46 protein-coding genes and 1 pseudogene (2 of these 47 running past the window's edge) are annotated in these 56953 nt (G+C 72.8%); 27 read left to right on the top strand and 20 right to left on the bottom strand.

Annotated features, from left to right (window positions below; genetic code table 11):
• Positions 1 to 204, bottom strand: partial view of a fatty acyl-AMP ligase gene (locus AQJ67_RS05650; RefSeq protein WP_062716935.1) — the 5' end (the start) only. The gene continues 1581 nt to the left of window position 1, outside the view; the window shows 204 of its 1785 coding nt (coding positions 1–204); its start codon is at positions 202 to 204; its stop codon lies off the left edge, out of view.
• 325 nt (positions 205 to 529) lie between these two features.
• The gene (locus tag AQJ67_RS05655) at positions 530 to 766 is read right to left on the bottom strand and encodes a hypothetical protein (RefSeq protein ID WP_062716936.1); all 237 of its coding nucleotides are present in this window, start codon (positions 764 to 766) and stop codon (positions 530 to 532) included.
• Between the two features lie 294 nt (positions 767 to 1060).
• On the opposite strand from AQJ67_RS05655, the gene AQJ67_RS05660 reads away from it, so the two are divergent.
• From AQJ67_RS05660 to AQJ67_RS05685, 6 genes are all read left to right on the top strand, one after another.
• Positions 1061 to 2542, top strand: coding sequence for an ATP-binding protein (locus AQJ67_RS05660; RefSeq protein ID WP_062716937.1), 1482 nt, complete (start codon positions 1061 to 1063; stop codon positions 2540 to 2542).
• Positions 2539 to 2961, top strand: coding sequence for a roadblock/LC7 domain-containing protein (locus AQJ67_RS05665; protein ID WP_062716938.1), 423 nt, complete (start codon positions 2539 to 2541; stop codon positions 2959 to 2961). Before AQJ67_RS05660 ends, AQJ67_RS05665 begins: the two co-directional genes overlap by 4 nt.
• Positions 2958 to 3320, top strand: coding sequence for a DUF742 domain-containing protein (locus AQJ67_RS05670; RefSeq protein WP_062716939.1), 363 nt, complete (start codon positions 2958 to 2960; stop codon positions 3318 to 3320). The genes AQJ67_RS05665 and AQJ67_RS05670 overlap by 4 nt, the downstream gene beginning before the upstream one ends.
• 199 nt (positions 3321 to 3519) lie before the next feature.
• The gene (locus tag AQJ67_RS05675) at positions 3520 to 4146 is read left to right on the top strand and encodes a GTP-binding protein (RefSeq protein WP_062717478.1); all 627 of its coding nucleotides are present in this window, start codon (positions 3520 to 3522) and stop codon (positions 4144 to 4146) included.
• The gene (locus AQJ67_RS05680; protein ID WP_062716940.1) at positions 4143 to 5381 is read left to right on the top strand and encodes a cytochrome P450 family protein; all 1239 of its coding nucleotides are present in this window, start codon (positions 4143 to 4145) and stop codon (positions 5379 to 5381) included. The genes AQJ67_RS05675 and AQJ67_RS05680 overlap by 4 nt, the downstream gene beginning before the upstream one ends.
• The gene (locus AQJ67_RS05685) at positions 5378 to 6619 is read left to right on the top strand and encodes a cytochrome P450 family protein (protein ID WP_062716941.1); all 1242 of its coding nucleotides are present in this window, start codon (positions 5378 to 5380) and stop codon (positions 6617 to 6619) included. The genes AQJ67_RS05680 and AQJ67_RS05685 overlap by 4 nt, the downstream gene beginning before the upstream one ends.
• Positions 6620 to 6744: 125 nt before the next feature.
• On the opposite strand, the gene AQJ67_RS05690 is transcribed toward AQJ67_RS05685, so the two are convergent.
• Positions 6745 to 8277, bottom strand: coding sequence for a helix-turn-helix domain-containing protein (locus tag AQJ67_RS05690; protein WP_062717479.1), 1533 nt, complete (start codon positions 8275 to 8277; stop codon positions 6745 to 6747).
• 191 nt (positions 8278 to 8468) lie between these two features.
• Here AQJ67_RS05690 and AQJ67_RS05695 point away from each other — a divergent pair, with 191 nt between their 5' ends.
• Together AQJ67_RS05695 and AQJ67_RS05700 are read left to right on the top strand one after the other, a co-directional pair.
• Positions 8469 to 9089 (top strand): L-threonylcarbamoyladenylate synthase, encoded by a 621-nt coding sequence (locus tag AQJ67_RS05695; RefSeq protein WP_062716942.1) that lies wholly within the window; start codon positions 8469 to 8471, stop codon positions 9087 to 9089.
• A 134-nt stretch (positions 9090 to 9223) separates the two neighbouring features.
• Positions 9224 to 9979, top strand: a complete 756-nt coding sequence (locus AQJ67_RS05700) for a dienelactone hydrolase family protein (protein ID WP_062716943.1) — start codon at positions 9224 to 9226, stop codon at positions 9977 to 9979.
• A gap of 114 nt (positions 9980 to 10093) precedes the next feature.
• On the opposite strand, the gene arsM is transcribed toward AQJ67_RS05700, so the two are convergent.
• Positions 10094 to 10891, bottom strand: a complete 798-nt coding sequence (arsM, locus tag AQJ67_RS05705) for an arsenite methyltransferase (RefSeq protein ID WP_062716944.1) — start codon at positions 10889 to 10891, stop codon at positions 10094 to 10096.
• A 73-nt stretch (positions 10892 to 10964) separates the two neighbouring features.
• Here arsM and AQJ67_RS05710 point away from each other — a divergent pair, with 73 nt between their 5' ends.
• The 4 genes from AQJ67_RS05710 to AQJ67_RS05725 all read left to right on the top strand — a co-directional run bounded on the left by AQJ67_RS05710 (position 10965) and on the right by AQJ67_RS05725 (position 13511).
• Positions 10965 to 11342 (top strand): ArsR/SmtB family transcription factor, encoded by a 378-nt coding sequence (locus AQJ67_RS05710; RefSeq protein WP_079055798.1) that lies wholly within the window; start codon positions 10965 to 10967, stop codon positions 11340 to 11342.
• The gene (locus AQJ67_RS05715; protein ID WP_208614912.1) at positions 11339 to 12073 is read left to right on the top strand and encodes an aquaporin; all 735 of its coding nucleotides are present in this window, start codon (positions 11339 to 11341) and stop codon (positions 12071 to 12073) included. Before AQJ67_RS05710 ends, AQJ67_RS05715 begins: the two co-directional genes overlap by 4 nt.
• Positions 12074 to 12101: 28 nt before the next feature.
• Positions 12102 to 12515 carry an arsenate reductase ArsC gene (locus AQJ67_RS05720; RefSeq protein WP_062716946.1) on the top strand — a complete coding sequence of 138 codons (414 nt, stop codon included), beginning with the start codon at positions 12102 to 12104 and terminating at the stop codon, positions 12513 to 12515.
• A 75-nt stretch (positions 12516 to 12590) separates the two neighbouring features.
• Positions 12591 to 13511: a hypothetical protein gene (locus tag AQJ67_RS05725; RefSeq protein WP_159058726.1), complete on the top strand. Its 921-nt coding sequence runs from the start codon at positions 12591 to 12593 to the stop codon at positions 13509 to 13511.
• On the opposite strand, the gene AQJ67_RS05730 is transcribed toward AQJ67_RS05725, so the two are convergent.
• The gene (locus tag AQJ67_RS05730; protein ID WP_062717481.1) at positions 13462 to 14691 is read right to left on the bottom strand and encodes an MFS transporter; all 1230 of its coding nucleotides are present in this window, start codon (positions 14689 to 14691) and stop codon (positions 13462 to 13464) included. The two genes, AQJ67_RS05725 and AQJ67_RS05730, sit on opposite strands and share 50 nt — an antisense overlap.
• Before the next feature lie 254 nt (positions 14692 to 14945).
• Between AQJ67_RS05730 and AQJ67_RS05735 the strand changes: the two genes are divergently transcribed.
• The 3 genes from AQJ67_RS05735 to AQJ67_RS05745 all read left to right on the top strand — a co-directional run bounded on the left by AQJ67_RS05735 (position 14946) and on the right by AQJ67_RS05745 (position 17626).
• Complete coding sequence (locus AQJ67_RS05735; RefSeq protein ID WP_062716948.1) at positions 14946 to 15746, top strand: DUF899 domain-containing protein; 801 nt, start codon at positions 14946 to 14948, stop codon at positions 15744 to 15746.
• Positions 15747 to 15802: 56 nt separating this feature from the next.
• Positions 15803 to 16993 carry an MFS transporter gene (locus AQJ67_RS05740; protein WP_062717482.1) on the top strand — a complete coding sequence of 397 codons (1191 nt, stop codon included), beginning with the start codon at positions 15803 to 15805 and terminating at the stop codon, positions 16991 to 16993.
• Between the two features lie 69 nt (positions 16994 to 17062).
• A complete protein-coding gene (locus AQJ67_RS05745) occupies positions 17063 to 17626 on the top strand; it encodes a dihydrofolate reductase family protein (RefSeq protein ID WP_062716949.1) in 564 nt (187 codons plus the stop codon).
• On the opposite strand, the gene AQJ67_RS05750 is transcribed toward AQJ67_RS05745, so the two are convergent.
• Positions 17623 to 18603, bottom strand: coding sequence for an arginase family protein (locus AQJ67_RS05750; protein ID WP_062716950.1), 981 nt, complete (start codon positions 18601 to 18603; stop codon positions 17623 to 17625). The two genes, AQJ67_RS05745 and AQJ67_RS05750, sit on opposite strands and share 4 nt — an antisense overlap.
• A gap of 386 nt (positions 18604 to 18989) precedes the next feature.
• On the opposite strand from AQJ67_RS05750, the gene AQJ67_RS05755 reads away from it, so the two are divergent.
• The 3 genes from AQJ67_RS05755 to AQJ67_RS05765 all read left to right on the top strand — a co-directional run bounded on the left by AQJ67_RS05755 (position 18990) and on the right by AQJ67_RS05765 (position 22577).
• Positions 18990 to 19868, top strand: coding sequence for an MHYT domain-containing protein (locus tag AQJ67_RS05755; RefSeq protein ID WP_079055800.1), 879 nt, complete (start codon positions 18990 to 18992; stop codon positions 19866 to 19868).
• A gap of 81 nt (positions 19869 to 19949) precedes the next feature.
• A complete protein-coding gene (locus AQJ67_RS05760; protein ID WP_062716951.1) occupies positions 19950 to 21452 on the top strand; it encodes a metallophosphoesterase family protein in 1503 nt (500 codons plus the stop codon).
• A gap of 84 nt (positions 21453 to 21536) precedes the next feature.
• Positions 21537 to 22577, top strand: coding sequence for an LLM class flavin-dependent oxidoreductase (locus tag AQJ67_RS05765; RefSeq protein ID WP_062717483.1), 1041 nt, complete (start codon positions 21537 to 21539; stop codon positions 22575 to 22577).
• Here AQJ67_RS05765 and AQJ67_RS05770 read toward each other — a convergent pair.
• The 5 genes and pseudogenes from AQJ67_RS05770 to AQJ67_RS44760 all read right to left on the bottom strand — a co-directional run.
• Positions 22534 to 34623 carry a hybrid non-ribosomal peptide synthetase/type I polyketide synthase gene (locus AQJ67_RS05770; RefSeq protein WP_062716952.1) on the bottom strand — a complete coding sequence of 4030 codons (12090 nt, stop codon included), beginning with the start codon at positions 34621 to 34623 and terminating at the stop codon, positions 22534 to 22536. The genes AQJ67_RS05765 and AQJ67_RS05770 overlap by 44 nt on opposite strands.
• A gap of 121 nt (positions 34624 to 34744) precedes the next feature.
• Positions 34745 to 36730 (bottom strand): AfsR/SARP family transcriptional regulator, encoded by a 1986-nt coding sequence (locus AQJ67_RS05775; protein WP_062717484.1) that lies wholly within the window; start codon positions 36728 to 36730, stop codon positions 34745 to 34747.
• A gap of 44 nt (positions 36731 to 36774) precedes the next feature.
• The gene (locus tag AQJ67_RS05780) at positions 36775 to 37128 is read right to left on the bottom strand and encodes a VOC family protein (RefSeq protein ID WP_062716953.1); all 354 of its coding nucleotides are present in this window, start codon (positions 37126 to 37128) and stop codon (positions 36775 to 36777) included.
• Positions 37129 to 37203: 75 nt separating this feature from the next.
• Positions 37204 to 37635, bottom strand: coding sequence for a cupin domain-containing protein (locus AQJ67_RS44755; RefSeq protein ID WP_167366193.1), 432 nt, complete (start codon positions 37633 to 37635; stop codon positions 37204 to 37206).
• Between the two features lie 294 nt (positions 37636 to 37929).
• Positions 37930 to 38394, bottom strand: a pseudogene (locus AQJ67_RS44760) (AAA family ATPase); the annotation flags it as partial.
• 217 nt (positions 38395 to 38611) lie between these two features.
• Between AQJ67_RS44760 and AQJ67_RS05790 the strand changes: the two are divergent.
• Positions 38612 to 39532, top strand: coding sequence for an alpha/beta fold hydrolase (locus tag AQJ67_RS05790; RefSeq protein ID WP_062716955.1), 921 nt, complete (start codon positions 38612 to 38614; stop codon positions 39530 to 39532).
• A gap of 40 nt (positions 39533 to 39572) precedes the next feature.
• Here the strand turns inward: AQJ67_RS05790 and AQJ67_RS05795 are convergent, their stop codons facing one another.
• A complete protein-coding gene (locus AQJ67_RS05795) occupies positions 39573 to 40547 on the bottom strand; it encodes a TauD/TfdA dioxygenase family protein (protein WP_062716956.1) in 975 nt (324 codons plus the stop codon).
• A gap of 117 nt (positions 40548 to 40664) precedes the next feature.
• Positions 40665 to 42218 carry a glycoside hydrolase family 32 protein gene (locus AQJ67_RS05800; RefSeq protein ID WP_062716957.1) on the bottom strand — a complete coding sequence of 518 codons (1554 nt, stop codon included), beginning with the start codon at positions 42216 to 42218 and terminating at the stop codon, positions 40665 to 40667.
• Between the two features lie 186 nt (positions 42219 to 42404).
• On the opposite strand from AQJ67_RS05800, the gene AQJ67_RS05805 reads away from it, so the two are divergent.
• From AQJ67_RS05805 to AQJ67_RS05820, 4 genes are read left to right on the top strand one after another with little or no spacing between them, the layout of a single operon-like run.
• On the top strand, positions 42405 to 43814 hold the full coding sequence (locus AQJ67_RS05805) for an extracellular solute-binding protein (RefSeq protein WP_062716958.1): 1410 nt from the start codon (positions 42405 to 42407) through the stop codon (positions 43812 to 43814).
• Positions 43811 to 44764 carry a carbohydrate ABC transporter permease gene (locus AQJ67_RS05810; RefSeq protein ID WP_062716959.1) on the top strand — a complete coding sequence of 318 codons (954 nt, stop codon included), beginning with the start codon at positions 43811 to 43813 and terminating at the stop codon, positions 44762 to 44764. Before AQJ67_RS05805 ends, AQJ67_RS05810 begins: the two co-directional genes overlap by 4 nt.
• A gap of 16 nt (positions 44765 to 44780) precedes the next feature.
• Positions 44781 to 45635: a carbohydrate ABC transporter permease gene (locus AQJ67_RS05815; RefSeq protein ID WP_062716960.1), complete on the top strand. Its 855-nt coding sequence runs from the start codon at positions 44781 to 44783 to the stop codon at positions 45633 to 45635.
• Positions 45632 to 47035, top strand: coding sequence for a glycoside hydrolase family 32 protein (locus AQJ67_RS05820; RefSeq protein WP_062716961.1), 1404 nt, complete (start codon positions 45632 to 45634; stop codon positions 47033 to 47035). The genes AQJ67_RS05815 and AQJ67_RS05820 overlap by 4 nt, the downstream gene beginning before the upstream one ends.
• A gap of 480 nt (positions 47036 to 47515) precedes the next feature.
• Here the strand turns inward: AQJ67_RS05820 and AQJ67_RS05825 are convergent, their stop codons facing one another.
• Entirely contained in the window at positions 47516 to 48580 is a 1065-nt protein-coding gene (locus AQJ67_RS05825; protein ID WP_062716962.1) for a LacI family DNA-binding transcriptional regulator, read from the bottom strand.
• 95 nt (positions 48581 to 48675) lie between these two features.
• Between AQJ67_RS05825 and AQJ67_RS05830 the strand changes: the two genes are divergently transcribed.
• The 3 genes from AQJ67_RS05830 (at position 48676) to AQJ67_RS05840 (ending at position 50732) form a co-directional block, all read left to right on the top strand.
• Entirely contained in the window at positions 48676 to 49506 is an 831-nt protein-coding gene (locus AQJ67_RS05830) for an aldo/keto reductase (RefSeq protein ID WP_062716963.1), read from the top strand.
• Between the two features lie 67 nt (positions 49507 to 49573).
• Positions 49574 to 50185, top strand: a complete 612-nt coding sequence (locus AQJ67_RS05835) for a DNA polymerase ligase N-terminal domain-containing protein (RefSeq protein WP_062716964.1) — start codon at positions 49574 to 49576, stop codon at positions 50183 to 50185.
• Between the two features lie 112 nt (positions 50186 to 50297).
• Positions 50298 to 50732 carry a cupin domain-containing protein gene (locus AQJ67_RS05840; RefSeq protein WP_062716965.1) on the top strand — a complete coding sequence of 145 codons (435 nt, stop codon included), beginning with the start codon at positions 50298 to 50300 and terminating at the stop codon, positions 50730 to 50732.
• Here the strand turns inward: AQJ67_RS05840 and AQJ67_RS05845 are convergent, their stop codons facing one another.
• The 4 genes from AQJ67_RS05845 to AQJ67_RS05860 form a co-directional block, all read right to left on the bottom strand.
• Entirely contained in the window at positions 50733 to 53069 is a 2337-nt protein-coding gene (locus AQJ67_RS05845; RefSeq protein ID WP_062717485.1) for a SpoIIE family protein phosphatase, read from the bottom strand.
• A 100-nt stretch (positions 53070 to 53169) separates the two neighbouring features.
• Positions 53170 to 53628, bottom strand: a complete 459-nt coding sequence (locus AQJ67_RS05850; protein WP_062716966.1) for a peroxiredoxin — start codon at positions 53626 to 53628, stop codon at positions 53170 to 53172.
• Positions 53625 to 54005, bottom strand: coding sequence for a DoxX family protein (locus AQJ67_RS05855; RefSeq protein WP_062716967.1), 381 nt, complete (start codon positions 54003 to 54005; stop codon positions 53625 to 53627). Before AQJ67_RS05855 ends, AQJ67_RS05850 begins: the two co-directional genes overlap by 4 nt.
• A 93-nt stretch (positions 54006 to 54098) precedes the next feature.
• On the bottom strand, positions 54099 to 54857 hold the full coding sequence (locus tag AQJ67_RS05860; protein ID WP_062716968.1) for an AraC family transcriptional regulator: 759 nt from the start codon (positions 54855 to 54857) through the stop codon (positions 54099 to 54101).
• 54 nt (positions 54858 to 54911) lie between these two features.
• On the opposite strand from AQJ67_RS05860, the gene AQJ67_RS05865 reads away from it, so the two are divergent.
• Positions 54912 to 56129 carry an MFS transporter gene (locus tag AQJ67_RS05865; protein ID WP_062716969.1) on the top strand — a complete coding sequence of 406 codons (1218 nt, stop codon included), beginning with the start codon at positions 54912 to 54914 and terminating at the stop codon, positions 56127 to 56129.
• Here the strand turns inward: AQJ67_RS05865 and AQJ67_RS05870 are convergent.
• Positions 56072 to 56602, bottom strand: coding sequence for a MarR family winged helix-turn-helix transcriptional regulator (locus AQJ67_RS05870; RefSeq protein WP_062716970.1), 531 nt, complete (start codon positions 56600 to 56602; stop codon positions 56072 to 56074). The genes AQJ67_RS05865 and AQJ67_RS05870 overlap by 58 nt on opposite strands.
• A 100-nt stretch (positions 56603 to 56702) precedes the next feature.
• Positions 56703 to 56953 carry the end of an NAD(P)/FAD-dependent oxidoreductase gene (locus tag AQJ67_RS05875; RefSeq protein WP_062716971.1) on the bottom strand. It continues 952 nt past the right edge of the window, so 251 of the gene's 1203 nt are visible here — the last part of the coding sequence; its start codon lies beyond the right edge, outside the window — the gene reads right to left on this strand; its stop codon occupies positions 56703 to 56705.

The following is a 56953-nucleotide window of genomic DNA, read 5'->3' on the forward strand; positions in this document are numbered from 1 at the left end:
CGGGTAGAGCAGCATGGCGCGGGTCCCGGCCAGGCCGCGGTCCTGGAGCCAGGCGGCGACGGCACGGGAACGGGCGGCGAGACGGCCGTAGGAGATCTCCTGGATCTCGCCGTCGCAGTCGCCGGTGACGAGGTGGCGGTAGGCGGTTCGGTCGGGGTGGTGCGCGGCGTGCTGGGTCAGCAGATCGACCAGGGATCGAACCATGTGGCGAGTCTCACCTGTCTGGATCGGTGGGCGAGGAACTGGAGTTCGAGAGCCAGGCACTGGATGGGCGCGGAAGCCTCGGTCGACCCGGCCCCCACCCGTCCCCGTTCGGCTTGCTACCGGCGAGTAGCACCATAGCAACTCCGTTCGGTCGACGGGTCGAACGGAGGTAAACCCTACGTGTCCACGCCGAGTTCGCGAAGTGACGCCCGCCGCACACGATCTTCACGGCTTCCGGCCAGGCGAAAGCCGGACGGACGGACGAAGGCCCGGACACCGGCCTCGCGGTGTCCGGGCCTCGAACGGACGCTGGGCCAGCTGCCGTTCAGCCGCCGTTCAGTCGCCTGCGCAGGAGCGCCTTACCCAGTTCGGCGCCCTTGCGGCTGTCCGCCTGCGCCTTGCGGAACAGGTCGGCCACCTCGGTGTCCTTGCCGCGTTCCGCGTCCTCGATGTAGCTCTCCAGCCGCAGCGCGTTGCTCAGGCACGCCTCCACGTACCAGATCAGGTTGTAGTCCTTGTCCTGTGTACCGGTCACGCCACCGGTCTCGGTGCCACTGGCCATTCCGGGCCTCCTCCGGCGTGGGTCGTTCCTGGCCTCGCCGAGTACCCGTCGTCCGAGCGCGCACACACCGTGCCGGCCAGGACAGACATCCGCGTCAACTCCCGCATGTTGTACGTAAATTCAGACAGTCCGCGCAGAAGTGAGCAGAGTCCCGGCAGTTTCGGAATGAAGTAGCGATCGACCGTGCGAGACCGGTCGATGACGGTGTGTACTGTGCTCCGAGCGCCTCGCCCCACGGCCGTGGAACCAGCCCTGCCCGACTGTCCCCGAACCGACTCCTGGGAATCCGACTCGATGATCGAACTACCGGACCTGGCGACCGGCGGTCTCGCCGTCGGCATGCTGTCCGCGCTCACCCTGGGCGGCGGCCTGCTGCGCGCACAGCGGCAACAGGCGAAGCAGCGTGCCGAGATAGACGCGTTGCGCCGCCAACTCAAGGGCGTACTCCAGGCGTTCACAGCGGAGGTGGAGCACCTGGCCGAGCAGCGCGTTCCCGCCGCCGCACGCCGGCTGGCGCACCCCCATGTCACCGTGCCGGGGCCGCTGCATCCGCAGACCGCGGGCACCGCCCTGGACCTCGCCCTGGAGCAGGTGCTGACCGGACTGCGCACCGAGCTGGCCGCCCAGCGCACGCGGATCGACGCCGCCGCGCAGGCGGGCATGCGGGGCGCGACCCGCGAGATCCAGGCGGCGCTGTACCGGCTTCAGGACGCCCTGCGGCAGCTGCAACAGAAGTACGACGATCCCGAGTTGGCGCAGACGCTGTTCCAACTGGACCACGAGAACGAGCAGTCGCTGCGGCGGGCGCAGGTCGCCGCCGTGGTGTGCGGGGCCTGGGTCGGGCTCGCCCGCGAGGAGTCGCACCTGGTGGAGGCGGTGACCGGTGGTCAGGCCCGGCTCGCGGGCTACCACCGGGTCCGGGTGCACAACCACCTCGCCGCGGGCACCGGGCTGGTGTCCCACGCCGTGGAGCCGGTCGCGATCATCGTCGCCGAACTCCTGGACAACGCGCTGCGGCACTCCGCGCCGGACACGGATGTCGTGGTCAACCTGGAGCACGTCCACCACGGCGTCTGCGTCACCGTCGACGACTCCGGCCTCGGCATGACCCAGGACGAACGCGCCCGCGCGCAGCGGCTGGTGGCCGGGTCCGAGCCGATCCTGCTCACCGACCTCGGCGATCCGCCCCGTATGGGGCTCGCCGCGATCGGGCAGCTGACCCGGCAGTTCGACCTGAGCGTGGATCTGTCCTCGCCGTCCCCGTACGGCGGGGTGCGGGCCGTGCTGCTGGTCGACAGCCACCTGCTCAGCGCCATCGACCCGACCGAGCGACCACCCGCCGCGAGCGCGCCGCGCTCCACCCGCAAGGCCTCCCGCGACGAGGCACCCGCCGAGCCGCGGACCGAGGCGTCCGCCACCTCGCACGGGTACGGCTCGCACGGGTACGGCGCCGAGCACGACGCCGAAACCGCCGACGCCGTACCCGGGCATCACGCTCCACGCGACGCCGATGGTCTGCCCCGGCGCCGACGCCGTACGCGGGTGGCCGCCGCGGCCCGGGACGTGCCCGAGGCCCGGCCCGCGGTACGCCGGCCGGAGCAGGCCGCCGCGGCGCTCGGCGCGCTCCAGGCGGGTACCGCCGCGGCCCGGTCCGAGGACGGCGAGCGCACCGACGACGCCTCCACCGCCGTACCGGAATCCGAGGGGGCGGCCGAGGACAACCATCAGACCGACGCGACCGACCAGAACGTCCACGAAGGGGGAACGGCTCGATGACCAGCCGCGAAACGGGAGACACGGCGTGGGTGCTCGAACCGATCCTGGAGGTGCCGCATGTGGTGGCCGCCGTACTGCTGACGCGGGACGGGCTGGTCACCGGGTACACGGACGCCCTCAGCCAGGCCTCGGCCGAGCGGGTGGCGGCGATCACCAGTACCGTGCAGGGGGCGTGCCGTACGGCGGCTGCCGCGTTCGCCGACCGGGACGGGGCCGAGGTACGGCAGGTCGTCATCGAGTCGGACCACGGGTATGTGCTGATCGTGCCGACGGACCACGGCACCTGTGTGGCCGCCTACGGGGACGCGGAGGTACGCCTGGACCTGCTGGCGCACCGGGTGCACTCCCAGGTGGCGAGACTGGGCGAGAAGGCGATGGCCGCGGCGGCCCGTCATGCCAAGGGCGGCGCACCGGCATGACGGGCCGCCCTGGCGGCCGTCCCCTGGTTCCCGCGTATCTGTCGACCGGCGGCGTGGCCCGGCCCAGTCGGCCCCAGCTGGAGCGGCTGTCGGTGCTCGTCGGCACCGGCACGTCGCCGCCCGCCGGTCTGCCCGCCGCCCAACTCGCGCTGCTGGACGCCCTGGTCGACGGTTCGCTGACGGTCGTGGAGGCCGCGGCGCTGCTGCGGCTGCCGGTGTCGGCGGTGCGGGTGCTGGCCGGCGAACTCGTCGACCGGGAGCTGGTGCGAGCCCGCGCGCCGATCCCGCCCGCCCGACGCTTCGACCCCGACCTGCTGGAGAGAGTGGCCGATGGCCTTCGCGCCCTCAAGCACAACTAGGGCCTGTCGTTTGGATCAGGCCGGCTGTGAGGTGCGGTGCATCTCAATTGACCCGAGCGGGGTGTGGTGCGTGCAGCTGCAAGGCGGAGGAGGGCGTCGACGCGATGGGGGTCCCCCCGCGCGAGGTTGTTCGAGCGTGGGGGAGTCGGCAACCGACGACAACGCGGCAGATGTGCGTGCCACACCCCGCGACGCCGGCATGATCCAAACGACAGGCCCTAGGCCCGCACCGGGCACGACGCAGGACATCCACCTGCCGGACACCGCCCGTGACCTGGTCAAGATCCTGGTCGCCGGCCCCTTCGGCGTGGGCAAGACGACCCTGATCGACTCCGTGTCCGAGATCCGGCCGCTGCACACCGAGGAGCCGCTCAGCGAGGCGTCCGCGCAGGTGGACGATCTGGCCGGGGTACGGGACAAGTCGACGACCACCGTCGCCGTCGACTTCGGCCGGATCAGCCTGCCGGGCGGGGTCGTGCTGTATCTGTTCGGCACACCCGGGCAGGAGCGGTTCCGGGCGCTGTGGGACGACATCGCCTACGGCGCGCTGGGCGCCCTCGTCCTGGTCGACAGCCGGCGGATCGACGCGTCCTTCGACGTGCTGGGGCTGGTGGAGGAGTCGGGGCTGCCGTACGCCGTCGCCTTCAACACCTTCCCGGACGCGCCCCGGCACCACACCCGGGAGCAGCTGCGCACCGCCCTGGACCTGGAGCCGGGCACACCGATGGTGACGTGCGACGCGCGGGACGCCGCCTCGTCGGTCGACGCGCTGCTCGCACTGGTCCAGCACCTGATCGACCGCGACGTTACGGAGGACTCCCGGTGACCACCCACACCCCCGACCGGCAGGCCTTCACCCGCTCGGCGCCCGTGCGACTGTGGGAGGACGGCTTCGCCCTGGACCCGTACCGCTACTACGCCGCCTTGCGTGCCCAGGGGCCGGTCGGCTGGGCGGAGTTGGCGCCGGGCGTGCCGGCGTACGTGGTCACCGACCGGCAGGCCGCGCTGGATCTGCTGCACGACACGGAGACGTTCTCGCACGATCCGCGGCCGTGGGAGTCCACGGTCGCCGACGACTCGCCGATCCTGGGCATGATGCGCTGGCGGCCCAACACGCTGTTCGCCGACGGCGCGGCCCATGTCCGGTACCGCACCTCGCTGATCGACACCTTCGACCTGGTCGAGCCGCACGACCTGCGGGCGCGGGTGCACCGGGCGGTGCGCGTGCTGGTGGGCCGGTTCGGGCCGCAGGGCGAGGCCGATCTGGTGGGGGACTTCGCGCGACCGTTGATGGCGCTGGTGTTCAACAACCTCTTCGGGCTGCCGGACAGTCAGAGCGACCGGCTCCACAGCGCGCTGGGCAAGATGATGGAGGGCGGCGCCGAGGCGGCCGAGGGCGAGGCGGAGTACGGCGGTTACGTACTGGAGCTGATCGCGGCCAAGGCCGAGCGCCGGGGCGACGACCTGCCGAGCCGGCTGCTGGACCACCCGGCCGGGCTCACGCCCGAGGAGGTCACCTGGCAGGTGTTCCTCACCCTGGGCGCCGGGCACGAGCCGACGGCCAACCTGGTCTCGAACGCGCTGTCCCGCATCCTCGGCAACCCGCTGTACTACTCCACCCTGACCAGCGGCGCCCGCCCTGTGATGGACGCGGTGGTGGAGGTGCTCCACCACGAGACTCCGCTGGCCAACTACGGCATCCACTACGCCCGTAACCCGGTGTCCTTCCACGGCACCTGGATCAGGGCCGCGGTGCCGGTGGTCGTCTCCTACGGCGCGCTCGCCCACTTCGCCGAGCAGGAGGTCACCGAGGGGCGGCATCCCAAGGACGCCTCGCACCTGTCCTGGTCGGCGGGCCCGCACGCCTGCCCGGTCCGGCAGCACACGCTGCTCATCGCCACCGAGGCGATCGAACGGCTCACCCAGTGGCTGCCCGACCTGGAGCCGGTGCTGCCCCGGGCGCGCCTGACCTGGCGGCCCGGCCCCTTCCACCGCTCCCTGACGTCCTTGCCCGTCCGGTTCAGCCCCCGCTCCCCCGACCAGCCTGGAGTGCCCTCGTGACCATGACCGACCGCATCGACCGCTTCGCCATCGACCCGTTCGGCGCCGACATCGCCGCCGAGAGCGCCCGGCTGCGCGCCCTCGGCCCGATCGTGCCCGTGGAGCTGCCCGGCTCCATCCCCGCGTGGGCGCCCACGGGCTACGACACCCTCAAGGAACTCATCCTCGACCCGCGGGTCAGCAAGGATCCCCGGCTGCACTGGCGGCTGTGGCCCGAGATCGGCGAACACCCCTCCTGGGGCTGGATCCTGGGCTGGGTCGGCGTGGTCAACATGCTCTCGACGTACGGCGCCGACCACGCACGGCTGCGCAAGCTGGTCGCGCCGAGCTTCACCCAGCGGCGCACGGAGATGATGCGGCCCCGCGTGCGGAGCATCACCGCCGAGCTGCTCGACGCCCTGGACGCCCTCGACGACGGCGGGTCGTCGGTGGATCTGAAGGCCGGGCTCGCCCACCCCCTGCCGATGCGGATGATCTGCGAACTGTTCGGCGTGCCCGAGGAGTTGCGGGAGGCAACCGCCACCCTCATCGCCGCGATCATGGACACCACCGACCCGTCCCCGGAGCACGCCGCGTTCGTGCAGGAGCAGATCCGTACGGTGCTGGGGGCGCTGATCGCCCATCGCAGCGAGCACCCCGGGGACGATCTGACGACCGAGCTGATCCGGGTGCGCGACGAGGACGGCGACCGGCTCAGTGCCGAGGAGCTCGTCTACACCCTGCTGCTGGTGATCGGCGCCGGCTTCGAGACGACCGTCAATCTCATCGGCAACGCGGTCGTCGCCCTGCTCACCCACCCCGAGCAACTGGCCGCCGTACGCTCCGGGGAGACCGGCTGGGACGCGGTGATCGACGAGACACTGCGGGTGCACCCGTCGATCGCCTCGCTTCCGCTGCGGTTCGCCGTCTCCGACATCGAGGTCGGCGGCGTGACGGTTCCGGCCGGGGACGCCATCATCACGACGTTCGCCGCCGCGGGGCTGGACCCCGTGCACTACGGGCCGGACGCGGACCGCTTCGACGCGTCACGCGGAGCGGACGACCATCTGGCGTTCGGGATCGGCGTGCACCGGTGCATCGGCGCTCCACTGGCCCGTATGGAGGCCCGTACGGCACTGCCCGCGCTCTTCGAACGCTTCCCGGACCTGCGGCTGGCCGTCGACGAGAAGGAGCTGCGTCAGGTGCCGTCGTTCATCGCGTTCGGCTGGCAGGAGATTCCGGTGCGGCTGCGGGCCTGAACGGGTACGCGCGCGGGGACGCGACCGGTCCCCCGTTCCGGTCGTGCCCCCGCGGGAAGTCGAACTTACGTCTGCGGCGGAGCGCTTGGGTATCGCGTCGATGCCCGCTGCGGGCCCGCCGGGACTCACCTGTGCACAAGTGAGTCCGGAAGGCCCGGTTTCGTCGCGGGGAGTGCGGGCTGATCCAGATCGCCCACCGCGAGATGGGCGAGAACGACCTCGTACAGGTCGCTGCCGCCGGCGAGGAGTTGCCGTTCCAGGACGGGTTCGGCGCTGCGGACGTGCTCGCGGACGGTCTGCGCGTGGACGCCGAGGGTCTGCGCGGCACGTTCGGCGTTGCCGCCCTCGGCGATCCAGGTGCGCAGGGTGCGGCGCAGGTCGCGGCTGTCCTGGTCCAGGCGTGCGAGGACGTCCTGCGCCCAGGTGTGCATGGCGGGGCCGGAGAGCAGGTCGCACAGTGAGGCAGGGCTCTCTTGCGACGTACGGTCGTCGGCCGGGGCGTCCGCGAGGCTGACCTGGGTGTTGAGCGCCAGGTGGACCACGGCACGGGCGGTCAGGTCGGAGAAGTCCGTGCGCAGGAGGCCTTCCACGCGTTCCATGCGGGCGCGGACGGTGTTGCGGCTGACGCCGAGGACCTTGGCGGCGCTCACGGCGGTGAACTCCAGACCCAGGCGGGTGGTGGCGAGCAGTTCGGCGCGGGTGTGGTGCGCCAGGGTGTCGAGCGGGTGCAGCAGCCGGGCGGCCCAGCCGCGCAGGGGTGCCGGGTCGATCAGGCGCTCGGGGTGGGTGCGTTCGGCGTAGACCGCGGCCTTGTCGGGGCGGAAGTGCGCGACGGCCAGGGCGCTGACGGCCTGCCCGTACGCGGTGGCGGTGCGGGCCAGGCTCTGCCGGGCGCTGCCGCCGATGAAGGTGCGCGGGCGCGGGCCGATCAGCGACCTCAACTCCCCGGCCTCGTCCTCGCCGGGCGTCACGACGATGACGTGCTCGTCCACCGCCGGGCAGAGCACGACCAGGGCCCGCTCGCCCGTCACGGCCAGGCATTCCTCGGCCAGCCGGTCGCGCTCGTCGGCGGGGCTCTCGACGACATGGACGCAGGCCGTGTCGGTGTCGAGCAGACCGGGCCACAGTCCGGCGGCGACGCGGCGCGCGGAGACGGTGTCCTCCACCATCAGCAACTGAAGGATGGCGAGGCGCAGATCGGAGGTCGCCTGGGCGAGCCGGTGTCCGGCGGCGGTCGTCTCGCTCGCCTTCAGCAGGAGTTCGATGACCTGGACGGTGTGCGTGATCATGTCGGAGGCACGCCGGTCGAAGGGCGTCTCCCGCGCCACCGCGATCACCCCGGCCGAGGCGGGGTTCGGGTACGCCACCCTGACCAGCCGCAGGTGGCGGCCCTGGCCCTCCCAGGCGGCGGAGGCGATGCGTCCGGCGGCGACGGCGGCGACGAGGCTGTCGTCCAGGTCCGGCCAGGTGCCGGTGAGCAGGGTGCCGGTGTCGTCCCGGAGCGAGGCGGTGCCCCGCACGGCGTCCGCGAGCCACGCGACGACCCGGCCGACGTCCCGGCCGTTCGGCCGCAGGTGGTCCAGCAACTCCTGCGCCCACACCGAGGTGTCGGCGCCGCCCGCCCCCGCCTGACGAACCCCGTCCTCCCTGCCAGCCACGTCGGCCTTCACCTCGTCCTGCACTTCACTCACGACATACCGCTCGGGACGTTACCTCACCCGAGCGCGGCGGCAAGTCTGCGCTCGCGCCCGGGAACGGCAACGGGTTCCCGGGAACCGGCGCGCAATCCGCCCGGCCCTGCCCGGGCCTGCATCGCCGCGGGGGGGGGCGCAGGGCATAGGCTCGGCGAATGGCGAAGTACTTCGACGTGCACCCCGACAACCCTCAGTCGCGCACCATCTCCCAGGTCGCGGACAGCATCCGCTCCGGTGCGCTCATCGCGTATCCGACGGACTCCTGCTATGCGCTGGGCTGCCGGCTGGGCAGCCGTGACGGCATCGACCGGATCCGGGCCATTCGCCGCCTGGACGACCGGCACCATTTCACCCTCGTCTGCCAGGACTTCGCGCAGCTCGGCCAGTTCGTGCGGGTCGACAACGACGTGTTCCGCGCGGTCAAGGCGTCCACACCCGGCAGCTACACGTTCATCCTGCCCGCGACGAGGGAGGTGCCGCGGATGCTCCAGCATCCGAAGAAGAAGACGGTCGGCGTGCGCATCCCCGACCATGTCGTCACCCAGGCGCTGCTCGCCGAGCTCGGGGAGCCGCTGCTGTCCAGCACGCTGCTGCTGCCCGACGAGGACGAGCCGATGACGCAGGGCTGGGAGATCAAGGACCGGCTGGACCATGTGCTGGACGCGGTGGTCGACTCCGGGGACTGCGGCACCGAGCCGACGACGGTGATCGACTTCTCCGGCGGCGAGGCCGAGATCGTACGGAAGGGAGCGGGCGACACGTCCCGGTTCGAGTAAAGCGGGTCCCAAACGGTGCCCAAGTGGGAGGGGGTGCCGCGGGTCGTTGAATGTTGCAATGAAACCATGTGCGCGGCCCGGTTCCACCGGGTCGGCGACCCGTTCGCCGTGAACTGCGCAGAGAGGCAACCCCCATGACCTCCGTCCAGGGCACCGCCGTCGACATCCCCACCGAGGACGGCACCGCCGACGCCTATCTGACCCACCCCGCCGACGGCGAGCCCCGCCCCGCGGTGCTGCTGTACATGGACGCCTTCGGTCTGCGGCCGCAGCTGCGGGCGATGGCGGACCGGCTCGCCGAGGCCGGGTACACGGTGCTGGTGCCGAACGTGTTCTACCGTCACGGACGGGCTCCGGTGTTCGAGTTGCCCGAGTTCATCGATCCCGGGGCCCGGCCGGAGATCTTCCAGAGCATCATGCCGGTCATGCAGGCGCTGACGCCGGAAGCGGCGATGCGGGACGCGGGCGCCTATCTGCGCTGGCTCGCCGACTGCCCTGTGGCGGCCGACGGGCCGGTGGCGCTGACCGGTTACTGCATGGGCGCCCGGCTGGCCCTGCTCACCGCCGGCACGTTTCCGGACCGGGTCGCGGCGGCGGCAGGGTTCCACGGCGGCCGGCTCGCCACCGAGGCGCCGGACAGCCCGCACCTGGTGGCCGAACACATCACCGCCGAGCTGTACTTCGGCCACGCCGACCAGGACCCGTCCCTGCCCGCCGAGCAGATCGAGCGTCTGGAGACCGCGCTCACCGAGGCAGGAGTCCGGCATCACTGCGAGGTCTACCCCGGTGCGGGGCACGGGTTCACCCAGGCCGACACCGCCTCCTACCACCGCGAAGGCGACGAGCGGCACTGGGCGGCGCTGCTGGACCTGCTGAAGCGCACGTTCTGACGGCTGGGGCCGGGACTTCTGTCGCCTGTCGCCGGCCGCCCGGTCCCTCCCGGGGTGGCCAGGTCCGCGGTCACGATGACGAGGGGTGCTCCAGGTAGCTCGGGTGTACTGCCTTCACTCCCCCGTCGTTCGGGGGCCGTCACTTTCGACAGGCACCGTGGCGCGGACGATGGCGGAGTGCATGCCGTCGGCGACCGGGTGGGTCGGGGTGATCTCGACGTCGGTGAAGCCCGCTGCCTGGAGGCCTTGCCGGTATTCGGTGAAGGACAGGGCGCCCGCGATGCAGCCGACGTAGTCGCCGCGCTCTGCCCGCTGCGCCGGGGTGAGGGCGTCGTCGGCGACGACGTCGGAGATGCCCAGCCGGCCGCCGGGCCGCAGGACGCGGAAGGTCTCGGCGAAGACGGCGGGCTTGTCGACGGACAGGTTGATCACGCAGTTGGAGATCACCACGTCGATGGTGTCCGAGGGCAGCGGGATCGCTTCGATGGTGCCCTTGAGGAACTCGACGTTGCGAGCGCCCGCCTTCTCGGCGTTGGCGATGGCCAGGCGCAGCATCTCGTCGGTCATGTCCAGTCCGTACGCCTTGCCGGTGGGTCCGACGCGGCGAGCGGAGAGCAGGACGTCGATGCCGCCGCCCGATCCGAGGTCGAGGACGCGTTCGCCGTCCCGGAGTTCGGCGACGGCCGTGGGGTTGCCGCAGCCGAGTGAGGCGGCCACCGCCTCGGCGGGCAGTGCGGCGCGTTCGTCGGCGGCGTAGAGGGTGGAACCGAAGTTCTCGTCGATCTCGACGGGCTGCGGTCCGCAGCAGCCGGTGCCGCCCTCGGCGACCTGAACGGCCGCTTCGGCATACCGCCGGCGGACGGACTCGCGCAGTTCGACGGACTCGCGCAGTTCAGTGGACTGCTCGCGCATGACTCCTCCTGCTTGTATTGACGTTCATTGATGCAAGCTTGCGCCTTGGATCGAAAAACGTCAACATAGAGGCATGTCGAAACAAGAACTTGAGGTGATCGGCCAGGCCGCCGCCGACTCCTGCTGCGGCGCACTGGCGTCCGCGCCCCTGGACGACGAGCGGGCGGCGGAGCTGGCCAAGGTGTTCAAGGCGCTCGGGGATCCGGTCCGACTGCGGCTGCTGTCGATGATCGCCTCCCGGGAGGGCGGCGAGGTCTGCGTCTGCGAGATGACCCCCGCGTTCGACCTGTCCCAGCCCACGATCTCCCACCACCTCAAGCTGCTGCGCCAGGCCGGGCTGATCGACTGCGAGCGTCGCGGCACGTGGGTGTACTACTGGGTGCTGCCGGGCGTCCTGGACCGGCTCGCCGAATTCCTGACCACCCCGCAGTCCGCCCGGGTGTCCGGGTGACCGCCTCTCTGGGCCGTCGCCTCGCCGCGGAGTCGCTCGGGACCGCACTGCTGGTCGCCGTCGTCGTCGGCTCCGGGATCCAGGCCACCGAGCTCTCGTCCGACGTCGGTGTGCAGCTGCTGGCCAACTCCCTGGCCACCGTCTTCGGTCTGGCCGTGCTGATCACGCTGTTCGGGCCGGTCTCCGGCGCGCACTTCAATCCGGTCGTGACGCTCGCCGTCTGGTTCACGGGCCGCCGCACCGGCACCGGCCCCTCGCTGCGGGAGGTCGCCGCGTACGTCCCCGCCCAGGTGGCCGGGGCGATCGGCGGCGCGGTCCTGGCCGACGCCATGTTCGCCAGGCCCCTGGTGCGGCTCTCCACTCACGACCGGTTCGCCGGACACCTGTGGCTGGGCGAGGTCGTCGCCACGGCCGGGCTGATCCTGCTCGTCCTCGGCCTGGAGCGCGTCGGCCGTGCCGCCACGGCGCCGGCGGCCGTGGCCGCGTACATCGGCGCCGCTTACTGGTTCACCTCCTCCACCTCGTTCGCGAACCCCGCGGTGACCGTCGGACGCGCCTTCACCGACACCTTCGCCGGGATCGCCCCCGCCTCCGTGGCCCCGTTCGTCGCGGCGCAACTGATCGGTGCCGTACTGGGAGTGGGCGCCGTCGCCCTGGTGTACGGCCGCCGCGCACGGACCGGACTCGACGCCGCCGTCCCGCACGCCGAGCGTGAACTCGCCACCCCCTGACGTCCCCGCACCTCCGAGGAGCCGTTCCATGAGCACCACCGCACCGCGCCCGTCCGTGCTGTTCGTCTGCGTCCACAACGCCGGCCGTTCCCAGATGGCCGCCGCCTACCTCAGCCACCTCGCGGGCGACCGCATCGAGGTCCGTTCCGCCGGATCGGCACCCGCTGACCACGTGAACCCCGCGGTCGTCGAGGCGATGGCCGAGGCCGGCATCGACATCGCCGCCGAGAGCCCGAAGGTCCTCACCGTCGAGGCCGTCCAGGCGTCCGACGTGGTGATCACCATGGGCTGCGGGGACGCCTGCCCGGTCTTCCCCGGCAAGACCTACCTCGACTGGCGGCTCGACGACCCGGCCGGGCAGGGCGTCGCGGCAGTCCGGCCGATCCGCGACGCGATCGAGGCGCGGGTACGAGGGTTGATCGCGGACGTACTGCCTGCATGACCGCCTCCCGTCGGGACTGCCGGGTCGGTCCGCCCGCTGCGGACGTGCGCGGGCGGGCCTGCGACCATGATCCGCATGACCGGTTCAACTGATCCCGCGGCTCAGGCGGCGACCGCGGCGGAAGCCCTCTTCACCTCCACCGGTGACACCGGCCTGGAGCCTGTCACCGTCCTCACCTACCCGGCCGGAGCGGATCGTCTCGCTCGCCGGGAGGCGCTGCGTCCGGTGTACGAGGCGGTCGTCGCGCGGATCGGCAAGCCCACCCTGCTCGGTGGGTCCGCCGGCGGGCCGAGTGTGCGGTGGTGCACCGCGGAACGGGTCCTGCTGCTGTCCGGCGACCCCGCGCACGTCGAGCTCTCGGTGCACGAGGCCCGCACGTTCGAGGACGAGGAGTGGAACACGTTCGACGGCACGGATCTGGGCCGCAAGGGGCAGCCGCATCGCTTCGGCGAGCTGCCCTACACCTGGCAGCTCGACCGCAAGGGTCCAGGGAAGGCCACATCGTGGACGTACAACGGGGTGATGGTCGCCCACGGTTGGGACCACGCGGTCACCGGACTCGAACTGATGCTCGCCGCGTGGGTGGAGCAGTACCCCGTCCAGGCCCCGGGCGACTGGATCGGTTTCAATCTGTGGACCGCCCGGGACTGGCGCCGGGACATGATCGTGTCGTACTCACCGGGCGACCAGGGCCGCGAGTTGGCCGTGGGCATCCACGACCGGGGTGCCGAGCAGACCGAGGAGCGGCAGGCGCGGATGCGTGAGCGTGGCTGGCAGATCCTGGACGAGCACCAGTGGTGGCGCACCGCGTTGCCGGAGACTGATCCCGACGCGCCCCGGCGGATCGCCGAGCTCACCATCGCCGAGTGCCGTGCCCGCGGGGCGACCGGGCCGAACGAGCTGCGGGCTCACGACATCAGCGCGGGCGACGACGGCGAACTGTGGCTCACCGGCCTGGGCCTGCCGACCCACCCTTCCCGCGGCGAGCACTTCTGAGGGAAGGCCGACGCCCCGGTGGACCGGACCTGGCCGTGTACGCCGCGATGCTCATGACGGCCGTCGCGGTCAGGACGATCCCGGCGCCGACGTAGAGCGGTGACGTGTAGCCGTAGCCCGCTGTGATGGCCAGACCGCCGAGCCAGGCGCCGAGGGCGTTGCCAATGTTGGACGCCGAGACGTTGGCCCCGGCGGCGAGTGCCGCGCCGTGGGCGTGGTCGGTGACGCGGGTGATCAGGCCGGGTACACCGGCGAAGCCGGTCAGCCCCAGCAGGAACACGAGGGTCACCGATGCGACGGCGCTCTGCGCCAGGAGGCCGAACGCGGCCAGGGTGACGGTGAGTCCGAGCAGGGAGAGGACCAGGGTGCGGTCCCGGTCGTGGTCGGCCGCCCGGCCGCCGACCAGGTTGCCGACGACCAGGCCGACGCCGTAGACCATCAGCAGCCAGGCGACGTCCGCCGAGGAAAAGCCGCTGACCTCGGTGAAGGTGTAGGCGAGGTAGCTGAAGGCGCCGAACATCCCGCCGTAGCCGAGCGCGGTGGCCGTCAGGGTCAGCCAGACCTGCCAGGACCGGAAGGCCCGGAGCTGGGCCCGCAGACCGGCGGGCGGCGCCGTCGGCGGCAGTGTCCGGTCCGCGCGGCCCGGGACGAGCGTGACGATCCCCGCCAGGGCCAGCACGCCGATCGCGGTCACCGCCCAGAAGGCCGCCCGCCAGCCCCAGCGCTCCCCGACCAGCGCGCCGAACGGCACGCCGAGCACGTTCGCGACGGTCAGTCCGGCGAACATGACGGCCACCGCGCGGGACTTCCTCTCCGGCGCCACCATGTCACGCGCGACCAGCGAGCCGATCCCGAAGAACGAGCCGTGACAGAGGGCCGCGACGATCCGCCCGAGCATCATCACTGGATAGCTCGGCGCGACCGCCGACAGCAGGTTGCCGACGACGAACAACACCAGCAGGCCCACCAGGACCTGCTTCCTGGGCAGCCGTGCCGTCGCCGCGGTCAGCGCGACGGCGCCGATCGCGACACTGAGCGCGTACCCGGAGATCAGCCGGCCGGCCGCCGCCTCGGACACCGCGAAGCTCGCCGCCACCTGCGGCAGCAGCCCGGCGATCAGGAACTCCGTCAGCCCGATGCCGAAGCCGCCGAGTGCCAGCGCGACGAGTCCGCTCGGCATGCGTGGCCGTTCGCTCGCGCGCTCCGGTAAGAGGAAGTCCGTGTCGCCGGCCCTGAATTCGCTCATGGTCCCACCCTCACGCGTCGTGGTGGATCCGCCCATGGACAAAGATCGACGGCTCTTGGACGGAAGTGACGGCGCCGGGTTCGGCGGCGGATGTGCCCTGCCGGAGGGGAGAGCGCAAGCTGGAGGTGGAAGCGGCCGGTCCGTAAGCGGCAGTGCCTTCGGCGGCACCACCCATGGGGAGGTCCTGGATGACTTCGATGCCGAACCTGCCGGAGGTGGTTTCGCGCGAGGAGTGGCTCACCGCCCGCAGGGAGCTGCTGACCCGGGAGAAGGAGCTCACCCGGGCCCGGGACCGGGTCAACGCCGAGCGGCGGCGGCTGCCGATGGTCCGCGTCGACAAGCCGTACACGTTCGAGGGCCCGGACGGGCGGGTCGGTCTGCTCGATCTGTTCGAGGGGCGGCCGCAGCTGGTCGTGCACCACTTCATGTGGACGTACGACCTCGACGCCGACGGCACCGAGCACCCCCGTGACACGGGGTGCAGCAGCTGCTCCTCCGCGGCCGACCAGATCCCCGCCCGGCTGCGGCAACTGCACGTGCGCAACACGTCGCTGGTCGCGGTGAGCCGGGCGCCGTACGAGAAGCTCGCCGCCTACCGCGCGCGGATGGGCTGGACCTTCCCCTGGTACTCGTCGGCCGGCAGCGACTTCAACCACGACTTCCACGCCACCGTCGACGACCGGGTCGCACCCGTCCAGGTCTACTTCCGCTCCGAGGCCGAACTCGCCGAGGCGGGCACGCCGTGGTCGGCGGGGATGCGGGGCGACTATCCGGGCATCAGCGCGTTCCTGCGGGTCGGGGACGAGGTCTTCCACACGTACGCCACGTACGGCCGCGGCATCGAGGAGTTCCACAACTGCTATCCGTACCTGGACCTGACCGCCCTCGGCCGCCAGGAGGCGTGGGAGGAGCCGGCCGGCCGCGCGGAGCCGCTCGGGCTGGAGGTCGGCGGGCCGGGGCTGCGGCTGCCCGACGAGTACGACGCGTGAGCGCCGGTGGCGTGCCGGGCCGGGTCCGGGCGGTGCGCGGCGTTACGGTCGGCGGCATGGACGGTGATCGCCGAGGGTGGCGTGCGTGTGTGCTCGCCGGCGCGATGTTCGCCGTGTGCATGGCAGGAACCACGCTGCCGACGCCGCTCTACGGTCACTACCAGGACAAGTTCGGCTTCTCCGAGCTGATGGTCACCGTGGTGTACGCCGTGTACGCCTTCGCGGTGATCGGCGTGCTGCTGCTCGTGGGCAACGCCTCGGACGCGGTGGGCAGGCGCCCGGTGATCCTGTGCGGGCTGGGCTTCGCGGCCGCGAGTGCCGTCTGCTTCCTGTGCGCCACGGGGCTGGGCTGGCTGTTCGTGGGGCGGCTGCTGTCGGGGCTGTCGGCCGGTCTGCTCACCGGGGCCGCCACGGCGTACGTGATGGAGCTGGCACCGGCGGGCGGCGCCTCCCGGGCCACGCTGGTGGCGACCGCCGCCAACATGGGCGGACTGGGGTGCGGCCCGCTGCTGGCCGGAGTGCTGGCGCAGTACGCGCCCTGGCCGCTGTACCTGCCGTTCGCCGTGCACCTCGCGCTGGTGGCGGGTGCGGTCGCCGTCACGCTGTGGCTTCCGGAGACCGTACGGGAACGCGGGTCGCTGCGTACCGTACGACCGCAACGGCCCGGCCTGCCGCCGCAGGTGCGGGCGGTGTTCGGGCCGGCGGCCATCGCCTCGTTCGTGGGTTTCGCCCTGTTCGGGGTGTTCACCTCGGTCAGCCCGGCGTTTCTCGCCGAGTCCCTGAACGAGCGCAACCACGCCGTGAGCGGGCTGGTCGTGGCGCTGGCGTTCTTCTCCTCGACCGCCGGGCAACTGGCCGTCGGCCGGGTCGGGGTCGGGCGGTCGCTGCCGCTGGGCTGCGCCGGTCTGCTCGCCGGTCTCGCGCTGCTCGCGGGCGCGCTGCGGTGGGATCTGCTGGCGCTGGTGGTGCTGAGCGCGATCGTCGGCGGCATCGGACAAGGGCTGTCGTTCCGCGGGGCGCTGTCCGCGGTCGCGGCGGCGTCTCCGCCGGAGCAGCGCGCGGCCGTGATCTCGACGCTGTTCGTGGTGGCCTACACCGGTATCTCGGTCCCGGTGATCGGTGTGGGCGTGCTGGCCGATCCGATGGGCCTGGAGGGCGCGGGGCTGGTGTTCATCGCCTGCATGACCGTCCTGGTCTCGACCGCGGCGGCCTATCTGCTGCGGCGGCCGGTGCCGGCGAGTACATGAGCGAGCCGCGATGAGTTTCGCGCCGTCCGGCGGTCTCACTGTCGAACCCTGCACCGAGGAGGACTCCTGATGCGCAAGGTGACCTATTCGATGAACGTCTCACTGGACGGCTACATCGTGGGACCGGACGGCGGTTTCGACTGGTCGGAGCCCGACGACGACGTCTTCCGCTTCTGGATCGACGATATCCGCGGGGTCGACGTCCACCTGCTGGGGCGGCGGCTGTACGAGACGATGCTGTACTGGGAGACGGCCGACCAGGATCCCTCGCTCGGTGACGATCAGCGGGAGTGGACCGCGCTCTGGAATCCGCTCCCCAAGGTCGTGTTCTCCACCACGCTGTCGACGGTGCAGGGCGCCGCCCGCCTCGCCTCCGGCAGCGTCGCGGAGGAGATCAAGCGGTTGCGGGCCGAGCCGGGAGACGGCCAGATCGCGATCGGCGGCGCCACCCTCGCCGCCCAGGCGGCCGCGTCGGGTCTGATCGACGAGTACCGGGCCATCGTCTACCCGGTGCTCGTCGGCGGTGGCATCCCGTTCTTCGCCCGGGACGAGCGCCGGGTGGACCTCGAACTCGTCGACACCCGTACCTTCAACTCGAAGTTCGTCGGGCTCTGCTACCGGGTGAAGCGCTAGGCCGGGTCCAGGTCGTCGCCCTCGCCGGGTCGTCGCTCCGTGCGCGCCGACAGCCCCCGGCGCAGGCACTCGGCGAGACGGCCGGCGATCGTGCCGGCGGGGTCCAGGCGCGGGTTGAAGATCGTGACGTCCAGTCCGACGGCTCCCGGGTCGCCCAGTGCCGTGCGCAGCACGGTCTCCAGCTCCTCCCAGCTCAGACCGCCGGGGAGTCGGTAGTCGACGGCGGGCATGATCGCGTCGTCCAGGACGTCGACGTCCAGATGGACCCAGAACCCGGCGCCGTTTCCGGTGCCGGTTGCCGTTCCGGTTCCGCCGGTTCGGGTTCCGGCGGTTCGGGTTCCGGCGGTGAGCCGGTCGACCGCCCGCCGTGCTGCCGTGGCGGCACCTGACGCCCGTACGCCGTCCAGGTCGAGCGTGTGCAGCCCGGGCGGCAGCGGCTGCATTCCGGCCTGTTCCGATTCATCGGTGTCACGGAAACCGAGGGCCACGACGTCCTCGTCGCGCACCAGAGGGCCGCGGCCCTCGAGGTCGGCGAGCAGCCGGGGCCCGCGTCCGGTGGCGAGGGCGAGGTCCATCGAGGCGGCCTCACCGTACGGCTCCGCCGAGGGCTGGTAGAAGTCGGTGTGACCGTCCAGGAAGAGCAGCCGGGGGTGCTGTCCGCGGCGGCGCAGGGCGAGGAGGTTGCCGAGCAGGATGCTGCAGTCTCCGCCGAGGACGACCGGGAAACGGCCCGCGTCCAGGACGTCGCCGACGGCGTCGGCCAGTCGGGCGGAGTAGTCCACGATGCCGTGCGGGTTCAGTACTTGGGTGTCGGCGTCCCGCGTCGGGTCGTAGACCGGCGGTTCGACCCGGCCGGCCCGTATCGCGTCGAGACCGGCCGGCAGACCGGCGTCGAGCAGTGCCGTCGGGAGCTCCTGGACCCAGGAGGGGCGCAGGCCGAGCACGGACGGTGCCTCGATGATCGCGAGTTCCCGCATGTCCGGCCCTCTCCGTCGCTGGGCCCTCCCCGTCGCTGGGCCCTCTCCTTCGCTGGGCCCTCTCCTTCGCTGGGCCCTCTCGTCGCCCTCCTGAGTCCATCTGTGCCACATCCCGGGCACGGGCACCACTCGTGGCCCTGCGGGGACGGGGCGGATCACGCGGATCACGCCCCACCGGCACGCGTCTCGTAGCAGCTCGTGGCCGGAACTCCCGGGCAATCCGTCCACCTGTCCAGAACTCGTCCCTGGACGACCGGAGTTGACTCACGGTGATACAGAGTTCAACTGCTACCGACGGTAAAGGCTTGCTTTGCGCACCCTTGACACGTAGAACCTTGCTCCACAACTGGCACACAACTGGCCAGGACTCTGGGGGGAGTTGGCTTATGCAAGGCACGGTTGACGGGTTCCGCTACGGTGCGGTGACCCCGGTGGCGGCCTATCTGATGGCCTGCCTGGGAGGGGCGTTAGGACTGAGGTGCATCGTCCGCTCCCTGCTCAACGGAGAGTCCTGGCGGCCCGGTTGGCTGGCGCTCGGCGCCGCGTCGATCGGGTGCGGTATCTGGACGATGCACTTCATCGCGATGATCGGCTTCCAGGTCGAGGAGGCCAGGATCCGTTACGACACGGGCCTCACCGTGCTCAGCCTCGGCGTGGCGATCGTCGTGGTCGGCATCGGCGTGTTCATCGTGGGCTACCGGGGCGCGGGCAAGGGCGCGCTGCCCGGCGCGGGCGTGATCACCGGGCTCGGTGTGGCGGCGATGCACTATCTGGGCATGGCGGCGCTGCGGGTGGACGGCAGCATCCGGTACGACGTGTTCGCCGTGAGCCTCTCCGTTCTGATCGCCATCGTCGCCGCGACCGCCGCGCTGTGGGCGGCCGTCACCATCCGCGGCTTTCTGACCAGCCTCGGCGCCAGCCTGGTCATGGGCATCGCCGTGTCGGGCATGCACTACACCGGCATGGCCGCCGTGAGCGTGCATCTGCACGGCACGAGCGGCTCGTCGTGGGCGGGGGACTCGCCTTCCTCACTGCTGCTTCCCATGCTCCTCGGGCCGATCGTCTTCCTCGTACTGGCCGGGGTGGTGGTGATGTTCGACCCGCTGCTGGTCCTCGGCGAGGTCGAGCACAGCCGGTCCGGGACGGCTCGGAACACCGGAACGCCCTCCCGTGCCTTCGCGCAACAGCCCAGCCGCGCAACGGAGTTCAAGGCCACCGTCAGCACGTCGCGGTCACGCCGGGGTGCGTACGCCCGCAAGGGGTGACTCAGGAGCGGGAGCACGGCGACGCGCCCGGGGTCGCGCTCCCCCTCTCGGCGTTCTCTAGATCATTGTTACGGTGCACAGGTGTCTGACTCCTCACGCGATACCGCCGAAGGCGCCGGCTGGGGCGCCGCCGAACTCGGCACGTACAAGCGGCTGATGCCGCACAAGGTCGAGAAGATCTCCTGGCTCGACCCGAGAATGCTGTGGGCCGCGCGCAACGGCGTACTTGCGTCCTGGTTCGGTGACCCCACGGGCCGCACCCGTAACCGCTGGGTGGCCCAGCGGGCGGCCGCGGGCGCGCCGGCCGACAAGGTGATCCGGCGGGACGATCCGGACCGGTTCTCCTTCCTCGTCATCGGGGACACCGGAGAGGGTGACGACCCTCAGTACGCCGTCGTGCCAGGGTTCTTGAAGACGGGTCAGGACACGAGGTTCGCGATTCTCGCGAGCGACGTGATCTACCCGGTGGGCAGCGCCGACGACTACGGCAGCAAGTTCTTCCGGCCGTACCAGGAGTACCGGGCCCCGGTCTACGCGATACCGGGCAACCACGACTGGTACGAGGATCTCGGCGCGTTCATGCGCGTCTTCTGCGACGACGCCCCGCCCCTCGCGCCCGAGCCCGCGCCGCGTGCGCTCAGCCGGGCCGGGCTGAGGTCGCTGCTGTGGCACCGCCCGCGCAAGGGCGACGGTCAACGGCTCGCGGAGCACCGGAAGTTGAGGTCGGAGGCGGCCCAACAGGCCGTCCAGCCGGGGCCGTACTGGGCGATCGACGCCGGGCCGGTACGGATCGTCGGCATCGACACCGGGCTCCTCGGGACGATCGACGCCGAGCAGGGCGCGTGGCTGCGCGAGGTGTCGACGGATCCCCGCCCGAAGATCCTGGTCACGGGATCGCCCCTGTACGTGGACGGCGAACACCACCCCTGCGCCATCGAGGGCGGCGGAACCGTGGACGAGATCGTGCGGGACCCGGCGCACCGCTATGTCGCGGCGATCGGCGGTGACATCCACAACTACCAGCGCTATCCGGTGCAGGTGGACGGCCGCACGATCCAGTACGTGGTCTCGGGCGGCGGCGGGGCGTTCATGCACGCCACGCACACCATCCCGCGCGTCGACATCGCGAACGTCACCGAGAAGGAGTTCCGCTGCTATCCGCTGCGCGGTGACTCGCTGGCCTTCTACAGCAGGCTGTACGGCCGCCGGCTGCGTCTGCGCCGCTTCTTCACGCTCAGCGAGGCCGAGGCGTCGGCCGTCGTCGCCGAGCGGCTCGGCATGCCGCTGACCCGGGCCCAGCAGCAAACGGCCCGCATCTCCTGGCGCACCCGTCTGGTGGCCGCCCTGCTCGGCGCGGGCCGCCGCCCCGACCGCACCGCGCGCTTCCGCCTCCCGGTGCGCAAGATCTACACGTCGCTGTTCTCCCCGAGCTCGGCGACGTACAGCCCGCCGTTCTTCAAGCAGTTCCTCCGTCTGGACGTCACCCCGGAGACCGTCCGTCTGCGCTGCTACGCCGCGACGGGCAGCCTCGCCCAGGAGCTGGAACCGCCGGTCGAGGACGAGGTGACGATCCCGCTGGTCTGAGCGCGGGGGGGGCGGGAACAGGGCGGGACGTGATCGAGTTGGCAGAGACACAGACCCATTGAATTTTCAATGATGGAGGAGTCCATGCCGTCACCGTCCCGCCCGCTGCGCAAGCTCGGCTTCCTCACCATCGGGCTCTTCGACGAGGCGGATCCACGCCGGGGCCACGAGTCCACGCTGGAGATCATCGAGCTCGGCGAACGGCTCGGCTTCGACAGCGCGTGGCTGCGCCACCGTCATCTCCAGTACGGCATCTCCTCCCCCGTCGCCGTCCTCGCCGCGGCCTCCCAGCGCACCAGCCGTATCGAGCTGGGCACCGCGGTCATCCCGCTCGGCTGGGAGAACCCGCTGCGGCTGGCCGAGGACCTGGCGACGGTCGACCTCCTGTCGGGCGGCCGTCTCAACCCGGGCGTCAGCGTGGGCCCGCCGATGCACTACGACCGGGTCAAGGAGGCCCTCTACCCCGACACGGCCGACGCCGAGGACTTCGGCTACGAGCGGGCGCGCCGGCTGCTGGACCTCGTGCGGGGCAAGCCGGCCACGGACTTCAGCGGGGTCGAGGGTTTCGAGGTGTTCGCGGACAGGGTGCAGCCCCAGTCCCCCGGTCTCGGCAGCCGTATGTGGTACGGCGGGGGCAGCCTGAGTTCGGCGCGGTGGGCCGGTGAGCACGGGATGAACTTCCTGACCAGCAGCGTCGTCAAGGCGGAGGGCCCCGAGGGCACGGCGTCGACGGCACCTGACTTCGCGGAGATCCAGCTCTCCCACATCCGCGCCTTCCGCTCCCACCACCCCGACGGCGAGAGGGCCCGCGTCTCCCAGGGCCTCGTCGTCATCCCCACCGACTCCGCCACGCCCGAACAGCGTGCGAAGTACGAGGAGTACGCCGCCAAGCGCACCCCGCGGACCACGTCACCGCAGGGTCCGGCGCGGCTGCTGTTCGCGCCGGACCTCGTCGGCACCTCGGCGGAGATCGCCGAACGCCTCCACGCCCACGCGGCGTTCCGCGAGGTGGACGAGGTGGCGTTCGCGCTGCCCTTCACCTTCGAGCACGAGGACTACGTACAGATCCTCACCGACATCGCTACCGAGCTCGGCCCGGCGCTGGGTTGGCGTCCGGCCGGATGAGCCGGTCGAGCAGATGCAGCGGCGCGGGCCGCACCCCGGCGGCCTCCACCGCGTCCCAGTGGGCGAGGGCACGCGGCAGGTCGACGAGGCCATGGGTCAGGGGCAGTGCGCTCGCGGGGCGGCCGGGACTTCCGAGGTCGGCGTGGAGCAGTGACTCCAGCCGGCACGAGGCCAGGGTGCCCTCGATCCCTGGCGGCCGTACGGCGAAGCCCGCGCTCGCCACGGCGGGGAGGTCCTCGCCGAGGCGGGTCTCCGTCCGGTCGAGGGCCAGCAGGCCGCCTCCGACGACCAGCACGTCCTGCTCGCGGCTCATACGGTCCAGTGCGCGCGCGGTGTCGAAGCAGTGCGGGAAGGAGTCGTCGACCACGATCGTGCCGGGCCGCAGCCGGTCGACGTCCAGGAGAGCCGTCGCGCCGCTGACGGCCGTGACGATCACGTCGGCCTCGTAGACCGCCGCGGGCAGCGTCCGCCCGGACTCCGCGACCCGGACCGGCAGGCCCGGATGCCCGGACGTCAGGTCCGCCGCCAGCCGTTCGAGCCTCTCGGTGCTGCCGGGCAGGTCGCACAGCAGCAGCCGGGCCGGTGGCCTGGGTGTCTTCGCCAGCAGGAGTCGCAGGGACGAGGTGCCGATCGAGCCGCATCCGACGACGGCGAGCGCGAGGTCGCCGAGGCTGCGGCCGGTCGCCGCCAGGGCGGAGTGGACCGTCTTGGTTACGGCGACGGTCGTCGACGCGTGCCCGGTGGTGAGCGCCGCGCTCGTCGTGGTCTCGCGCAGGACGTCGTACCCGTAGCCGGTGAGCGAGGGGATCATGCCGGCGAGCGAGACGCAGCGGGCGCCGAGCGAGGCGGCGTCCTCGACGGCACGGGCGGTGCGGGCCGCCAGATCGGGGGCCGGGCTCAGTTCGTCGGCGAAGAGGGGAAGCGCGACGAAGCCGGAGTTCCCCAGCGGAGTGCTCGTCTCCTCCAGCAGACGGGCACGTCCGTCCGGGAACAGAAGGGCCCGGATCTCCTCGCGGCCGAGACCGGGGCTGTCGTACGGCAGTCCGGCGAAGGCGGCGAGGTGGTGGGGTGCGGGCAGGTAGCCGACGAGGGCGGCGTCGAGGCGGGTGCGTCGGCCGCGAACCCTGGGGGCGGTAGCGGTGTCGGCCGTCGCGTCGTGCAGTTGCCCGCGTATCTGCTCCGCCAACCCGGTGACCTCGTCGGCCGTGAGGGCCGCCGCCGAGGCCCGCACGGTCACCCGCAGTCCCTCCCCGTCAGCCACCGGCCGCACCGCCAGGAACACATCCGTGCCCAGCGGCGGCGGGGCGAGGGAGGTGTCGGTCTCGTCGGCGTGCAGGGTCAGGCTCCCGTGGGTCTCGGAGTCCAGGGAGGTGAAGTCGAGGAAGGTGAAGAAGAACTGGGCGTGGCGCGGCAGTCCCGCCGCCGTGCGCAGGTCGCTGGGGCCCTCGGCCCGGGCCAGGTCCGCCTCGGCGGCCACACGTCGCAAGTCGGCGTCGAATGAGGGTGGTTGGTGCTCGTCGCTGCTGTGCGCCCCGGGCAGGCCCTGACGCGGCTCAGGGCGCGGATCCGGACGCGGCTCAGGGCGCGGATCCGGACGCGGATCCGGGCGCAGCGTCACCGCTTCCGCGAACGGGCCGAACACCCGGTGTGCGTCCGCCGTGGACTCCTCGCGTCCGGTGACGGCGAGCCCGAGCATCAGGTCACGCCGGCCGGTGAGTTCCGTGAGGGCGCGGTAGTAGGCGGTGAGCAGCGGCGCGTACAGGGTGCGGTGCGCCGCTCGGGCGAGCCGCCGCAGCCCGCTGGTCGTGGCGGCGTCCAGGGTGAACCCCGTGGTGTGGAAGGCCGGTTGCGGGTCGGTGTCCTCAGCGCGGTCGGCGGCCGGCCGCCGCAGTGCGGGGGGCGTGTAGGGCGCGTGGAGGTGGGCACGGTGGGCCTCGGCCTCGGGTCCGACTGGCTGCGGGCGTACGGAGGACTGGGTCACGTGGTCGCGGAAGGTGCTCGCGAGCGGCGGCAGGCCGTGCGGCAGACCTCGGTCGAGCCGGTCGTACGCGGTGAGCAGTTCCCTGGCGAGGAGGGCGGCGCTGTAACCGTCGCCGATGAGGTGGTGGGCGTGGACGAGGAGGACGTGCTCGCCGGGTGCCAGGGTGAACAGCCTCAGCCGCAGCAACGGCCAGGCCCAGGGCTCCAGTCGGCGCCCCGCCTCCTCGGCGATCCGCCGCTCCAGCAGATCGGGGTGGGTGAGGGTCTCCGCCTCCACGGGCAGCCGCAACGAGTCCGGCAGTTCCTGCTGCACGGGCGGGCGGGCACCGGCCGGGAAGACGGTGCGCAGCATCGGGTGCCGGGCCACCAGGACGTCCACGGCACGCTGGAGGACGTCGTGGCGCAGCGGACCGCTCAGCCGGAATCGGGCGAGCCAGCCGGAACCCGCGCCCGGGTCGATGGTCCCGGCGAGCAGGAACCCTCGTTGGGAAGGTGTCAGGGCGTAGGGGGTCAGGGCCAGGGGCCCTACCGGGGCGGGGTCGGGGTTCGGGTCCGGCGACGGGTCGGTGGTGGCTGCGCTGTCGACGGCCGCCGCGAGGGCGCTGAGCGTGCGGTGGGTGTAGACGGTGGTCGGACGTGGGACCGCGGGCAGCTCCTCGCGCAGGCGGGCGAAGAGCTCCAGCACCATGATGGAGTCGCCGCCGAGTTCGAAGAAGTCGTCCTCGCGGGTCACGTCAGGTGCGTCCAGCAGGGCCGACCAGATGCGGGCCAGGGTGCGCTCGGTCGGGGTGGCGGGTGCGGTGCCGGGGTCGGCCTGTGCGGGCTCGGGGGCGGCGGGGTCGGCCTGGGCGGGGGCGGACTCGGCGGCCAGCAGCTTGCGGTCGATCTTGCCGGTGCCGGTCAGCGGGAGCGCCGGGAGCGAGCGGATGCGGCCGGGCAGCATGTACGGCGGCAGGACGCGGGAGAGGAAGGCGCGTAGCGCGCGGGCGTCCGGCTCCGCCGTGCCGGGGCGGGGCTCGACGTATGCCACCAGGCGTTCCTCGACGAGCAGTACGGCGGCGCGGGCGACGTCCGGGTGGGTGAGCAGCGTGGCCTCGACCTCGCCGAGTTCCACGCGGTGGCCGCGGACCTTGACCTGGTCGTCCAGGCGGCCCAGGAACTCCAGTACGCCGTCCGGCGATCGGCGGGCCCGGTCGCCGCTGCGGTACCAGCGCCGGCCGTCGCGCTCGACGAAGGCACGCGAGGTGAGCTGCGGGTCGCCGAGGTAGCCGGGGGTCAGCCCGGTTCCGGCGATGAGCAGTTCACCGGCCTCGCCGGGCGCGCAGGGACGCCCGTCCTCGGTGACGACGGCCAGTTCGGTGCCGGCCACCGGCCGGCCGATGGGCAGCTGTCGTACGTCGTCGGCCGGCCGGGTGTCGATGATGTGGCAGGTGGCGTTGATGGTGGACTCGGTGGGCCCGTAGAGGTTGGAGATCCGGTGCTCCGGTCCCCCGTGTCCGTCGAGCAGGTCGAACCATCGCCGTACGTGCGCGGCGGGCAGCGCCTCGCCGCCGACGTGGACCCAGCGCAGCGCCGACAGGTCCGGGGGCGTCCCGTCCCGCCTCGCGCGGGTCTCGGCGGCGGTCAGCAGCCGCTCCCACAGGGTCGGCACCGAACTCCACACCGTGATCCGGTCGTCGACGATCCGGTCCAGGAGTGCCTCGGGGTCGCGCGGGAGGTCCCGGGTGAGGGTGTGGACGGTGGCGCCGGCCAGCAGCGGTGCCAGCAGTTGGCGTACGGAGGCGTCGAAGCAGACGGACGCCGTCTGCACGAGGCGGTCCCCGGGGCGGTAGCCGAAGGTGGTCAGGGACCAGTCGAGGTAGTTGAGCATGGACCGGTGGGTGATCGGGACGGCCTTGGGGCGGCCCGTGGAACCCGAGGTGAAGATGACGTAGGCGATGGCGTCCGGATCGGCGGGCGTCGTCGCCTCGTTCGGGGTCGGCGCGGCAGGCGTCCGGTCGTCGACCGCGACGGGGGTGATCCCGTCCAGCGCGGTGACGGCCTCGCGTGTCGCGGTGTGGCAGACGACCACGCCGACGCCGGTGCGTGCCACCTGGTCGCGCATCCGGGCGACGGGATGGGTGGCGTCCAGGGGGACCCAGCCGGCGCCCGCCCGCAGGATGCCCACGACGCCGACGACGGTGTCCGCGCCCGGTTCGGTGAGCAGGCCGACCAGGTCGCCGGGGCGTACGCCACTCGCTCGCAGTCGGGCGGCGAGGGTGCCGGAGGCGGCGTCGAGTGCGGCGTAGGTGAGCGTGGTGCGGCCGGTGTCCACCGCCACGGCCCGCGGTGCGGCTCGGAACCGGGCGCGGAGGCGGTCGACGACGCCCCTGTCGGTGTCGTGCCGCTGGGGGGCGGTGGTCAACTCACCGACGGCTTCCCGTAGTTCCTCGACGTACTCCCCCGCGAGGCGTGCGACGGTCTCGCGTCGGAAGAGGTGGGCTGGGTGGTTCCAGGAGAAGTGCAGGGTCGCGTCCGCTTCCCAGCACAGCAGTCCGAGCCGGGTCGCGGCGGAGGCGGTGGCCGCCGCGGTCGGGGTCACGGTGACCGGCCAGTCCCGGCCGTGGCGCACGGGAAAGCGGGCGAAGCTGAACCCGGCCGGGGCGACCGTGCGCGGGGCGGGGCCGGTGGTGGGCAGCAGTGCGGCGATGTCGGGGCTGGCGAGCGTCGCGTGGGACTCCGCCTCGCGCCAGATCCGCCGCAACCGCCGGGCCAGCGCGGGCACCGGCTCGTCGGGGTCGACGGTGACGAACACCGGCAGGGTGTCGGCGAGCGGGCCCACGAGCCGGTCGATGCCGGGCAGGGACGTCTCACGGCGGGCACGGGCCACGTTCACGGCGACGGCCCGCTCTCGGCTCCAGCGGGCCAGACAACGGCCGTAGACCGCGAGGAGCAGATGGAAGAGGGAGACCTCGTGGCGGGCGGCCACCGCACGCAGCGCCTCCGTGAGCGCGGTGTCGAGGGTCGTGTGGTGGTGGGTGAGCGGCGGCGCCGGGAGCGCTTCCGGGTCCCCGTCGTACGGCAGTGCCCCGGCCGTGACCGCCGCCGTGTGCCGCGCGACGCGGTCACGCCAGTACTGCTGGTCGCGGGTGAAGGCCGGGGACTGCTGGTCGGCGGCGGCGACGGCCGCGTAGTCGGCGAACTCGGCCTGGGATGCGGGAAGTTGTGGTGGGCGCCCCTGGGCGAGATCGGTGTACAGCTGCCAGAGGTCCTCGCTCAGCACCTTGAGGCTGAAGCCGTCAGCGGCGCTGTGGTGGACGACCAGCAGCAGGTGAGCACGTTGGGCGTCCTGCCGGTCGCGGACCAGGACGGCACGCACCGGGTCCTCGGCGGTCAGGTCGAACGGCCGGTTGTACAGCCGCTGTTCGAGGCCCGGCAGGGACGGCGTGGCCGTGTCGGGCTCGTGGACCTCGTACCAGCGGGGAGGCCGGTCGGTGGGCTCGGCGGGCGCGGTGTACTGGGTCGGCGGTGTGCCGTCCTCGGTGATCCGCAGGCGCAGCATCGGGTGGCGGACGGCGAGGTGGGCGAGTGCGCGGCCGAGGAGGTCGGGGTCGAGGGGGCCATGGACGGTCTGGCGCAGATAGCCGTAGGCGGTGACGCCTTCGTACAAGGCCTCGGTGGTGAGGAAGGCGCGCTGGAGGCGGGTGAGGGGGCGTGGGGTGTGCGCCGGGCCGCGGTGCACGGCGGGGGCGGGCGGAGGGGGCGTCGGCGGGTTCTGTGCGTCGAGGTGGGCGGTCAGTTCGCCGATCGTGCGGTGCTCGAAGAGCAGGGTGGCGGGCAGGGGCAGGCCGAGTTCTGTCTCCAGGCGGCGTGCGAGGTCGACGGCGGTCAGCGAGTCGAGGCCGAGGCTGAGGAACTGCTCGTCGTCACCGATGTCGTCGGGGGCCCGGTGCAGGGCTTCAGCGAGCAGGCGGCGGATCAGGCCGGCGGTGCGGGCCGGGTCGGTCACGGTGGTGGGGCGGTCCGGTGCGGTACGGGGCGAGGGCGGCGAGGCGGCAGGCGAACGGCCCGGAAGGGCGACCGCCGCCACGGAACTGCCGCCCTGCTTCGAGGACTTGGGCGCGGGACTCACCAGCACGTGCGCGGCGCCGGTGGCCACGGCCGCCCGCAGTCCCGCGATGGCGGCCCGCGTGGACATGGGGCTCAGCCCGCGGGCGCGCAGCCGGGTCCCGGCCGGTGACCCGGCGGCCAGTCCCGCGTCGGCGACGGGACCGAACCCGATCGACTGCCAGGGTCGGCCGGCCGCGCGCTCGGCGGCGGCGAAGGCGTCCAGGAAGGCGTTGGCCGCCGCGTAGTCGCCGAGCGCGCCGGCGAGGCCGGGCAGCACCGAGGAGACGGACGAGAAGGCGACGCGTACGGCCGGTTCCTGGCCGTACCGGCGCAGTGCCTGGGCGAGCAGCATGGTGCCCCGTGCCTTCGCGGCGAGCACCTGCTCGATCTCCGCGTCGGTCTTGGCGCGGAGGGTGCCGGGCCGGACCGTGCCCGCGGCGTGGAAGACGCCGTCCAGCGGCGGCAGGGTGGCGAACAGGGCGTCGACGGCGGCTTCGTCGGACACGTCGGCCGCGTGGTACCGGGCGCGGGCACCCTGGGCACGCAGGTCGGCGAGCAGTTCGTCGGGCACCGTCTCGGAACGCCCCGTCAGGATCAGTTCGCATGCGCCGCGTCCGGCCAGGTCACGGGCGAGCGCGGAGCCGAGCCCGCCGGCTCCGCCGGTGATCAGGTAGGTGCCGTCCGGCGGCAGGTCCCCGGTCGGCCCGGAGGCGTCCGACGCCGCGACCGGCGTACGGCCGAGCCTGCGCCCGGCGCGCCAGGCCACCACGCTGTCGGCGCCCTCGGTGCCCGCCTCATGTCCCGCGTACAGCTCCCGTTCCAGGGCGTCGACCCGGGCGTCGAGCGGGTCGCGGGAGGACAGGTCCACCGTGCGGGCGACGAGCCCCGGGTGCTCGTCCGGCAGGGCGAGTGCGAAGCCGTGGAGGAGGGCCTGGGCGGGGCGCGACTGTTCCGTCGAGGTGCCGGTGGCGTACGCGTCCTGGGTGACCAGCAGGAGTCGGGAGCAGTCGGTGGGGAGGAGGTCGAGTACCTGGCGCAAGGCGGCTGTCGCGAGGGCCGGGGCCTGCTGTGCTTCGGCTCCGGTGCCCTCGTCTTCTCCCAGCCACACCAGGGTGTCCGCCGAGGCCGGGCTGAACGTCCCGTGCGCGGAGTCGTTCCCCAGGACGGTCACCCCGCGGCCGGTGAGCCGTTCGGCCAGGGCCCGGCCGAGCGCCCGGTCGGTGCCGATCAGCCGCACCACGCGGGGCCCGTCAGCGGGCATGAGCGGTGCGGTCGCCCAGGCGAGTCGGCGCACCAGGGGCGTCGCGCCGGGCCTGCGCGGCCAGTGGCGGGTGCGCTGGTACGGGTACGTCGGGACCTGCGCCCTCGGACGGACGTGGGCCGGCCGGTCCAGAACGGCTCGGTTCAGGGGCGCCCCGCGTGTCCACAGTCGGCCCGCCGTCTCCAGCAGCGCCCGCGTCCCCGAGGAGTCCGTGTCGCTGCCCGCCGCCGAGGAGAGTCCTGCTGTCAACACCGCCGCGTCCGGGGCGCCTTGGGCCCTCGCGACCGCGCGGACGGCCCCGCCGAGGGTGTTCCCCGGGCCGAGCTCGACGAACGTGTCGTAGCCCTCCTCCAGCAGCTTCGCGACGGCCGCACCGAACCGCACGGGCCGTACTGCGTGTGCCTGCCAGTAGGCGGGTGTGAGGCCAGGCCGCCAGGCGCCGGTGACCGTGCTCAGCATCGGCACCGCCGCCGGTTTGACGGTCAGGGCCTTCGCGGCGTCCCGCAGCGGGTCGAGGAGCGGCTCCAGCAGCGGTGAGTGGAAGGCATGGGACACGCGGAGCCTGCGTACGGCCACGCCCCGCCCCGTCAGTTCCGTGAGCGCACGGTCGACGGCGTCCTCGGTGCCCGAGATCACCACCTGTTCGGGCCCGTTGACGGCGGCGACGCCGAGCGCGCCGTCGGACGCGGAGACGAGCCCGGCGACGGTGTCCTCGTCGCCCCGGACGGCGGCCATGGCTCCGGGGAGGGCCAGTTCGGCCACCAGCCGTCCGCGTTCGGCGGCGAACCCCACCGCCTCGTCCAGGGTCAGCGAACCGGCAACGCACGCCGCCGCGATCTCGCCCACGCTGTGCCCGGCGACCGCGTCGACCGGCACCCCCCACTCCGCCAGCTGCCGGGCCAGCCCCACACCGAAGGTGACGAGCAGCGGCTGAGCCACCTCGGTCCTGGCCAACTCCCCCGGATCCGTGCGGGGATCGAGGCACCACTCGGCGAGCGAGCGGCCAAGGATGGGCCCCGTCAGCGACGAGGCCTCGTCCAGGACCTCCCGGAACACCGGCGCCGACCGGTACAGATCGCGGCCTTGGCCGGGTCGCTGCGCCCCCTGGCCCGGCAGGAGGAACACCGTGCGGGGGCGGGACCGGACGGGCGTCGGGTTCGCCGTGGCCGTACGGGCGGCGTCGAGGCGGTCCGCCAGGTCGCCGTCGGCGAGGACGGCGAGCCGGTAGGGGCCGTCGTCACGCGCGGTGTTCACGGCGGCGCAGACGTCCGCCTCGTCCGTGTCCGGGTGCGCACGGACATGGGAGGCCAGCTCGGCGGCGGCCTCGCGCAGGGCGTCGGGGCTGCGGGCCGACAGGGTGAGCAGGTGTGGGCCGAGGGCGGCAGGACGTACGGGTACGGGGGTCGTCTCCGCGGACGACACCTCCGCCACCTCCGCCACCTCCGCCACCTCCGCCTCCTCCAGGACCGCGTGCGCGTTGGTGCCGCCGAAGCCGAAGGCATTGACGCCGGCGATCAGCGGTCCGGGGGCCTCCCAGTCCCGTTGCTCGGTGAGGAGTTCGAAGCCGGGGGCCACGCGTTGCAGGTACGGGGCGGGCGGGCTGGTGTTCGGGGAGGGCGGGAGGCGGCGGTGCTGGAGTGCAAGGACGGTCTTGACCAGGCTGGGCATGCCGGCCGCGTTGAGCAGGTGCCCGATGTTCGCTTTGACCGAGCCGAGCAGGCGTGGCGTCCCGTCGGCGCGGGGTGGGAAGGCGTGCCCGAGTGAGCGCGCCTCGACGGGGTCGCCGACCGGGGTGCCGGTTCCGTGCGCCTCGACGTACGAGACCGCGTCGGGGTCGATGCCGCATTCGGCGTAGGCCCGGGTGATGACCTCGCGCTGGGTGCGCGGGTTGGGGGCGAGCAGGCTCAGCGACCGTCCGTCGTTGTTGACGGCCGTCCCGCGGACCAGGGCGAGCACCGGGTCGCCGTCGCGCGCCGCGTCGTCCGGGCGGGCCAGGACGAGGGCCGCTCCGCCCTCCCCCGGCACGATGCCGTCGGCGGCGGCGCCGAAGGGGCGGCTGCCGCCCGTCGGGGACAACGCGCCCGCGCTGTCGAGGAGTCGGTGCCCGGTCGGGGTGAGGGCGAGCTGGACGCCGCCGACCACGGCGACGTCGCACTCGCCGCTGAGGAGGCTGCGCCGCGCCAGGTGGAGTGCGACCAGCGCCGAGGAGCAGGCGGTGTCCACCGCGAGGGCGGGGCCGTCGAGGTCGAGTGTCTGGGAGAGGCGGGCGGCGACCAGGTTGGGCAGGTTGCCGGTGAGCGCGCCGGGGTGGGCGGCGAGGTCGCCGTCCGTGGCGTCGGCCAGGATCTCGCGGTATCCGCTGTCGCCGACGGCGGCGAACACGCCGATCCTGCGGCCGGTCCGGCGCGGTCCCGCGTACCCCGCGCGCTCCAGGGCCTCGTGGGCCAGTTCCAGGAAGATCCGCGCCTGGGGGTCGCTCGCGCGGGCCTCCTCATCGTCCATGCCGAAGCAGTCGGCGTCGAAGTCCGCGGGGTCGGGGAGGAAGGAGCCGAAGAAGCCGGGGGTGTCGTCCCAACGGTCGTCCGGTACCGGCGTCAACGTGTCGCCGCCGGAGAGGAGCAGGTCCCAGAAGGCCTCGGGGGTCTGCGCTCCGGGGAAGCGACAGGCCATGCCGAGTACGGCCACCGGTCCCTGCCCCGCGCGCTCGCCGGCCGGCGTCGAGGCCCGCGTCGTCTCGGACGCCGCGTCGCGCCCGCCGAGCAGGGTCAGCACATGCGCGGCCAGCTCGGCCACGGTGTCGTGGTCGCGCAGGACGCGGGGTTCCACCGTGACGGCGAAGGCGTCCTCGATGCCCGCGAGCACGGCCATCGCCTTCAATGAGGACCCGCCGAGGGCGAAGAAGGGATCGTCCCGGCCGACGGCCGCCGGGGAGAGGGCCAGTTCCTCGGCCCAGATCTCCCGGATCGTTTCCTCGACGTCATGCCGCGACCGCGGCGCGTCGCCCCGCTGAGCGCGTTCCTCCCGCCGTGCGGTCGCCCGCTCGGCCCGTGCCAGCGCCCACCGCTGCTCGACGGCCGCGTAGGAGCCCGCCGCGAACCGGTCGCGCATCAGCGCCCGCCGCAGCTTGCCGCTCGTCGTCCGGGGAAACGCCCCCGGCGGCAGCGGCAGCACCCGTACGTCGTCGTGGCCCAGCGCCGCTCGGACCCGGGCCGCCACCGCGTCCAGCACCGCGAGGGCCGTGGCCGGGGCGGGCCGCGCCCACTGCAGGAACACGGCCACGCGGTCGCCGCCGGTGTCCGGATCGGTGGACCCGATCACCGCCACCGTGCCCTGCGGCACCCCGGGAGTGGCGGCCGCCGTCTCCTCCAGATCGGCCGCGTGGAAGGTACGCCCGCCGACGAACACGACGTCCTTGTGCCGGCCGGTGACACACAGCCGGCCCTCACTGAGGAAGCCCAGGTCGCCGGTGCGCAGCCAGCCTTCGCAGAACGCCGCGGCGCTCGCCTCGGGAGCACGGTGGTATCCGCGTGCCAGTTGCGGACCGTGTACCTCGACATGGCCGATCCGCCGGTCGGCGAGGACCTGGCCGGAGTCGTCGGTGATCCGGACGCGGCAGTCCTGGACGGGGCGGCCCACGTCCATGAACTCGACGGCGTCCGGGCCGAGTTCGGCGGGCACGGCTTTGCCCCGGCTCAGCGCGGCGCGGTCCAAGCACAGCGGCGCGGCGACCTCCCCGAGCGGGGGCACGGTCACGGCGAGCGTGGCCTCGGCCAGTCCGTACACGGGCAGCATGGCCGTGGCGTCCAGCCCGGCCGGCTCCGCCCTGGCGGTGAACTCCCGCCACACGCGCGGGGCGATGGGCTCCGCGCCCACCAGCATCAGCCGCACGCTGCTCAGGTCCAGTCCGGCCCAACCGCTGTCCGGCACCCGCCGCACCGCGAGGGCCAGCGCGAAGTTCGCCGCCGACAGCAGGGTGGCCCGGTGCCGCGCGACCGACTCCAGCCACAGCGCGGGGCGCTTGGCGAAGGTCAGGGGTTCGAGCCGTATCTGCTTCAGACCGGCCGCCATGGGGACCAGGTGGGTGCCGATCAGGCCCATGTCGTGGAAGTACGGCATCCAGGTGGCCAGCACGTCGTCGGGCGTGATCTTTGTGGCGGCGCGGATCTGCCGGATGTTCGCGAGGACGGCCTCGTGGGTGAGTTCCACGCCCTTGGGGTCGCCGGTGCTGCCGGAGGAGAACTGGAGGAACGCCAGGTCCTGCGGGTGCCGGCGGGGCAGCGCGCGCAACGGGCGGGCCTCGCGCAGAGCGGCCGACCGCAGTGCCCGCACCGGTCCCGGCAGTTCGGAGAGCAGTTCCTCGGTGGCGCCGTCCACCATGACGGCGGGCCGGCCGAGGAACTCCCACACCGGTCCGATCCGACGCGCCTGCGGGGCGAGCGGTACGGGCACGAGCCCCGCCGCCAACGCTCCCCAGAACATCGGCTGGAAGTCCTCGCCGCCGGCCGCCAGGAGCGGTACGGCGGTGCCGGGCCGCAGTCCCGCCGCGTGCAGGCCGCCGGCCACGCGCAGTGCGTCGTCCCGGAGTTCGGCGAAGGTCACGGTGTGCTCGCTGCCGTCTCCCCGGACGTGGACGACGACCTGACCGGGGTTCTCCTCGGCGGCATGCAGCAGTACGTCGAGAAGTGTTCCGGCGGTGCGGGGCCCGGGAGTCGGCATGTGCTTCCCTTCCTCGTCGCACGCGGCGAGGGGCACGCGGGCGCGCCCCGCCGACGTCGGGTACCCCGGCGGGAGCGTTGTCGATCATTCATCTGTACGACGACGAGTCGCGCCGAACGGTTCACCGGTGCGACGGGCGAGGGGTGCCTCGCAGCGCGGTGTCGAGGTCGTTCAGATGCGTCGAGACCGGCCCCAGGGTGAGCAACCCGCTGCCCGCACCGGCCAGTTCGTTCGCCGCGGGGGTGAGGGCCGCACGGGCGCGGGCCATGGTCTGCCGGTCGCCGAGAGTCAGGGCGGCGCGGGCGGTGAGGCACCACAGGGCCTCTTGGAGGAGGTCGCGGGGTGGTTCGGGCGTCGCGCGGAGGGCGTCGCGGGCCTCGGCTCGGTGGCCTTGGCCGAGGAGGAGCAGGGGGTGCGTCCAGGGGGCGTAGGGGCCCCAGTCGGTGTCCGGGGCGAAGCTGAGCGGCAGGGCGTGGCGCAGGCGCAGGCACAGCAGCGCGAGGGGTGGCAGGCCTTGGGCGAGGCCCGGCATCCCCGAGCCGTCGAGCAGGGTGGCCGCGTCGCGGTAGGCCGCCTCCGCCTCGGCCGGGGAGGCCTGGCCAGTGGCGTCGCGTCGCAGGGCGGCGTACCAGCCGGTGAACACGCCCACGAGCGGCCGTTCGTGGCGCGCGGCCAGCGCGTCGGCGGCGGTCGCGTGGTGGTCGGCCGTGATGAAGTCCCCGAGGGCGCTGCGGGCTTGGAGGCGGACGAGGTGGCCGAGGATCTCGTACGCCGACAGGTCGTGCCGGGTGGCGAGCGCGATCAGCTCGGCGCCGATGGCGTCCCGGCGGGGCGCGAGCCCGGTGCGGTCGAAGCTCTGCATGAAGGACGCGTTGAGGGTGAACGCCAGCAGCGCCCGGTCGTCGAGGCGGCGGGCGATCTCCTCTGCCTGGCGTGCGGCTTGCGGGCCGCGGGCGAGCGGGGTGCCGCGTGACTCCAGGGCGATGGTGGCGAGCAGCCGGGCCTTGGCGGCCTCATGGCCTTCGGGCGGCAGGGCGGCCAGGGTGCGCTCGGCGGCGGCGACGATCTGTGCGGCCTGTTCGGGGTCGTCGAGGCGGGTCCAGATGGCCGGCACGTCGTAGGCGCCGATGACGCGGGCGGTCAGTTCGACGTCGCCCAGTTCCTCGGCGGCCGCGACGGCGGCGACCCGGTGTTCGCGGGCGGCCGGCAGTCCGCTGCCGCCGGTCAGGGCGAGGTTGCGCAGCAGCCCGGCGGTCGATTCCAGGCGGGCGCGGGCGTCGGGGGCGACGGCGCGGTCGTAGGCGGCGGCGACCTGCTCCCAGACTCGGCCTGCGGGGTTGCCGGGCGTCCGGTCGAGACGGTCGGCCTGGCGGAGGATGTCCGTCTCCAGGGCGCGCAGGTCGGGGCCGGGGTCGATGCCCAGGTCGGCGGCGAGCAGCGCCCGCGCGCTGCGCAGGACGTCGAGGGCGTCGGCCTGCCGGCCCGTGCGGTAGAGGGCCAGGGCGAGTAGCCGCCAGGCGTTCTCGCGCCAGGGATGTTCGGCGGCGTGCGCCCGCAGGTCCGTGGCGGCCCGGTCGGCGAGGCCCAGGTCGAGCAGTGTCTCGGCCCGCAGTTCCACGGCGTGCAGACGCAGCTCGGTCAGACGGCGGCTCTCGGCGCGGGCCCACGGCTGCTCGGCGAACTCCGCGTAGGCGGGCCCGCGCCACCGGCCGAGCGCCTCGTCCAGCCGTACGCCCGCCTCCTTGGCCGGCAGCGTCGCGGCGTCGGAGACCGCGTGCTCGAACCACCAGGCGTCGACCGTGTCCGGCGCGGTGCGCAGGGCGTAGCCGGGGCCTTCGGTGACGAGCAGCCGGGCCGGGGTGCGGGGTGGGCGGTCGGGTTCGAGGGCGCGGCGGAGGGCGGCGACGAACGTGCGTACAGCGCCCACGGCGTCGGCGGGCGGGTCGGTCCAGAGGTCGTCGACCAGGCGGGAGACCGGCACGAGACGGCCCCTTGCGACGATCAGCCGGGCCAGTACCGAGCGGTGTCGCGGACCCTTCAGGTCGATCGCGTCACCGTCCGCGTCCCAGGCCGTGACCGGCCCGAGCACCCCGAAGTCACGGCCCACGCCGGTCACCGCCCCGCGCTCTCCACGACCTGGACGGGGCGCGGTCAGGCGGGCTGCCACAGTTCGAGCCGATGGCCCTCGGGGTCGGTGACCCAGCCGAACCGGCCGACGCCCTCCATGTCCTGGGTCTCCTCGGCCACGTCCGCTCCCCGGGCGCGCAGTTGCGCGAGCATGGCGTCCAGGTCGCGGACCCGGAAGTTCAGCATGGTCTGCTGGGTGCGGGACCCGAAGTAGTCGGTGTCGGACTCGAACGCCGCGAACACCGTCGGCCCGGCTTCCTGACGCCACAGGCCGTGCTCATCGGCGTCCAGTCCCAGGCAGTCGCGGTACCACGCGCTCAGGGCGGCCGGGTCGGCGGCTCGAACGAAGTATCCGCCGATTCCAAGCACACGTTCCATGGCGCCATCCTGCCAGGACGACGGGAGGGTGCGCGCGGTGGCAGAGCAGGTGATCCCGGGCCCGGTCCGGGGGCCTCAGCCGGTGGGTCGCGGGGCGCGCAGGTGGGCGCGCTGCTCCAGCTCCTCCTTGGAGACGAGTTCGAGCATGGGCTTGCCCGGTGCGCACATCATGGTCACGACGAACCGGGTCCGCCCGTCGCCGAGCGCGTTGCCGTCCTGGTAGTGGATCACGTCTCCGCCCGGCTCCCAGAACGTGCCGCCGGCCTCCACCACCCGCTCGGGCTCGCCCTCCAGCTCGAAGCGGACGGCGCCCTCCACGACGTAGCCGAAGGCCGGCCCGGAGTGGCGGTGCGGCGGGGTTCCCGGGTCGCCGGGCTCCCACTCGACCTCGATGGTCATCGCCGAGGCGCCCTCCGGGATCGTCAGGGGTGCGGCGTCCTGGAGCATCCGCGCCGCGTTCATCCAGCTCTCCGACGCCGCCGCCTGTGCCGCGTGGTCGTGGGACATGATGTGCACCCTCCGTGAGTCGCCGTGTGCCGGGCGGGGACGCCGCATGTCGGCCACGGACGACGCGCGTGGCAGTTCCAGCAGGGCGAGCGGGTTGCCCCGGGCCTCGGCGAGGGTACGGCCGCGGATCCGCTCGTCGAATCCGCCGTGGATCGCCGAGTCCAGCAGCGCGCGGGCATCGGGTTCGCGCAGGCCCTCCACCACCAGTTCGGGCAGCCCGTGGAGGAGGTGCTCGCCGTCCGGCTCGCGCACGGCGAGGACCAGGCCGACCTCGTCCGCCATGAGACGCCGGGCGACGAATCCGAGGATCTGCGCCGAGACGTGGTCGAGCCACTGGGCGTCGTCGACGAGGCAGATCAGCGGCTTGTGCTGGGCCACGTCGGCGAGCAGGCTGAGCACCGCGAGCCCGACGAGAAAGCGGTCCGGCGGCGTTCCCTCGCTCATGCCGAAGGCGGTCTCGATGGCGGCTCGTTGGGGGTCCGGGAGCCGGCCGAGATGATCGAGGAACGGGACACAGAGCTGGTGGAGACCGCCGAACGCCAGCTGCATCTCGGACTCGACGCCCGCGGTTCTGACGACCCCGCATCCGTCGGCGTGACCCGCGACGTGTTCCAGGAGCGCCGTCTTGCCGATTCCGGCCTCGCCGCGCAGCCCCACGACCGCGCTGTGCCCCGCCCGCACCGCCGCCAGGTGCCGGTCCAGCGCCTCACACTCGCTCTGCCGTCCCCGCAGCTGGGTCCCCGGATCCTTGCTCGACATAGGCACCCCAGGCAGTGAGCGTATGTACCGGGATCGAGCGTATATACCGGTCGCCGAATCTCGGAGACCTCGCCCGGTCCTGTTCCGCCGGCGTCAGCGCCGACCCGCTGCTCGTTCACGGCTCATTCGCCGCTCATTCGCCGCTCATCCGGCGCCGGGAGGATCGAGGAGTCCCGGAGTCCCTCGCCTCTCGACGAGCGTCGCAAGGAGCACAGCCATGTCCAGGCCCGCCCGCACGACCCATCCCACGCCCCCGCTCCCGCCCCCTGTCATCCCCGGCTTCGATCAGCACCGCGTCCCCGTGTCCGACGGCGTGTCCCTGCACACGGCCGTCGGCGGCTCGGGCCCGCCCGTCGTCCTGCTGCACGGCTTCCCGCAGACCCACCTGATGTGGCGGCACGTGGGCCCGGACCTCGCCGCGGACCACACCGTGATCTGCCCCGACCTGCGCGGCTACGGCGCCGGCGACAAACCGGCCGAGACCGACGGCACCGTCTACGCCAAGCGGACCATGGCCGCGGACATCGTGGCGCTGGCGCGGGCCCTCGGGCACGAGCGCTTCGCCCTGGCCGGGCACGACCGTGGCGCCCTGGTCGCTTTCCGGGCCGCGCTCGACCACCCGGACAGGGTCACCCACCTGGCATGTCTCGACGTCCTGCCGACCCTGGACATGTGGGAGGTGATGCACGGGGTGAGCGCGGCCGTCGGCTTCCACCTCTATCTGATGGCCCAGCCGCCGGGCCTTCCCGAGCACCTGATCGGCGCCGCGCCGGACGCCTTCTTCGGCCACTTCCTCGACGTCTGGACGAGCGACCGGCGGGCTGTCCCGGACGATGTCCGCGCCGCCTACCTGGCCGCCTGCCGCGAGTCGGTGCCGTCGATCGTCGCCGACTTCCGGGCCTCGGCCGGCGTCGACGTCGAGCACGACCGGGCCGACCGGGCGGCCGGGACCAAGCTCCGGATGCCCGTCGCCGTGCTCCAGCAGGACTGGGGCGCCGCCCTCGGCTTCGACGCGGCGGCGCTGTGGCGGGCCTGGGCGCCCGATCTGGTGCACTCCACGGTGACCTGCGGCCACTTCATGGCGGAGGAGGCGCCCGACGTCGTGGCGAAGGCGCTGCGGGAGCTCCTCGGCCGCTGAGCCGCCGAGCGCAGTGCCGCCCGCCGGACTCCGACCTCGCCTACCAGCGTCCCGGCTCGGTCCCGACGATCGCCTCCGACGGTTTGCCGTCCACCCCCACCGGTACGTCCCCGGCGAGCATCACCCGGTGCATGGTCCGGGGGAAGTCGAGGTGGGCGTTGTCGCTGGGGGCGAGGTGGAGGGTGGCCCGGTTGTCCCAGAAGGCGACGCTGCCGGGCTCCCAGCGGAAGCGGACCGTGTACTCGGGGCGTACGGCCTGCTCCAGCAGCATCTCCAGGATCGCGGCGCTCTCGGCCCGGGAGAGGCCGGCGATCTGCTCGACGTAGTAGCCGTTGACGTAGAGCACCCGCTCGCCCGTCTCCGGGTGGACGCGCACCAGCGGGTGCAGCGAGGCGACCTGGTGGTCCAGCAGATGGCGGACGTAGGCGTCGTCGCCGGGGCGGGGCTGGTAGCCGACGCCGAGGCGGTGCTCGGCGCGCAGGCCGTCCACGAAGTCCTTCACCGGACCGGACAGTCCGGCGTAGGCGGCCGCCAGGTTGGACCAGGTCGTGTCGCCGCCGTACGGGGGTACGGTCTCGGCGCGCAGGACGGTCGCGGCGGGCGGGTCGACGCGGGCGCCGTGGTCGCAGTGCCAGCCGCGCAGCAGGGTGTGGCGGCGGCGCCGCAGCCACTCGTCGTGCTCCATGCCGAACCTCCCGCCCAGCTCCAGCCGGTCGGCGGTGGTCTCGACCTCGGGGAAGTCCGCCGGGGAGGCACTTCCCCGCTTGCGCAGGACGACCGGTGCGCCGAACCGCCGCGCGAACGCCACATGCCCGGCGTGCTCCAGCCGCTGTCCCCGGAAGAAGACCACCTTCCAGCGCAGCACCGCCGCCCGGATCGCGGCGACCACGGCGTCGTCCAGCTCGCCGGCGAGGTCGACGCCCGTGATCTCCGCCCCGATGTGCCCGGCGACCGGTCGTACCTCGATCCCCGTCTCCTGCCGCGCCGCGCCCGCCGTGCCCCTGTCCGTCGTCATGCCCGCTCCGTCGGTCGTCCGTCCCCGCCGGCTCCGGTCCGAGCCGGTTCCAGGAAGATCGTGACAGTGTTCGGCGGGCATGGCGACAGGGCCTCGGCACAGCGGACGCGAAGCGGCTCAGACGGCGAACTCCCGTATCACCGTGTTCCGGAAGAGCGCCGTGCCGCCGATCGTGAAGAGCGCCAGCCCGGTGTCGGCCGGATCCGGGAAGACCTCGGTCGAGTGCGTGTAGCGGCCGTCGTCCACGAACATCTCGACGGACGTCCGGTCGATCAGGATGCGCAGCCGCACCATGCCCGCGGAGGCGTCGAAGGGGCTCCGGCTCTCCTGCCACCGGCCGGTGCTGTCGGGGCTCACGGTGTATCCGCGGTTGACGAAGGCGTAGTCGCCGTAGATCCCGGCGTCGATGTGGCGGCCGCCGTCGGAGGAACGCCGCAACTGGAGCCCCGCGCCGGTCAGTTGGTCCCAGGTGATGTCGGTGGACACCTCGTACGCGGTGCCCGTGTAGTCGAGCAGGAGGTTCCCGTCGACCTCCAGGTCGCCGAGGTCGACCGTGCGGGAGACATGGGCGTCGAGACCGGCGACCGGCTGGGAGGCGAGGTAGTACGTGCCGCCCGCCGCCCGCTTCAGCGTGACCTCGCGGACGATCGAGTCGGTGCCGTTGAAGCCGTCGCACTCCATGGTGGGCGTGGTGCCGGCGTAGTCCCAGTGGTTCATCCAGCCGATCGCGTACCTCGCCGCCGGGTCGAGCGTGCCGCCGGCGTTCCGCTTCTCGAAGGTGACGGCGGCGTACCAGTCCCAGCCGTGGTCGAGCCACTGCGGATCGCTCACGTCGGGCGTGAACGTGGTGCCGTCGAAGGACCCCGTCCAGTAGGCGTACGTGCTCGGCAGCCCGGATCCCTTCCCGTTGGCGCTCACGCCCAGCACCCACTTCCAGGTGCCGTCCGCCGCCCGGATACGGAACAGGTCCGGGCACTCCAGCACACCGATGCCGCCCTTGATGAAGCCGCCGACGTACGTCCACGACTTGAGGTCGGCGGAGTGGTAGAAGCCCACCTTGTCGTTCTCGGCGAGGGTCATCACCCAGCGCCCGCGTTCCTCGTCGCGGATGACCTTGGGATCGCGGAAGTCCCGGACGCCGGGGTTGGGCAGCACCGGGGCGGTGCCGTGGTTGGTGAACGTACGGCCGCCGTCGGTGGAGTAGTACAGGTACTGCGCCTGCGTGACGTCGTCGGGCGCCATGGTGGCGAGGACGATCACCGCGCCCGCGCCGAAGCCCGCCGTGTTGCCGGTGTCGACGACCGCCGAGCCGGACCAGACGTCGCCGTTGGGTGTGGTGTTCTTCGGCACGGCGATCCCGCGGTCGGTGAAGGACACCAGGTCGGTGCTGGTCGCCAGGCGCCAGGCCGTGCCCGCGGTCGTGCCGCCCGTCGAGTAGTCGGGGTTGTAGAGGTAGTAGTAGTGGTACTCACCGTCGATCCACACCGGCCGCTGCGGGTCGTTCATCCACTGGTCGGGGACCGTGAAGTGGTACTCGGCGCGGTAGCTTCCGGTGCAGGCGGCAGCCGTCGTGGACGCCGCCGCGGCGGGGCTCCGGCCGGCCGGCAGTAATGCGCCGGCCGCGCCCGCGGCCGAGGCGATGAAGAGCGACCTCCTGGATATTCCGGGCATACCAAATGTGCCACGCATGGTGCGGCTCCTTTCCCGACGCCGTCGTCAGGACTGCGGCTCATGTGGAGCAGGACTCTGCGACCTAACTCGTTAAAGGTCAAGTGGTTCACGACTATTGACAGGGGCGTAACACCCTTCACATCATCTGGGGCATCACTTCTCGACTAACACGAGTTAGGCCCTTGCATGACTGACTCGCACCTCACCCGCCGCACCCTGCTGCGGTACGGCGCCTACGGCGCGGGAGCCGCCGCGCTCGCCGGTACCGCAGCCAGCTGGGACCGGCTCACCGGAGCCGACATCCCCGGCCGCGACGACGGCTCCCTCGTCGTCGCCACCCTCGGCCCCGCCTACGGGCCGGAGGCCGTCCGCACCCTCACCGAGGGCTTCAAGGAGGTCCACCCCGACATCAAGCTCCGCATCAACGCCGTGCAGGCCGTCGACTGGTCGGACTTCTTCGCGAAGATCCTCACCCAGATCGCGGCGGGCACCGCGCCCGACCTCGTGTACGTCGCCACCGAAGGCGTCCAGCTGTTCGCGCAGCGCCTCGGGGTCCCGCTGGACGACTGGGTGAAGCGGGACGCCGAGGAGCTGCGCGAGTACTTCGCCGACGTCCATCCCTCGCTGGTGGAGTCGATGATGTACGAGGGGAGCCTCTACCAGCTGCCGGTCGAGTTCAACGCCGCCGACATGTACCTCAACAACCAGGTGCTCAAGCGGGCGGGAGCGGACTTCCCGGCGGCCGACTGGACGCGCGACGACTTCACCGGGCTGCTGCGGGACATGAAGAAGTCCAGCGGCTCCCAGTTCACGCCGTACTTCTGGACGAACCGGCTGTGGGGCGGCGTCGTGCCCTGGCTGTTCGCCAACGACACCAACCTGCTCAGCGAGTCCAAGGCGCCGGGTGGCGGCTGGCTGTGGGACTCCTTCTATCCGGCCGCCGCACGGCAGGGCCGCGGGGGCGGCTTCCGCTGGACGACGCCGCAGGCCACCGACGCGCGCGTGGAAGAGGCGTACGACTATCTCGCCTCCCTGATCCAGGAGGGTCTCTGCACCCGCCCCGAGGGCGGCAACGGCCAGAACCTGATCGGCGTGTTCTCCACCGGCCGGGTCGGGGTCACGCCCGCGGGCGGCTTCTGGGCGGGCGGCCTGCATCTGGCCGGCATGAAGGCGAACGGCTTCGACGTGCAGTACTTCCCGCGCTGGCGCACCCAGCGCATGCAGTACGGCGCCGCCGGCTACGCGCTGCTGCGCACCTCGAAGCGGCAGGAGGAGGCCTGGGAGTTCATCAAGTACGCCGCCCGCAAGGACACCCTGACGCGGCTGTTCGAGACCAACCAGACCACCCCGGCGCGCCGCTCGATGCTGACCGCCGACCGCTACCGCGAGACCGGCCCGGACCAGTGGCAGGTTTTCTACGACACCCTCGACAAGTTCCCCGACACCGGGCCGATCCCCGCCCCGCCGCAGGTCGCCGAGGTCGAGCAGGTGCTGCTCAAGCACACCGGCACCGCGCTGGCCTCCCGGCGCTCGGTCGCCCCCGCGCTGGGCCGGATGCAGAGCGATCTGGAGAAGGCCATGGAGCGTGACGTATGACGAACACCCAGATACCCCCCGTGCGGCCCAAGCAGCCGGCCGTGCCACCGGCGCCCGCGCCCCGGGCCTCCGCCCGTGACCGTGGCACACGGCTGCTGGCCACGTTCTTCCTGGCGCCCACGATCGTCGGCATCGTCGTCTTCACGGTCGTGCCGATCATCGGCTCGGTGGTGCTGAGCCTCTTCCACTGGAACGTGATCGACGAGCCGAGCTTCGCCGGGGCCGCCAACTACCGTGAGGTCTTCACCGATTCCACGGTGCTGGTGTCCTTCCGTAACACGCTGGTGTTCATGGTGTTCGCGGTCGCGCTGCAACTGGTCATCGCCCTGGTGCTGGCCCTGGCGGTGAACGGGCGGATGCCGGTGTGGCTGCGCTCGGTGTTCCGCTCGGCGTTCTTCTTCCCGCTGGTTCTGTCCGCCGCGTCGATCTCGGTGGTGATGAAGTACCTGTTCAACCAGGACTTCGGGGTCGTGAACTGGGGGCTCGGACTGGTCGGTGTCGCTCCGGTGCCGTGGCTGACGTCCGAGAACGCGGCGATGGCCACGGTGATCCTGGTGTACGTATGGCAGCAGTTCGGGTTCTCGTTCCTGCTGTTCGTCGGAGGCCTGAACAACATCCCCAAGGAGATCCACGAGGCCGCCTCCCTGGACGGCGCGACCGGTCTGCGCAAGCACCTGAACGTGACGCTGCCGCTGCTGTCCCCCACGCTGCTGGTGGCGTCGGTGGTCGGCATCATCAACGCGCTCCAGGTCTTCGAGCAGCCGTACGTCCTCACCAACGGCGGGCCCGGGGACGCCACCCGGACCGTGGTGATGGTCATCTACGAGAGCGCCTTCGAGCAGCTGCGCTTCGGTGAGGCCTCGGCGGTGGGTGTGCTGCTGTTCGTGCTGATCATGGCGGTCACCGCCCTCCAGTTCCGGCTCAGCCGGCGTTTCGTCCACTACCAGTGAGCCGGGTGACCTCCCCATGAGCCAAGCAACCCTGTCCCTGAGCCGCACCCGGCACTCCCTCGCGCCGTGGGCCCGCATCGCCGCGCTGGCCGTGTGCGCGCTGCTGACGCTGGGCCCGGTCGTCTGGACCGTCTCCACCTCGCTGCGCACCCCGGCCGAGGCCTTCGACCTGCCGCCGAAGATCATCCCGACGGATCCGTCCGTGGAGGCGTACAGCGGGGTCTTCGACCAGATCGACGTCTGGCTGCTCGCCCTGAACTCCACGCTGGTCACGGCGCTGATCGCGGTGGGCCAGATGATCACGGCCGGACTGGCCGGGTACGCCTTCGCCCGCCTCGAGTTCCGGTTCAAGAAGCCGCTGTTCGGGCTGGTCCTGGCGACCATGATGGTGCCGTTGCAGGTCACGATCGTGCCGGTGTTCCTGGTGCTGAAGTCGATGAGCCTGACCGACACCCTGCTGGGTCTGATCATCCCGGCCTTCCCGACCGCTTTCGGGACCTTCCTGATGCGCCAGTACTTCCTGGGCATGCCCAAGGACCTGGGCGAGGCGGCGATGCTCGACGGCTGCGGGCCCTGGCGGATCTTCCGGTCCGTGTACGCGCCGCTGGCCGCGCCCGGCCTCGCGATCGTCGGCGTCCTGGCCTTCAACTACCACTGGAACGAGTTCTTCCGCCCGCTGATCCTGGAGACCTCCGGCCAGAACTACACCCTCCCCCTGGGCCTGGTCTCCCTCCAGGGCAACCTGGGCACCGGCTCCATCTCGGTGGTGCTCGCCGGTGTCGTGCTGTCCATGATCCCCGCCGTCGCCGTGTTCGTCGTCGGTCAGCGCCCTCTCCGCGAGGGCATCACGTCCGCAGGAGTCAACCGTTGAGCCTCACCGCTCCGTCCTCGGACCCGGGCGCCCCGCGCTTCCGGGTCCGTCCCCCGGCCAACTGGATGAACGACCCGAACGGTCCCTTCCGTTGGCGCGGCCGGCACCACCTCTTCTACCAGCACAACCCCGACGCCCCCGTGCACACGAACGTCCACTGGGGACACGTCTCCAGCGCCGACCTCGTCGAGTGGGAACACCATCCGGTCGCGCTCACCCCGACGCCCGGCGGCCCGGACGAGGCGGGCTGCTGGTCCGGGTGCGTGGTCGACGACGACGGCGTGCCGACCGCGGTGTACACGGGCGTCGACCGCCGTCACACCGGCCTCGGCGCGATCTGCCTGGCCCGGGCGGTGGTCCCGGAGGACGAGACGCTCACCGACTGGAAGCCGCTGCCGACGCCGGTGGTGACCGGTCCGCCCGCCGACCTGGACGTGGTCATGTTCCGCGACCCGTTCGTGTTCAGCAGCGGTGGGCGCCGCTGGGCGCTGGTCGGCGCGGGGCACGCCGACGGGACGCCGTCGGTGCTGCTGTACGACTGCGAGACCCTGTCCGACTGGCGGTTCGCCGGGGTGCTCCTCGACGGCGACGACCCGGTCGCGGCGGATGCCTTCGGCGACAAGGCGGTGGGCTGGGAGTGCCCGCAGCTGTACTCGACGCAGAGCGGGGACTGGGTGCTGGTGCTGTCGCTGTGGGACGGGGATCCGTGCAGCACGGGCTACCTGACGGGGCGTCTGGAACCGGGCGCGGAGGGCGAGTTGCGCTTCGCGCCCCGCACCGGCGGGCGGCTCGACCACGGGCGTGACTTCTACGCCCCCGCCGTGCTCCAGGAACCCGACCGGGCGCTGATGTGGGGCTGGTCGTGGGAGGCCCGCGACCAGGACGAGGTCGACCGGGCGGGCTGGGCCGGGGTCCTGACGGCGCCGAGGGTCGTGGACGTACACCCGGACGGGGCCCTTCGGGTCGCGCCGGCCCCGGAGCTCGAACTGCTGCGCGCGGCCGAGCCCTTCGTCACCGCACCGGGTCGCCGCACCCCGCTCCCTGCGGCCTACGACCTCACCGTGACCGCGTCCGACCGCACCACCGTGAGCCTCCTGCGGTCCGCCTCCGGCGCGCAGCTGACGGTCGTACTGGACCCGGACGAGGGCACGGTGACGCTCGACCGCGGTGACTGGCCCCGCGCCAGGCCCGAGGGTTCGGCACCGATCGTGGTGCGAGCACCGGCCGGCAAGGTACGGATCCTCGTCGACGGCTCCCTCCTGGAGCTGTTCGTCGGCGACCGGGCCACGATCACCGAGCGGGTCTACCGGCGCCCTGACGACACGGCCGAACTCGCCGTGTCCGACGGCTCCGAGGTCACGATCACCGGCTGGGAGCTGGTCCCACCGACACACGGGTGATCACCGGCGGCCGGGCGCCGTACCCGTCGCGGACGGCGCCCGGCCCGCCAAGGCCGTAAGAGCCGCTCCCGGCACCGTCGCCGGCCGGCCCCAGAGACACAGGGTCGATCACGGCAAAGACCGGCCGCCAAACCCGCCACGGGCAACGTCCCGCCCGCGACAGCCGCCGTCGACCGAAGCCGCACCCCCTGCGCACCACCGATCACCGATCACGCCGAACACCGCACCGTCGCCGACGGCCCCCGGCCTGCGAAAGACCGTGAGAGCCACTCCCGGCACCGTCGCCAGCCGGCAGGCAGCCCCAGAAACACAGGGTCGATCACGGCAAAGACCGGCCGCCAAACCCGCCACGGGCAACGTCCCGCCCACGACAGCCGCCGTCGACCGAAGCCGCACCCCCTGCGCACCACCGATCACCGATCACGCCGAACACCGCACCGTCCCCGACGGCCCCCGGCCCGCAAAAGCCCCCCGGCGCCCTCACCGGCCCGGAGCCGGTCCCACCGACGCGCGGGGGATCACCGGGCACGCCAGGCGCCGTACCGTCGCGGGGGGTGTGCGGCCCGTGTCGATGGCGTCCAGGAGTAGGCGTGCTGCCGCCTCGCCCATCGCGCGGTGGGGCAGGGCGACGCTGGTGAGGGGCGGGGTGAGGAACTCGGCCATGTGTTCCTGGTCGTCGTAGCCGACCACCGAGAGGTCGTCGGGGACGGTGATGCCGAGCCGGGTCGCGGCGTGCAGGACGCCGGCCGCGACGCGGTCGTTGTAGCAGAAGAGGCCGGTGGGGCGCCGGTCGGCGGGGGTGCCGTCGAGGACGCGCATGGCGCCCTCGTAGCCGCCGGCGATCTCGCCGCCGGTGCGGACGACCCACTCCTTGGGGACGGTGATGCCTTCGGCGCGCAGCGCGTCCCGGAAGCCGCGCAGGCGGTCGACGGAGGCGAGGTCGTCCTGGCCGCCCACCATGGCGACCCGGTGGTGCCCCGCGTCCAGCAGCAGCCGGGCCGCCGTACGGCCGCCCGCGCGTTCGGCGGGGATGACGGCGGGCAGCGAGTCGTCCTCGGGCAGGCAGTTGGCGAGGACGGAGTGGGTGCGGTGCAGGCCCTCGGGGACGCGGACGCGGCGCAGCGACATGGCCGCGTAGATGATGCCGTCGACGCGTCGGTCGAGGAGTTCGGCGACGGCCGCGTCCTCCTTGGCGGGGTCGCCGCCGGAGTCGATGGTCAGGACGAGGTGGTCGCTGTCCCAGGCTGTCTCCATGGCGCCGCGCAGCAGCCGGCCGGCGAACGGCGAGGAGGCGATCTCGTCGGTGACCAGGCCGATCACGGCCGTACGGCGGCGGCGCAGGCCGCGGGCGACGGGGTCGGGCCGGTAGCCGAGCTGGGCGGCGGCCCGGCGGATGCGTTCCTGGGTGGCGGGCGAGAGGTTGCCCTCGGCGCGGCCGTTGAAGACGAAGGAGACCGCTGTGTGCGACACCCCGGCGAGCCGGGCGACGTCGCGTGACGTGGGCCGTCCGGATCCCGTCGGCTGCTTCTCCTCGGTGCCGCCCATGCCGTCCGCTGCCCTCATCCCCACCCGTCCGGTTGATCGATCCTCACCCTATCCGTGACGCTGGGTGTACGGCACAGTCGAGGGAAGGTCCGACAGTGATCAGCATTCCGCTGCACACGCTCAACGACGGTACGACGATCCCCGCGATCGGCCTGGGCACCTGGCCGATGGACGACACGCAGGCCGAGCAGGCGGTCGCCGACGCCCTGGAGCTGGGCTACCGGCTCGTCGACACGGCGACGAACTACCGCAACGAGACCGGCGTCGGCCGCGGCATCGCCCGCGGCGGCGTCCCGCGCGAGGAGCTGGTCGTGACGACGAAGCTCCCGGGCCGGCACCACGGCTACGAGGAGACCCTCGCGTCCTTCGAGGAGTCCCGCGCCCGGCTCGGCGTGGACTACGTCGACCTCTATCTCATCCACTGGCCGCTCCCCCGCGTCGACAAGTACGTGGACTCCTGGCGGGCCATGATCAAGCTGCGTGAGGACGGCCTCGTCCGGTCGGTCGGCGTCTCCAACTTCACGGCCGAGCACATCGAGCGGCTGGGGAAGGAGACCGGTGTCCTGCCCTCCGTCAACCAGATCGAGCTGCACCCCTACTTCCCGCAGGCGGAGCTGCGCGCCTTCCACGCCGACAAGGGCATCCTCACCGAGAGCTGGAGCCCGCTGGGCCGCGGCACCGACCTGCTGGACGATCCGGTCGTCGGCGCGGTCGCCGAGGCGCACGGGGTGACGCCCGGGCAGGTCGTTCTGCGCTGGCACGTCCAGCTCGGCGCCGTGCCGATCCCGAAGTCGGGCGATCCGGGCCGGCAGCGCGCGAACCTCGACATCTTCGGTTTCGAACTGAGCGCCGCCCAGATGACGGCCGTCGCGGACCGCGCCCACCGGCGCGTCGGCGGGGACCCCGAGGTGCACGAGGAGTTCTGACCGTGCGTCGCGGGCGCCGCCGCGGGTACTCGGGGCGCTCGGCCCCGTCGTAGGGAAGGAGGCGCTCGTGGGTGAGAAGGACCGGCTGCGGGACTACCGGGGCAAGCGTGACTTCGGGCGGACCGGGGAGCCGCGGGGCCACGGATCCGCCTCCGGTGACCGGCCGCGGTTCGTGGTGCAGATCCATGACGCCAGCACCCTGCACTTCGACTTCCGGCTCCAGGTGGACGACGTACTGAAGTCCTGGTCGGTCCCGAAGGGGCCCTCCGACGACCCGCAGGACAAGCGGCTCGCCATGCCCACCGAGGACCATCCGCTGGAGTACGAGGAGTTCGAGGGCGTGATCCCCGAGGGCGAGTACGGCGGCGGCACGGTGATCGTCTGGGACAACGGGACGTACGAGCCGCTCAGCCACGACCGCAGGGGGCGGCCCGTCGACTTCGGGGAGTCGCTGGAGCGCGGTCATGCCACGTTCCGGCTGAGCGGGTCGAAACTGCACGGCGAGTACGCGCTCACCCGGTTCCGCGGCGGGCAGGACGGCGACCGGGAGGCCTGGCTGCTGGTGAAGGCCCGCGAGGGCCGGGCGCACGGGCACGGCACGCCCGACCCGTACCGGGCGCGTTCGGTGCGGTCCGGTCGCACTCTCGGCCAGGTCGCGGCCGACGGCGACGAGGGCTGACCACGTCGGTGCCGGGGTGAATCCGGCGGATGTTCTCGTTCCGCCTTCAACTTCCGTTCTCTGCCTCTATGTTCACGGGCCACGACACCTCTCGCCCCTGAAGGCTCCCCGTATGCGCACCGCGCTCCGCACCGCCGTCACCGGCGCCGTGCTCGCCGCCACCGCTCTCGTCGGCGGCCCCGCCCAGGCGACGCCCCCGGGCCCGGGCGTCACCGGCCGGACCATCGGTCCGACCACCGTCGGCGACACCGACCACGTCCTGCGCGAGGTCACGCTGCCGCCCGGTCAGAGCACCGGCTGGCACTACCACGACGGTCCCGTGCACGGATACGTGCAGCAGGGCACGCTCAGCCACTACCACCCCGACTGCGCGCTCGACGGGGCCTATCCGCAGGGCACGGTCGTGCGTGAGCCGGGCGGGCCGGGCGATGTGCACCTCGGCCGGAACCTGGGCGACACCACGCTCGTCCTGGAGGTGTTCTACGTACTCCCGCACGGCGCGCCGTTCTCCGAGGACGTGCCCAACCCGGGCTGCCCGTTCGAGTGATCACACCGGTGGCAGCTGCTGTTCCGCCCAGATCGTCTTGCCGCTGCCGGTCTGCCGGCTGCCCCAGCGCTGGGTGAGCTGGGCGACGAGCAGCAGGCCGCGGCCGCCCTCGTCGTAGGCGTGGGCCCGGCGCAGATGCGGGGAGGTGGAACTGCCGTCGGAGACCTCGCAGATGAGGGTGCGGTCGCGGATCAGGCGGAGCTGGATGGGCGGGGCGCCGTAGCGGATGGCGTTGGTGACGAGTTCGCTGACGACGAGTTCGGTGACGAAGGACGCCTCGTCGAGGCCCCATGCGGTCAGTTGGTCCGTGGCGGCCTGCCGGGTGGCCGCCACGTGCTCGGGGTCGGGCAGGACGTCCCAGGTGGCGATGCGGTCCGCGCCCAGCGCCCGGGTGCGGGCCAGCAGCAGGGCCACGTCGTCGCTGGGGTCCTCCGGCAGCACGGCCTTGAGCACGGTGTCGCACAGGGCGTCGAGGGACTCGGCGGGCGCGGTCAGCGCGCGGCACAGTTCGGCGGTGGAATGGTCGATGTCGCGGTCGCGGTCCTCGATGAGACCGTCCGTGTACAGGGCGACCAGCGAGCCCTCGGGCAGTTCCACCTCCATCGCCTCGAACGGCAGTCCGCCGACGCCGAGCGGGGGGCCCGCGCTCATCTCGATGACCTGGGACGTGCCGTCGGGCAGGACCAGGGCGGGTGGTGGATGGCCGGCGGCGGCGAGGGTGAGGCGCCGGGTGACGGGGTCGTAGACGGAGTAGAGGCAGGTGGCGCCGAGTTCGGCGACCTCGTCGGTGTCGTCGCCCGCGAGATGGGTGACCAGGTCGTCGAGGTGGGTGAGGAGTTCGTCGGGCGGCAGGTCCACGTCGGCGAGGGTGCGCACCGCCGTGCACAGGCGGCCCATGGTGGCCGACGACGGGATGCCGTGTCCGACGACGTCCCCCACGACGAGGGCGACGCGGCCGCCGGAGAGCGGGATCACGTCGAACCAGTCGCCGCCGATGCCGGCCTGCGATCCGGACGGCCGATAGCGGTGGGCGACCTCGACGGCCGCCTGTCCGGGCAGACCGCGGGGCAGCAGGTTGTGCTGGAGGGCCAGCGCGGTGGTGCGTTCGCGGGCGAAGCGGCGGGCGTTGTCGATGCAGACGGCGGCCCGGCTGGCGAGTTCCTCGGCGAAGACGGCGTCGTCCTCGCCGTAGTCGTCGGACTGTCTGATGCGCACGGCCACCGCGACGCCGAGGGTGGTGCCCCGGGCGCGCAGCGGCACCGCCATCATGGTGTGGGCGCCCATGCGGTGCTGTCGGCCCTCAGGGGCGCGGGCGTCGCGTTCCGCGATCCACCGCATGAACGCCGGTTCGCCCGCCTGGCTCTGCATCACGCGGCCTTCCAGGATCGCCCGCGCGGGCGGCGAGAACGGCGGGTAGAAGTCCACCTCGCCCAGGTGCACGGCGGCTTCCGGGGTGCCTTCGGTGCCGGAGCCGTGGGCGACGCGGCGCAGCGCGATGTCGGTGCCGGACAGGGCCGGGGGCTCCTCCGCGCCCAGGACCCAGTCGAACAGGTCGACGCTGGCGAAGTCGGCGAACCGGGGCACCACGATCCCGATGAGCTCCTCGGCGGTGCGCACCACGTCCAGGGTGGTACCGATGGCGGCCGCCGCCTCGTTCAGCAGGGCCAGGCGCTGCCGTGCCCAGTACTGGTCGGAGCTGTCGAAGGCGGCCAGCGCCGTGCCGATGAGCTCGCCGGAGGAGTCCCGCACCGGCCACATGTCGGTGGTCCAGGCATGCTCCCGGTTCAGTGCGGGGGCGCCGGTGAAGCTCTCGTACCGCAGGGGTCTGCCGGTCTCGGAGACCTGGCGAAGATGCCACAGAAAGCCGCGACTGTGCTTCCCGTCCTCCACCGTCTCCGGGAAGGGGCGTCCGATCAGGACATCCTCCGGTACGCCCATGACCTTGCAGGCGGCCTCGTTGAGCCGTAGGTAGCGCTGGTCGGTGTCGAAGACGGACATGGACATGGAGGCCTGCTGGAAGGCCCGCTCCGCCAGGGTGGGCTGCTGCTCGTCGGGCGTCACGGCGGTGATCACGTATTCCTCCGCCGCGCCGGGCTCGCCCAGGACAGCGGACGCCGTCACCTGTACGGCCACGGTGGAGCCGTCCTGGTGGCGCAGCAGGGCGGTGCCGGAGAGCGCCGCCAAGGCCTCGGGCTGTGGCGGCTCGGCGAGCAGTGTCAGCGCCGGCCGTCCCAGAACTTCCTCGGCCGTGCGGCCGGTCAGCCGCCGGGCACCCTCGCTCCACCCCTTGACCACACCCTGGGCGTCGAGGATCGCCACGGCGCAGACGCGCTCCATGTCGTCCAGCATGAGTCCTCCGCCGCGGCGCATCAACCGCGACGGCAGGACGGTTACTCCCGCCGGGCCCCACCGGTCGCGCCGGCCGGGGCCGGGGCGGTCACTTGCGCAGGGCGGCGAGGGCCCGGTCGGCGTGGGTGTTCATCCGCAGTTCGCTGCGGACGACCTCCAGGACCGTGCGGTCCTGCCCGATGACGAAGGTGACCCGTTTGGTGGGGGCCAGCGAGAAGCCGCGGGCCACGCCGAACCGCTCCCGGACCGTGCCGTCGGTGTCGGAGAGCAGGGTCATGCCGAGCGTGTGGCGGTCGGCGAACTCCTGCTGCCGTTCGACGGCGTCCGCGCTGATGCCGACCGGCCGGGCCCCGACGGCGGCGAACTCGGCGGCGAGGTCCCGGAAGTGGCAGGCCTCGGCGGTGCAGCCGGGGGTGAGGGCGGCGGGGTAGAAGAAGAGGACCACCGGCCCGTCGGCGAGCAGCTCGGTCAGGCTGCGGGTGGTGCCGGTCTCGTCCGGCAGGACGAAGTCCTCGACCTTGTCGCCGGTCTTCAGCGATGCGCTCATGCCCGGCCCTCCGCGTTCTTCGCGACGCCCCGGGCCCACAGCACGAGGGGGATCTGCAGCGGCAGCCTGCCGAACGCGGCGGCCTTCTGCGGGGTGGGGCGGTGCCGCCAGTCGACGGCCATCTTCACGTTGGCGGGGAACACGCCGACGAAGAAGGCCGCGGCGGCCAGCGCGGCGGCCTTGCGGGTGCGCGGCGACGCCAGTCCCGCCGCCAGCGCGAGTTCGGCGACGCCGCTTGCGTACGTCCAGGTCCGGGGCGTTCCCGGCAGGGAGCGCGGCACGGTCGCGTCGAACTGGCGGGGTACGGCGAAGTGGGCGACCCCTGCCGTGGCCAGCAGGCCGGCGAGCAGCAGGGGTGAGCGTTGGGACCGGGGCACGGATCCTCCTTGGACGGCCTGCTCCTCCTTGGATGGCCTGCCGCCGGATGCTACCGGAGGGTAGGCCAGGGCCCGCCACCCGCCCCTGCCTGTTCACCGGCCCTGTGGCGAGCGGCGGTTGTGGCTTCCGGGGGTGTGTCCGAAGGAGCGGCGGAAGACGTCGATGAAGGCGCTGGCGGAGGACCAGCCGCAGCGGTGGGCGACGGTGGTGACGGGTGTGTCCTCGGCGAGCAGCCGCAGCGCGTGGTAGAGCCGCGACTGGGTGCGCCACTGCGGGAAGGTCATGCCGAACTCGCTGCGGAAGAGCCGGCTGAGGGTGCGCTCGCCGACGCCGGTCGCGGCACCGAGCGCGGCGAGGGTGCGCGCGTCGGCGGGATCGGCGTGGACGAGCGCGCACACCTCGGCCAGGCGTGGATCCGTCGGGGTCGGCAGGCGCAGGGGCTGCTGGGGTGATGCGCGCAGCTGGTCGCGGAGTACGGCGAGCAGACGGCGGCGTTCGGGACTGTCGTCGGCCGGGTCGCGGGTGTAGGCGAGGATCAGCTCGCGCAGGAGGCCGCTGACGGCGAGGACGGTGGGCGCGCCCAGGCCGGGCAGGGGGTCGTCGGCGGGCAGGCCGACCAGGTGCAGGTCCGTGTGCCCGTGGGCGCGATGCGCGTGCACGGTGCCGGCGGGGACCCAGATGGCGCGGTTGCCGGGGGCGAACCAGGTGCCGGCGTCGGTGGTGACGGCGAGGACTCCGGAGCCGGCGTAGACGATCTGGTGGTCGTCGTGCCGGTGCGCGTCGATGCGTTCCCCGGCGGCCAGTACCTGGGCGCGGGTCGGCGCGATCGGGTCGTGGCGGATGTTCGACACAACACGGCAGATTATCGAAAGCGGGCCGTGGGTGGGCGCGGCGACGATCGCGGGGTGTCCACGAAACGCGTACGCAACCGAGCCATCACCCTGCTGTCCCTGGGCCACGCCTGTGTCGACGTGTACCAGGGCGCGGTCGCGGCCCTCGTCCCGTTCTTCGTCGCCGAGCGTGCCTACAGCTACGCCGCCGCCTCGGGCGTCGTCCTCGCCGCGTCCTTGCTGTCGTCGGTGGTGCAGCCGCTGTTCGGGGCGCTGACCGACCGGTGGGCGATGCCCTGGCTGCTGCCGCTGAGCGCGCTGACGGGCGGCGCGGGTGTCGCGCTGAGCGGGGTCGCGGATTCCTACGCGCTCACGCTCACGGTGGTCGCCGTATCGGGGGTCGGGGTGGCCGCCTACCATCCGGAGGCCGCCCGCGCGGCTCGCGACGCCGCGCACGGCAGTCATACGGCGATGGGCTGGTTCTCCCTCGGCGGCAACGTCGGTTTCGCGCTGGCGCCCCTGCTGGTGGCGGCTGTGGTCGCCACGGGTGGCCTGGGTGCCTCTCCCTTGCTGGCCGTGCCCGCGGTCGTGGGGGCGGCCCTGTGCGCGGCGGCGGTGCGTTCGGCCGCCGCCGGCGGCGGCCCGGCCGCCGACCGGGGCAAGGGCGCGGGCCGCGACGACTGGAGGTCGTTCCTGCGGCTGTCCGGTGCCATCGTGTGCCGCTCGATCGTGTTCGTGGGCCTGAGCGCCTTCGTCTCGCTGTACGTGCGTCAGCGCACCGGGGGCGGGAACGTGGCCGGTACGGCGGCGCTGTGTGTGCTCTACGTCGGCGGCGCGGTGGGCACGGTGGCCGGGGGCCGGCTCGCCGACCGGTACGGGCGGCTCACGGTCGTACGCCACGCGTATGTCCTGACCGGGCTCGCGGTGGCCGGGGTGGTGCTCGTTCCGGGGCCGTCGGTGTATCTGTTCGTCGCCGTGACCTCGGCCGGTCTGTATGTGCCGTTCTCGCTGCACATCACGCTCGGGCAGGACTACCTGCCCCGGCGCGTGGGCACCGCGAGCGGGGTCACGCTGGGGCTGACGGTGAGCGCGGGCGGTCTCGCCGCCCCGGTCGTCGGGGCACTCGCCGACGCCACCTCACTGCGGACCGCGCTCGTCCCGCTGATCGCCCTGCCCGCGCTGGGACGGCTGCTGCTGTGCGGGTTGCGGGAGCCCGCGCCGCCCGAGCCGCCCGGTCAGGCGGTCCCGGCCGGCGCGGTCGGCAGCGGTTCGGGCTCCTCTTCGACGGCGTAGGCGAGGAAGTCGTCGACCATGCGGTGGAACAGGGTGGCCAGCTGCCGCAGTTCCTCGGGGGTCCAGTCGGCCAGGGCGAGCTGCATGCCGCGGGCACCGGCGTCCCGGACCCGGGCGATGGCCCGGCGGCCGGCGTCGGTGAGCTCGATGCGCTGGGCGCGGCGGTCCTGGGGGTCGGGGACCCGGGTGACGTATCCGGACTTCTGGAGCTGCTGCACCGTCCGCGTGACGTGCGAGGCCTCCACACCGAGGCGGTTGGCGAGCTCCCCGGGGCGCAGCGGCTCCGAGTCGGCGACCTGCCGCAGCAGTGCCACGGCGGCCCGGTCCAGCGGGACCCCGGCCAGGGCCATCAGCCGCTCGTGCTGACGGGCGCGGGTGCTCAGGTAGGTGATCCGGGTGAGGGCGCGCTCGATGTCGACCACTTCCGGGGACGCGGGAGTGTCGGGGAGTTCGGGGAGCGGAGGCGTGGACATGAGAGCGACTTTACCATCTCATTGCGTAACTCAACTAATGTGCGGGCCCGGCGCCCGGCGGAGTCAAGTGGTCCGCCAGGCGCCCGGCCCTGCGGCACCATCAGGCGGGCGCCCCGCCGGACACCGGCTCGGCTCGCGACCCGGACGGCACGGTCCCGTCCCAGTCAGCGCCCGTCATGATCGCCTGCCGCCACTGCCGGATCGCCTTCGGCGGCATCCCGACGGCGAGCGCCCCGGTCACCCGGTCGCCGCGGCGGTAGGCGGCCACGAACCGGCCCTCCGCGAGGTCGCCCGCCACCACGGCGACCTCGTCGTGGCCGCGCAGGAAGCCGTACGCCTGGATCTTCATGT

This window comes from Streptomyces caeruleatus (genome assembly GCF_001514235.1).
Taxonomy (GTDB): Bacteria; Actinomycetota; Actinomycetes; order Streptomycetales; family Streptomycetaceae; genus Streptomyces; species Streptomyces caeruleatus.

Excerpts from the sequence above, each read along its gene's own strand:
- AQJ67_RS05755 (WP_079055800.1), top strand. The coding sequence starts at position 18,990 with ATGCAAGGCACGGTTGACGGGTTCCGCTACGGTGCGGTGACCCCGGTG.
- AQJ67_RS05795 (WP_062716956.1), bottom strand. The coding sequence starts at position 40,547 with ATGACGACGGACAGGGGCACGGCGGGCGCGGCGCGGCAGGAGACGGGG.
- AQJ67_RS05745 (WP_062716949.1), top strand. The coding sequence starts at position 17,063 with ATGCGCAAGGTGACCTATTCGATGAACGTCTCACTGGACGGCTACATC.
- AQJ67_RS05720 (WP_062716946.1), top strand. The coding sequence starts at position 12,102 with ATGAGCACCACCGCACCGCGCCCGTCCGTGCTGTTCGTCTGCGTCCAC.
- AQJ67_RS05655 (WP_062716936.1), bottom strand. The coding sequence starts at position 766 with ATGGCCAGTGGCACCGAGACCGGTGGCGTGACCGGTACACAGGACAAG.
- AQJ67_RS05840 (WP_062716965.1), top strand. The coding sequence starts at position 50,298 with ATGCGCACCGCGCTCCGCACCGCCGTCACCGGCGCCGTGCTCGCCGCC.
- AQJ67_RS05810 (WP_062716959.1), top strand. The coding sequence starts at position 43,811 with ATGACGAACACCCAGATACCCCCCGTGCGGCCCAAGCAGCCGGCCGTG.
- AQJ67_RS05870 (WP_062716970.1), bottom strand. The coding sequence starts at position 56,602 with ATGTCCACGCCTCCGCTCCCCGAACTCCCCGACACTCCCGCGTCCCCG.
- AQJ67_RS05665 (WP_062716938.1), top strand. The coding sequence starts at position 2,539 with ATGACCAGCCGCGAAACGGGAGACACGGCGTGGGTGCTCGAACCGATC.
- AQJ67_RS44755 (WP_167366193.1), bottom strand. The coding sequence starts at position 37,635 with ATGTCCCACGACCACGCGGCACAGGCGGCGGCGTCGGAGAGCTGGATG.
- AQJ67_RS05790 (WP_062716955.1), top strand. The coding sequence starts at position 38,612 with ATGTCCAGGCCCGCCCGCACGACCCATCCCACGCCCCCGCTCCCGCCC.
- AQJ67_RS05850 (WP_062716966.1), bottom strand. The coding sequence starts at position 53,628 with ATGAGCGCATCGCTGAAGACCGGCGACAAGGTCGAGGACTTCGTCCTG.
- AQJ67_RS05765 (WP_062717483.1), top strand. The coding sequence starts at position 21,537 with ATGCCGTCACCGTCCCGCCCGCTGCGCAAGCTCGGCTTCCTCACCATC.
- AQJ67_RS05670 (WP_062716939.1), top strand. The coding sequence starts at position 2,958 with ATGACGGGCCGCCCTGGCGGCCGTCCCCTGGTTCCCGCGTATCTGTCG.
- AQJ67_RS05780 (WP_062716953.1), bottom strand. The coding sequence starts at position 37,128 with ATGGAACGTGTGCTTGGAATCGGCGGATACTTCGTTCGAGCCGCCGAC.
- AQJ67_RS05825 (WP_062716962.1), bottom strand. The coding sequence starts at position 48,580 with ATGGGCGGCACCGAGGAGAAGCAGCCGACGGGATCCGGACGGCCCACG.
- AQJ67_RS05725 (WP_159058726.1), top strand. The coding sequence starts at position 12,591 with ATGACCGGTTCAACTGATCCCGCGGCTCAGGCGGCGACCGCGGCGGAA.
- AQJ67_RS05815 (WP_062716960.1), top strand. The coding sequence starts at position 44,781 with ATGAGCCAAGCAACCCTGTCCCTGAGCCGCACCCGGCACTCCCTCGCG.
- AQJ67_RS05700 (WP_062716943.1), top strand. The coding sequence starts at position 9,224 with ATGACCTCCGTCCAGGGCACCGCCGTCGACATCCCCACCGAGGACGGC.
- AQJ67_RS05845 (WP_062717485.1), bottom strand. The coding sequence starts at position 53,069 with ATGGAGCGCGTCTGCGCCGTGGCGATCCTCGACGCCCAGGGTGTGGTC.
- AQJ67_RS05710 (WP_079055798.1), top strand. The coding sequence starts at position 10,965 with ATGTCGAAACAAGAACTTGAGGTGATCGGCCAGGCCGCCGCCGACTCC.
- arsM (WP_062716944.1), bottom strand. The coding sequence starts at position 10,891 with ATGCGCGAGCAGTCCACTGAACTGCGCGAGTCCGTCGAACTGCGCGAG.
- AQJ67_RS05660 (WP_062716937.1), top strand. The coding sequence starts at position 1,061 with ATGATCGAACTACCGGACCTGGCGACCGGCGGTCTCGCCGTCGGCATG.
- AQJ67_RS05750 (WP_062716950.1), bottom strand. The coding sequence starts at position 18,603 with ATGCGGGAACTCGCGATCATCGAGGCACCGTCCGTGCTCGGCCTGCGC.
- AQJ67_RS05675 (WP_062717478.1), top strand. The coding sequence starts at position 3,520 with ATGATCCAAACGACAGGCCCTAGGCCCGCACCGGGCACGACGCAGGAC.
- AQJ67_RS05805 (WP_062716958.1), top strand. The coding sequence starts at position 42,405 with ATGACTGACTCGCACCTCACCCGCCGCACCCTGCTGCGGTACGGCGCC.
- AQJ67_RS05735 (WP_062716948.1), top strand. The coding sequence starts at position 14,946 with ATGACTTCGATGCCGAACCTGCCGGAGGTGGTTTCGCGCGAGGAGTGG.
- AQJ67_RS05695 (WP_062716942.1), top strand. The coding sequence starts at position 8,469 with ATGGCGAAGTACTTCGACGTGCACCCCGACAACCCTCAGTCGCGCACC.
- AQJ67_RS05740 (WP_062717482.1), top strand. The coding sequence starts at position 15,803 with ATGGACGGTGATCGCCGAGGGTGGCGTGCGTGTGTGCTCGCCGGCGCG.
- AQJ67_RS05800 (WP_062716957.1), bottom strand. The coding sequence starts at position 42,218 with ATGCCCGGAATATCCAGGAGGTCGCTCTTCATCGCCTCGGCCGCGGGC.
- AQJ67_RS05770 (WP_062716952.1), bottom strand. The coding sequence starts at position 34,623 with ATGCCGACTCCCGGGCCCCGCACCGCCGGAACACTTCTCGACGTACTG.
- AQJ67_RS05730 (WP_062717481.1), bottom strand. The coding sequence starts at position 14,691 with ATGCCGAGCGGACTCGTCGCGCTGGCACTCGGCGGCTTCGGCATCGGG.